Genomic DNA, 54,984 nt, shown 5'->3' with positions numbered 1-54,984 from the left:
CCGTGTACGGAGCGGCCTCGGGCCTCCACCCTGACAGAGGGTGGAATGGCCCGTGCTGGGCAATTTACTTAAGATTGACCGACACTTGCAGTGTCGGATTGGGAGGCCGCCGTGAAGGGCGCCGCTGGTCGTGCCGACGACGGCGAATCCATCAGCCGCCTGCTGCGGGCCTGGCGCGCACGCGTCGACGCCCGGACCGTCCCGGAACTGCGCTACGTCCACCCCCGCCCCGGGCGCCGGCTCTCGCAGCAGCACGTCGCCCGCATGACGGGCGTCAGCGAGGGGTGGTACCGCGCCCTGGAAGCCGGCCGGCGCCACGACTTCTCCGAGGGCTTCCTGCTGCGCGTCGCCGCCGCCCTGCGGCTGAGCGAGGACGAGACCCTGACCCTCTTCCTCGCCGTCACCGGCCGCCGCCCGCCCCGGCCCGCCGAGACCTGCGGCGACCTGCCCCAGGGCGTGCGCGCCCTGCTCGAACAGCAGGTCACCTACCCGGCGTACCTCTCGGACGGCGCCTGGAACATCGTCGCCGCCAACACCCTGATGGGCGAGTGGTTCCCGTGGGTGCTGCGGCCCCGGCCCAACCTGATGCGCTGGGCCCTGCTGCACCCCGAGGCCCGCGAGCAGATGCTCGACTGGGAGGACAGCTGCGCCCGCGTCTACCTCGCGATGCTCCGCGTGGCCGCCAACAGCAACCCCACCGATGCCGCGCTGCGCGTCCTCGTGAGCGAGATCCTGGAGGCCGACGCCGACTGCCGGCGCATCTGGGCCGAGGAGTTCGACGTCGTCGAACACCGCGACGGCCACGTTTTTCGCTTGCGCTTGCCGTACCACGACCATGCGGAGGTGCGGGTGACCAGCCATGTCCTGTTGCCGATACAGCGCATGGACCTGCGCTTCGTCTTCATCACGCCGGTGGACGGGCCGGCCGACGCGGCCGGTTAGCGCCGTTTAGGGCCTGCCCGGCGGATGCAGCGCCCCATAAGGGGCGCGGGGAACTGCGCGACAAGCCACGACGCGCCCGCGGTTGCGCGTCGGCTGCAGGCCGTCGGTGGCCGATCGCGCAGTTCCCCGCGCCCCTACGGGGCGCCGGGTCAGCGCAGTACGCGGTCCTTCAGGGCCGGGAAGTCCTCGCGGGTCTTGGCCACCCGGGCCATGTCCAGGTCCACGGTGAGGATCTCCTCCCGCTCACCGGCCTCCGCCAGCACCTCGCCCCAGGGGTCGACGACGAGGCTGTGGCCGGCCTGGGCGACGCCCGCGTGGGTGCCGGCGGTGCCGCACGCCAGGACGTAGGACTGGTTCTCCACGGCGCGGGCGCGGGCCAGCAGCGTCCAGTGCTCGCGGCGCCTGGCCGGCCAGCCCGCCGGGACGACGAAGGCCTCGGCGCCGGCGTCGACCAGGGAGCGGAACAGCTCGGGGAAGCGCAGGTCGTAGCAGGTCGCCAGGCCGACCGTGGTCTCCGCCAGGCGGACGGTGGTGGGCTCGGTGCCCGCGGCCATCAGCACGGCCTCGCCCTCGTCGAAGCCGAAGCGGTGGATCTTCCGGTAGGTGGCGGCGAGTTCGCCGGCGGGGGAGAAGACCAGGGAGGTGTTGTAGAGCCGGCCTTCGGCGTCCCGCTCGACGACGGAACCGGCGTGCAGCCACACGCCGGCCTCGCGCGCGGCCCGCGCCATGACCGCGGCCGTCGGCCCGTCCGCCGGTGTCTCGGCCTCCGCGGCGTACGCCTCGTACGCGAACGCGCCGACCGTCCACAGCTCCGGCAGGACAACGAGATCGCTGCCGCCCAGGCCGCGCACCAGTTCCGCGGCGCGCTCGCGGCGCGCGGGGACGGACTCGTCGGGATCGACACCCAGCTGGATCAACGAGGCGCGCACGGTACCACCACTCTCCCCATCCCTCCCCCGAAACCTCTGCCGGGGCGAGCTGTCGCAGCGTAACTTAGCCGGTGAGAACCCACGCAGCACTTGCTCCCCGCCACTTGCCACGTACGTACGCACGCGCCCACGCACGCACCAGCACCGCCGAGGGAACCGCCCGTGACAGTCCACCCCAGTCTGCAGCCCGCGATCGACGCCTGGACCCATTCCGTCGAATCCGTCAACGAGTTGGTCAAGCCCCTCGCCGAGAGCGACTGGAACCGGGCCACCGAGTGCCCCGGCTGGTCGGTGCGCGACGTCGTCTCGCACATCATCGGCGTCGAGTGCGAAATGCTGGGCGAACCACGGCCCATCCACACCCTGCCGCGCGATCTGCGCCACGTCACCGACGAGTTCAGCCGCTACATCGAGGTGCAGGTCGATGTGCGGCGCTGCCACACCGCGCTGGAGATGACCTCCGAGCTGGAGCTGACCATCATCCGGCGCTCGCGGCAGCTGCGCGGCGAGCACCGCTCGCCGCAGGCCACCGTGCGCTGGCCGCTGGGCAGCGGCACCGAGCGCACGCTCGAACGCACCCTGACCATGCGGGCGTTCGACGTGTGGGCGCACGAACAGGACCTGCGCCGCGCCCTGGGCGTCCCCGGCAACCTCGACTCGCCCGCCGCCGCCATCAGCCGCGACGTCCTGCTGGAGGCCCTGCCCACCGTCGTCGCCCGGGACGCCGGCGCGCCCGCCGGCACGGTCGTCGTCTTCGACGTGCACGGCCCGCTGGAGTTCCTGCGGACCGTACGGGTCGGCCCGCAGGGCAAGGCGACCGTCGACACCCGCGTCTCGCTCGGGCCGACCCTGACGCTCGGCCTGGACTGGGAGACGTACGCCCGCCTGGCCTGCGGCCGGGTGCGTCCCGAGGCGGTGGCCGGCAGCATCAAGACCGAGGGCGACGAGGAGCTGGCCCGGCGCATCCTGCACTCCTTCGCCGTCACTCCCTGAGGCCACGTCCGCCGCGGTCAGTTGGTGGTGCCGCTGTGCGGCACGGGCACGTGCACGGTCTCCACGCGCGAGGCCACGATCCGCTCCCGCTCGCGCCGCCGTGCCCGCCCGCGCAACCGGAGGATCTGCGTCAGGCCCAGGGCCTGCAGCACGAAGACCGAGGCGAACGCCGTGCGGAAGTCGTCGCCGGTGGCGTCCAGCAGCAGACCCACTGCCAGCAGGGTGGTGATCGAGGCGATGAAACCGCCCATGTTCACGATGCCGGAGGCGGTGCCCTGGCGCTCGGGCGGATTGGCGGGCCGGGCGAAGTCGAAGCCGATCATCGACGCCGGACCGCAGGCCCCCAGCACCACGCACAGCGCCACCAGCAGCGCCATCGGCGCCCGGCCCGGCCAGCACAGCACCGCCGTCCACATCAGGGCGGTGGCACCGAGCGTGCCGAGGGCCAGCGGCAGCCGCGCCGCGTGGTGGCGGGCGACGACCTGCCCGTAGACGAGGCCGACGGCCATGTTGGCCAGCACCACCAGCGTCAGCAGCGAGCCGGCCGTGCCGCGCGTCAGATGCTGGTCCTCGACCAGGAACGGCATGCCCCACAGCAGCAGGAAGACCATCGCCGGGAACTGCGTGGTGAAGTGCACCCACATCCCCAGCCGGGTGCCCGGCTCCCGCCACGCGCCGGCGATCTGCCGCCCGACGCCGCCGTGCCCGGGGCGCGCACCGGGGGCCGGGGCATGGCCTGCGGGGTGGTCCTCGAGGAAGACCAGCAGCAGGACGAGCACGAGCAGCCCCGCCGCCGCACTGCCCGTGAACGTCGCCGTCCAGCCCTCGTCGTGCAGCAGCCGGGCCAGCACGAGCGTGGAGACGAGGTTGCCGGCCATCCCGAACAGCGCGGCGACCTGCGCGATCAGCGGCCCGGTACGGGCGGGGAACCAGCGCGCCCCCAGCCGCAGCACGCTGATGAACGTCATGGCGTCCCCGCAGCCCAGCAGCGCCCGGCAGGCCAGCGCCATGGCGTACGCGTGCGAGAGCGCGAACCCCAGCTGCCCCACGGTGAACAGCACCGTGCCCAGCGCCAGCACCTTCTTGGTGCCCAGCCGGTCCACCATCAGGCCGACGGGTATCTGCATGCCCGCGTAGACCAGCAACTGGAGTATGGAGAACGTCGACAGCGCCGAGGCGTTGATGTGGAAGCGCGCCGCCGCGTCGATGCCCGCGACGCCCAGGCTCGTGCGGAAGGTGATGGCGACGAAGTAGACGGCGACGCCGATGCCCCACACGAAGACCGCCCGGCGGCCACCGGGCGGGTCGGCGGCCCGGCTCACCGCTCTTCCCCGCGCGCGAGGTTGCGCACCCAGCCGATGTGCCGGTCGACGACGGCGGTCGCCGCGTCGGAGTCCCCCGCGCGCAGCGCTTCGAGGATCTCGGTGTGCTCGGCGATGTTCTTGGCGATCCGGTCGGGGTGGGCGTGCATCACGGCCACGCCCATGCGCAGCTGGCGGTCGCGCAACTGCTCGTACAGCCCGGCCAGGATGCGGTTGCCGGCGTTGCGCACGATCTCGGCGTGGAAGGCGCGGTCGCTGTGCGAGACGGCGGCCAGGTCGCCGGCCGCGGCCTGCCGCCGCATGTCCGCCACCAGCCGCTCCAGCCGCCTCAGCAGCTCCGGCGGCGCCGGCACGGCCTTGGCCACCGCGTGCTTCTCCACCAGCAGCCGCGTCTCCACCACGTCCGCGATCTCCTGCGCCGACACGGCCAGCACGAGCGCCCCCTTCTTGGGGTAGAGCTTGAGCAGCCCCTCGCCCTCCAGCCGCAGCAACGCCTCCCGCACGGGCGTGCGCGAGACCCCGACCTCCTCGGCCAGGTCGCCTTCGGTGAGGAGCGTGCCCCCTTCGTAACGCCGCTGCAGTACGGCGTCCTTGACGTGCGCGTAGACGCGCTCGGCGGCGGGGGGACGTCTGGTCTGGACGGCGGGGGCGCTCGGCATGCGCACAGCATAGATACAACACAGATGCGTGATGAGCCCCTGTCCGCCATGTGGAACGCTCCCGGCCGTGGACGAGCCGTGGACGAGCCGAGGACAAACCGCTGTGATCCTCCGTTCATCAACGGATGGCACCCTGGTGACATGAACGCTGCCTCCCCCGCCCCGCGTCGTGCCCGCGTCCGTGCCCCCGAGCTGACCGGAAAGGGCGGCTGGCTCAACACGGGAGGCGAGCAGCTGACGCTCGCCGGGCTGCGCGGCAAGATCGTGATCTTGGATTTTTGGACCTTCTGCTGCATCAACTGCCTGCACGTCCTCGACGAGCTGCGCGAGCTGGAGGAGAAGCACCGGGACACCGTGGTCGTCGTCGGTGTGCACTCGCCGAAGTTCGTGCACGAGGCCGACCACCGGTCGGTCGTCGACGCCGTCGAGCGCTACCAGGTGCACCACCCCGTGCTCGACGACCCCGAGCTCGCGACGTGGAAGCAGTACGCCGTGCGGGCCTGGCCCACGCTCGTGGTGGTCGACCCCGAGGGGTACGTGGTCGCCCAGCACGCCGGGGAGGGGCACGCGCACGCGATCGCGCGCCTGGTCGAGGAGCTGGAGGCCGAGCACGGGGCCAAGGGCACGCTGCGGCGCGGCGACGGGCCGTACGTGGCGCCCGAGCCGGTCGCGGGCGATCTGCGGTTCCCCGGCAAGGCGCTGGTGCTGCCCGGCGGCAACCTGCTCGTCTCCGACTCCACGCGGCACGCGCTGGTCGAGCTCGCGCCCGACGGGGAGAGTGTGGTGCGCCGCATCGGCAGTGGTGAGCGGGGCCTGGCCGACGGGCCGGCCGAGGCGGCGCGCTTCAGCGAGCCGCAGGGGCTGGCGCTGCTGCCCGACGGCACGGTCGTCGTCGCCGACACCGTCAACCACGCCCTGCGCACGTACGACCCGGCCACCGGCCTCGTCGCCACCGTCGCCGGTACCGGACGGCAGTGGTGGCAGGGGTCGCCGACCGACGGCCCGGCCCGCGAGGTGGACCTGTCCTCGCCGTGGGACGTGGCCTGGTTCGACGGCCGCGTGTGGATCGCGATGGCCGGTGTCCACCAGCTGTGGACGTACGACCCGGCCGCCGGCACCGTCGCCGTCGCCGCCGGTACGACCAACGAGGGCCTGGTGGACGGGCCCGCCGGGCAGGCGTGGTTCGCCCAGCCCTCCGGGCTCGCGGCGGCCGGCGAGCGGCTGTGGGTCGCCGACTCCGAGACGTCCGCCCTGCGCTGGATCGAGAAGGACGGCGAGGGCTACGCGGTGCGCACCGCGGTGGGCACCGGGCTGTTCGACTTCGGGCACCGGGACGGCGCGGCCGGCCAGGCGCTGCTGCAGCACCCGCTGGGCGTGACCGCCCTGCCCGACGGCTCGGTGGCCGTCTGCGACACCTACAACCACGCGCTGCGCCGCTACGACCCGGCCGCGGGCGAGGTCACCACGCTGGCCACGGATCTGCGCGAGCCCTCCGACGCGGTGCTCGTCGACGACGACATCGTCGTCGTGGAGTCCGCCCGGCACCGGCTGACGCGGCTGCGGCTGCCCGAGGAGGCCGTACGGGTGGAGGCGGTGGCGCACCGCACGCAGCGGGAGGCGACGGCGGTCGCCGGCGGGAAGCTGCTGCTGGACGTGGTCTTCCAGGCCCCGGCCGGGCAGAAGCTGGACACGCGCTACGGGCCGTCCACGCGGCTGCTGGTGAGCTCGACGCCGCCGGAGCTGCTGGCGGAGGGTGCCGGCCAGGGCAGCGATCTGCGCCGCGAGCTGGTGCTGGCCGACGGGGTGGCCGAGGGGGTGCTGCACGTCTCGGCGATGGCGGCGTCCTGTGACGACGACCCGGCCAACGAGTACCCGGCGTGCCACGTCCACCAGCAGGACTGGGGCGTGCCGGTGCGGGTGGTGCCGGGCGGCGCGGAGCGGCTGCCGCTGGTGCTGGCGGGACTGGACGGCTGAGGCGGGGCCCCTACGGGGCGCGGCACGGCACCCGTCTGCGGGCGCGTCGTGGCTTGTCGCGCAGTTCCCCGCGCCCCTATGGGGCGCCCCATAGGGGCGCGGGGAACTGCGCGATCGGCCCGCGACGGCCCGCAGTCGACGCACCACCCCGAGGCCGGTCCGGCTGCGCCGGCCGTGCGCACCGCCGGCGCGGCGGGGGCGCCGCCCCGCACGCAGCGGAGCGTCACCGCACGAAGCGGTGGTCCTCCTCGACGACGGGCGCGGCCGGGGGCGGTGGCTGCGTCCGGCGGCGTTTGAAGATGCTGATGTAGGCGGCGAGGCCCAGGATGCCCGCGGCCATCAGCATCAGGCCCACGAGCGGCAGGTTGACCCCGTCGACGTGCCAGTCGACGGCGAACGTGAGGATGCCGCCCACGGCTATCAGGGCGACGCACCATCCCATGCCCATGCGGAAGCCTCCCATGCGATCGGCTCGCCGGTGGTGACCGGCCGGGCACTGGTGCGGCTACCCGGCCCGGTCGCGCCCATGCCGGGGCTCACCACTTGAGGGCTCACCACTTCAGGGCGGAGGCCTCGTCCGGCTGCCAGTACGTCGTGCGGGCGGTGTCGTCGACGCGGAGGGTGCCGCCGGGCAGGTCGGGGTGGGCGGGCTCGCTGGACAGCGGCTCGCCGGCCGGGGTCTGGAAGCCGACCGAGATCTGCTCGGCGTCGTGGCCGCTGCCGCCGGAGCCGTCCGCGGCGGAGGCGAGCACCCCGGCGTAGGCGGACTTGCCGGGGGCGAGGGTGAGCCTGCCCTGCGTCCGGCTCTTCTCCTCGACGCCCACCGTCGCCTGGTCCTGGTCGAAGCGCAGGAAGGGGAAGCCGTAGGCGACGCAGGCGGCGTCGGAGGTGTTGGTGGCCACCAGCACCACGTGGTGGGCCGGCGAGCTCACGGCCTTGACCTCGACCTTGACCGTCCCGGGGCCGCAGGCGTCGCCCTTCTCCCCCGCCTTGTCGTCGACCGTGGTGCCGGCCTCGCCGTCGTCCTCCCCGCCCTCGCCGCCGCCCTCGTCCCCGGCGAGCGTCTGCGGCTCCGGGGCGGCGGACGGGCTGCCGGTGGCGGCGGCCTGCTGCTCGTCCTCGGCCTGGCCGCTCCCGGAGTCCGAGCCGCCGCCGCAGGCGGTCAGGGTGAGGGCGGCCGCGGTCGTGAGGGCGGCGACGGCGATCCGCAGGGTGCGGGTGGTCATGGTGCTTCCCCCGGGGGAGTGGGAACGGTGCGGGTGGCGGATGTGTGTGGGCTCAGCCTTCCAGGAAGGCGGTCAGTGCGGAAGCCAGGAGGTGCGGGTCGTCGGAGCCGCACAGCTCGCGGGCGGAGTGCATGGAGAGGATCGCCACGCCGATGTCGACGGTGGTGATGCCGTGCCGCGCTGCGGTGATGGGGCCGATGGTGGTGCCGCAGGGCATGGAGTTGTTGGAGACGAAGTGCTGCCAGGGCACGCCCGCGCGCTCGCACGCCGCGGCGAAGAGGGCTCGTCCGTGGCCGTCGGTGGCGTAGCGCTGGTTGACGTTGACCTTGAGGATCGGGCCGCCGTTGGGCATGGGGTGGTGGCCGGGGTCGTGGCGCTCGGCGTAGTTGGGGTGGACGGCGTGGCCGGTGTCGGAGGACAGGCACACGGTGCCGGCGAAGGCGCGGGCGCGGTCCTCGTACGTGCCGCCGCGGGCGAGGACGGACCGTTCCAGCACGGTGCCCAGCAGCGGGCCCTCGGCGCCGGTGTCGGACTGGCTGCCGTTCTCCTCGTGGTCGAAGGCGGCCAGCACGGGGATGGAGGGCAGGCTGGCGGAGGTGGCGGCGGTGGTGAGGGCGGCGACGCCGGCGTGCACGGACAGGAGGTTGTCCATGCGCGGGCCGGCGAGCAGCTCGCGGTCGCGGCCGAGGTAGGCGGGCGCCTCGACGCTGTGCGTCATCAGGTCCCAGCCGGCCACCTCGTCGGCGGCCAGGCCGGCCTCCTCGGCGACGAAGCGGATCAGGTCGCCCTCGTGGACGTCGCCCAGGCCCCAGATGGGCGTCATGTGGCGCTGCTTGTCCAGTTTCAGGCCGTCCTGGTTGACGCCCCGGTCGAGGTGGATGGCCAGCTGCGGCACGCGCAGCAGCGGGCGGTCGACGACCACGAGCCGGTGGCTGCCGTCGCGCAGCGTCAGCCGCCCGGACAGGCCCAGGTCGCGGTCGAGCCAGGTGTTGAGCAGGGTGCCGCCGTAGAGCTCCACGGCCACCTGCCGCCAGCCGTGCGCACCGGTGTCGGGCAGCGGCTTGACGCGCAGGTTCGGTGAGTCGGTGTGCGCGCCGACGATGCGGAACGGGGAGGCGGGGGTGGCGCCTTCCGGCACGTACCAGGCGATGATCGCGCCGCCGCGCCGCACGAACTTCCCGCCGGCCTGCCCGTCCCAGGCGTCGGTCTCGGCGACCTCGCGGAAGCCGGCCTTCTGCAGCCGCTCGGCGGTGGTGGCCACCGCGTGGTACGGGGAGGGACTGGCGGCGAGGAAGGACATCAGGTCGTCGGTGTGGCCGCGGTCGAAGCGGTGCGCAGAGCTCATGCCAGCAGCATAAAGATGGGGGCAAGAGCCGGGCTGCCCTTTCGGGGGCCCGGCTCCTGCCCGTGAATCCATCGGTGGGGGCGCCTTAGAAGGCGGCCTCGTCCAGCTCCATCAGGGACCGGTCGACGGTCTCGGCGAGGACGCGCTCGGTGGCCACGCCCGGCAGGACGGTGTCGGCGAAGAACCTCGCCGCGGCGATCTTGCCGGTGTAGAACGCCTTGTCCTTGGCGGAGGCGGTCGGCAGCTTCTCGGCGGCCACGGCGGCGCCGCGCAGCAGCAGGTAGCCGACGACGACGTCACCGGAGGCCATCAGCAGACGGGTGGTGTTCAGGCCCACCTTGTAGATGGACTTCACGTCCTGCTCGGTGGCGGCGAGGTCGGTCAGCATGGCGCCGACGATGCCCTCCAGGTCGACGGCGGCCTTGGCGAGCTTCTCGCGGGCCTCGGCGAGCTCCTCGCCGCCGGGGGCCTCGGCCAGGAACTTCTTGATCTCCTCGGACAGGGTGGTCATGGCCTGGCCCTGGTCGCGGACGATCTTGCGGAAGAAGAAGTCCTGGCCCTGGATGGCGGTGGTGCCCTCGTAGAGCGTGTCGATCTTGGAGTCGCGGATGTACTGCTCGATCGGGTACTCCTGCAGGTAGCCGGAGCCACCGAAGGTCTGCAGGGACTGGGCGAGCTGCTCGTAGGACTTCTCCGAGCCGTAGCCCTTGACGATCGGCAGGAGCAGGTCGTTCAGGCCGTGCAGGGCCTTGGCGTCCTCGCCCGCGGCCTCCTTGACCTGGATCTCGTCCTGGACGGCGGCGGTGTACAGCACGAGGGCGCGCATGCCCTCCGCGTACGCCTTCTGCGTCATCAGGGAGCGGCGCACGTCGGGGTGGTGGGTGATGGTGACCTTGGGCGCGGTCTTGTCCATGAAGTGCGCCAGGTCGGTGCCCTGCACGCGCTCCTTGGCGTACTCCAGCGCGTTGAGGTAACCGGTGGAGAGGGTGGCGATCGCCTTCGTGCCGACCATCATGCGGGCGAACTCGATGATGCGGAACATCTGGCGGATGCCGTCGTGCTTGTCGCCGATGAGCCAGCCCTTGGCGGGGTGCTTGTCGCCGAAGGTCATCTCGCACGTGTTGGAGGCCTTCAGGCCCATCTTGTGCTCGACGTTGGTGGCGTAGACGCCGTTGCGCTCGCCCAGCTCGCCGGTCTCGAAGTCGAACTCGTACTTCGGCACGAGGAAGAGGGACAGGCCCTTGGTGCCCGGGCCGTGGCCCTCGGGGCGGGCGAGGACGTAGTGGAGGATGTTCTCCGCCATGTCGTGCTCACCGGAGGTGATGAAGCGCTTGACGCCGGTGATGTGCCAGGAGCCGTCCTCCTGCTGCACGGCCTTGGTGCGGCCGGCGCCCACGTCCGAGCCGGCGTCCGGCTCGGTGAGGACCATGGTGGAGCCCCACTGCTTCTCGGTGGCGAGCTTGGCGATGTGCTTCTGCTGCTCGTTGCCCTCCTCGAAGAGGATGCCGGCGAAGGCCGGGCCCGAGGAGTACATCCAGATGGCGGGGTTCGAGCCGAGGATGGACTCGGCGTACGCCCAGATCAGCGAGCGCGGGGCGGTGGTGCCGCCGATCTCCTCCGGGATGCCCAGGCGCCACCACTCGGCGTCCATGTACGCCTGGTAGCTCTTCTTGAACGTCTCGGGGACGGGGGCGGTGTTGGTCTCCGGGTCGAAGACCGGGGGGTTGCGGTCGGCGTCGGCGAAGGACTCGGCCAGCTCGTTCTCGGAAAGGCGCGTGATCTCCGACAGGATGCTCTTCGCCGTCTCGACGTCCATCTCCCCGAAGGGACCGGTGCCGTACAGCTTGTCGCGGCCGAGGACCTCGAAGAGGTTGAACTCGATGTCGCGAAGATTCGACTTGTAGTGGCCCATGACAGACGGCTCCGTAGGTGACGGGAGGGCGTTCCTCTGTGCGTACCGGTCAGTAAGCAGCATGATGCTACCCGCCGGTAATAAGATGCAAGACCCGATCGACCAACTGTGACCCTTTACGCTTTGGGCCATGTACGGCTACGACCAGACCGCGGCACAGCAGGGTTACGCGCCTCCGCAGCAGCCGGGCGGCTACGGCGAGCAGCCGCTCTACCCCGAGCCGTCGCCCCCTTCCCTCGCCGACGCCGTGCGCGCCTTCACCACCGGCCAGATGTCCGCCGAGGACTTCCAGACCGTCTTCTCCGGCTCCAAGGTCTACTGCCCGCGCGGCGACAACCCCGGCTTCCTCGCCCTGCACAACACCCAGCAGCCGGTGATCCCGATGTTCACCTCGCTCAAGGAGCTGCGGCGCTACGCGGGCAAGGAGTCGAAGTACTTCGTGATCACCGGCGCCGAGGTGCTCGACCTGCTGCCGACCGGGTACGGCTTCGTCCTCGACATGGAGGGGGACCATCGCATCGTCTTCGACGCGAAGTCCGTCGAGCAGATGGTGGACTTCGCCATGCGCCGGATGTATGGCTGAGGCTGCTTCACCCGTTTTCATCCCTCCGTGGCGCGGCGGTACAAACGCGCCACCGCGTCGCCGAAGTACGTGCTGTACGAGGTCTCCTCGTCGCCGCCCTCGTCCTTGCCGCCCAGCACGCCCACCAGCGTCGCGCCGTCGTCCGCCAGGAACGGGCTGCCGCTGGTGCCGTTGAGCAGGCCCTCGCAGTCGAACCGCAGCTGCGTCGCGCCCTCGGCCTGCGTCGTGCCGCGGCAGGCCACCGGCCGCTCCCCGTCGTTGGGGTAGCCCACCACCCGGGCCGGGCCCCGCGCCGGCGGGTCGAAGCGGATGCGGGCCGCGCCGGTCGCCCGTTCGAGTGAGCCGTCGCCCTCGGCGGGCTCCATCCTCAAGAAGGCCACGTCGTAGTCGGGGTCGCGGTCCTCGGTCCACTCCGGGGCCACGTCGATCGACCGGGGCACCCACACCCCGTACGGCGCCGCGCCCCGGTCGTAGCCGGGGACGAAGGCCAGGTCCGTGCGGAAGCCGTCCATGTACACGCAGTGCGCCGCGGTGACCACCAGGTCGCCGGCCGCGCTGTGGACGACGCTCGCGGTGCAGCCATGCACCGGTTCGTCCTGGGCCGTGTAGAACAGCGGGCCGACCGCCGGCGAGGGGGCGGCCTCGGCCGCCGCGCCGTCCTCGGTGGCGGCCGCCTGCGGGGCGCCCAGCGGGCGCTGGCCGCCCTCGTGCACGGCCTCCTTCATGCGCTGCGCGCTCCGCTCGGCGACCTGCCGGGGCTGGGCGTAGTGCCCCTTGCCGTCCCCGGCCGCCAGCGGTGCGTCCGTGGCCAAACCGCGGTGCGCCACGAGCAGGGCGACGGCGGCCAGGACCAGCGCGATGGCGGCGACGGCGAGGCCGCCGCGGGCTCTGAGACGGGAGCGCATTGATCAAGTGTGCCTCCTTCCGGGGGAACCCGCCGGACGGAGGACGGGGCAGGAATGTGTCGCCCTTGCCTGTTGTTAAGGATTCAACTAAATTGGGGGTACGACCGAGGAGGCCACCATGCCCGCAGTCACCGCAACCAACCCGCTGGCCCTGCCGCGCGTCACCGCGCCCGCCGGCGGCGCCCCGCGTCCCGTGGTGCACGTCGCCACCGCGCCCAGCGGCTTCGAGGGCGAGGGCTTCCCCGTCCGCCGCGCCTTCGCGGGGATCCCGTACCGCCACCTCGACCCGTTCATCATGATGGATCAGATGGGCGAGGTGGACTACGCGGCCGGCGAGCCCAAGGGCACCCCCTGGCACCCGCACCGCGGCTTCGAGACCGTCACCTACATCATCGACGGCACCTTCATCCACCGGGACTCCCACGGCGGCGGTGGCGTGATCACCGACGGCGACACCCAGTGGATGACCGCCGGCTCCGGCCTGCTGCACATCGAGACCCCGCCCGAGGACCTGGTGATCAGCGGCGGGCTGTTCCACGGCCTCCAGCTGTGGGTCAACCTGCCGGCCGCCGACAAGATGATCGCGCCGAAGTACCAGGACATCCGCGGCGGCAGCGTCAGGCTGCTCGCCTCCGAGGACGGCGGCGCGCTCGTCCGCCTGATCGCGGGCGACGTCGCGGGCCACGCGGGCCCGGGCGCGACGCACACGCCGATCACGATGATCCACGCGTCCCTGAGCCCCGGCGCGCAGCTGACGCTGCCCTGGCGCCCCGACTTCAACGCGCTCGCCTACGGCCTGGCCGGCCACGGCTCGGCCGGCACCGAGGGCCGCCCGTTCCGGATGGGGCAGGCGGTCGTCTTCGGCGAGGGCGACACCCTCGTCGTCCGCGCCGACGCCGCCCAGGAGACCCGCACGGAGAACTTCGAGGTGGTCCTGCTCGGCGGCCTGCCGATCCGCGAGCCGATGATGCACTACGGGCCGTTCGTGATGAACACCCACGCCGAGCTGGCCCAGGCCTTCGAGGACTTCCAGGCCGGACGGCTGGGCACGATCCCGGCGGCCTGAGCCGAGTGGTGCCGTGCCCCTGCCGGGGGCACGGTGGAAAGGGGGCATGTTCGCGCCAGGAACGGAGGTTCCGGCCATGACGATCCACCCCTACGGCGTGCTGGCGGCCCGGGCCACCGGCGGCCATCCCGAGCGCACCGGGGACACGCCGCACTACCAGATCTCCCTCGTCGACAGCACCGGCGCCCACTACCGGGCCCCGGTGAACGTCCGCTCCAAGGAGCCCCCGTCCGAGGTGCTGTACCTGGCGGACGACGATTTCCGCCACCCGGTGACGGGGCTCCTGCCGGCGGCCGGCAGCGGCTTCAAGCCGCTCGACTCGCACGCCGGCACGGGCGCCCTCGACTACGTCCGTGCCAACCTGTTCGACCCGTCCCACATGCGGCCGCTGCCGCCGGACCTCCCCGGCGTCGACAACGACCTCTCCGACTTCCTCGACCACTACGTGCAGCGCGCCGTGGCCGACCAGACGATCGCCGTCTACGTCTTCGGCGAGCGCTTCCCCAGGCCCGGTCCGGCCCACGGCCTGCGGAAGCTGTTCGCCCGCCGCCACGGGGCCGGGCAGGGCGTCCACGACGTCCACATGAACCAGGGCAACCTCGCCCCGGACTTCGTCCCGGACGACGGCGTGTGGCAGGACGGCGGACTGCTCTTCCACGTCCCGGCCGAGAACCGCTGGGTGGGCGTCTTCCTCGCCTTCCAGTCGCAGGCCTGGCACACCGACGACACCACCGGGCACGCCCTTCCGGCGCCGCACCGCGTCCGTGCGCGGGAGGTGCCGCTGCGCATCGTCGGGGCCCGCTTCGCCGCGGCCGGTCCGGGGCCCGACGGCGAGTCCGTCACGCTGCTGAACGCCTCGCCGCAGACCCTCGACCTGGGCGGCTGGCGGCTCACCGACGGCCGGGGACACCTCCTGCCGCTGCCCGTCCGCGCCCTCGCGCCCGGCGGCACCGTCGCCGTGCCGGCCGGGGACGGGTTCCGCCTCGGCCGGGACGGGGGAGCGGTCAGCCTGCTCGACCCGGCGGGGCTCAAGGTGCACGGCGTCGCGTACACCGGTGAGCAGGCCCGGCAGGAGGGCTGGACGACCACCTTCGCCTGACGCTCCGGAAACGCAGTGCTACGTCAGTGCTACGTCACCGCCTCGAACCGGGCCTCCGCCGCGGCCGCGGCCTCGTACAGCTCGAACCAGATGCTCTTGCCCGCGCCCTGGGGGTCCACGCCCCACGCGCCGGCCAGGAGTTCGAGCAGGACCAGGCCGCGGCCGGAGGAGGCCATCTCGCCGGGGTGGCGGCGGTGGGGGAGTTCGTCGCTGGCGTCGGCGACGCTCACGCGCAGGCAGCGGGTGCCGGGGGCGCCGGTCATCTCGGCGATCAGCAGGGCGTCGCCGTCGGTGTGCACGAGCACGTTGGTGATGAGTTCGGAGACCATCAGCACCGCCGAGTCGCGCTGCTCCTCGTCCGGCCAGTCGTACAGCAGTTCGCGCACCTGGTGGCGGGCCTCGGCGATGCGCTCCGGCTCGGCCTGGGCGATGGACATGACCGTGCGCCGGGGCGGGCGCGGCACGGCGCCCGCGCCCTCGGGCACGTCGCGGCGCAGGAGCAGCAGGGCGATGTCGTCCTCGCGGCGGTCGATGAGCGGGCCGGTGGTGTAGTGCGAGGGCGGGCCGTGGACGGCCTGGACGAGGTCGTCGGCGAGCTGCTCGAGGTCCTCGGCGCCGTCGCGGCCGGTGCCGTGGTCCTCGATGATCTGCCGCAGCCGCATCCAGCCGGTCTCCAGGTCGTGGCCGCCGGTCTCGATGAGCCCGTCGGTGCACACCAGCATGGTCTCGCCGGGCTCCAGCACGATCCGTGTCGTGGGGTAGTCGGTGTCCGGCACGATGCCCAGCGGCAGTCCGCCGGCCGTGGGGCGTACGAGCAGGGTGCCGTCGCTGAGCCGGATCGCCGGATCGGGGTGGCCGGCCCGGGCGATGACGAGCAGTCCGCTGCTGGGGTAGACCTCGATGTACAGGCAGGTGGCGAAGCGCGGGTCCGCGGCGGTGTCCTCGTCGGCGCCGTTGATGCCGGCCAGGAAGCGCGAGGCGCGCGAGAGCACGGCGTCCGCGTGGTGGCCCTCGGAGGCGTAGGCGCGCAGGGCGATGCGCAGCTGGCCCATGAGCCCTGCCGCCCGGACGTCGTGGCCCTGGACGTCGCCGATGACGAGGGCGAGCCGGCCGCCCGTGGAGGCGCCGTCCTCGGAGGCGCCGCCGGGCAGCGGGATCATGTCGTACCAGTCGCCGCCGACCTCCAGCCCGCCGCCGGTGGGCACGTAGCGGGCGGCCACCGTCATGCCGGGGATGTCGGGCTGGACGGTGGGCATCATCGTGCGCTGCAGGCCCACGGTGAGCTCGCGCTCGGACTCGTGCACGCTGGCGCGCCCGAGCGCCTGGGCGAGCATCCGGGCGACGGTGGCGAGCACCGAGCGCTCGTCGGGGGTGAAGGAGACCGGGACGGAGAAGCCGGCCATCCAGGCGCCGATGGTCCGCCCGGCGTTGATCATCGGCAGGAACGCCCAGGACCGGCGGCCGAAGCGCTCGACCAGCGGGTAGATCTCGGGGAAGCGGCGCCGGTAGTCCTCGGGCGAGGGCAGGTAGACGGCCCGGCCGGTGCGGATGACCTCGGCGGCCGGGGCGCCGGCCCCCATGGGCTGGTCCATGAAGGCGTCCATGTCCCCGGGGGCGTAGCCGTGCTGCCCGATGAGCTTCACCCGGCCGGCCTCGCCGACGAAGACGGCCAGGCCCGAGGGTTCGAAGCCCGGCATCGACAGGGTGGCCGCGACCCGCAGCACCTCGGAGGTGGACCGGGCCTCGGCCAGCGCGCGGCCGGCGTCCAGCAGGAACGCTTCGCGGTTGCGCCGCCAGTCGCCGGTGACGGTGCTGCGGGCGGCGGAGGTGCCGGGCTGGGGTGCGGGTACCTCTTCGATGGTGCCGACGAGGCGGCTCGCGGGCCCGACGCCGTACGGCCGGGTGCGGCTGCGCACGGTCCGCAGCACCCGGCCCGCCTCGTCCACGACCCGCAGCCGGGCCTCGGCGAGGGTGCCCTCGGCGGCCGCGAGGCTGATGATGCCCTGGACCTCCACCCAGTCCACGGCGTGGAAGCGGGCGCGGACGCCGGACTCGGTCAGCTCCACCCGGGTGGGCGGCAGGCCCATGAGCCGGGCGCCTTCGGCGTCGAAGGTGACGGTGCGCGAGGCGGTGTCCCAGTACCACAGGCCGGTCTGGACGGCGGCCAGTACGTCCTCAGTGCGCATTGCCCCACTTTAGGCAGGTATGGCCGTAGCGGACCACTGATGGTATGCGAGGGGCAGTACCCTTGCCTGGTGCTGTATGCGCACACTCCACGCCTTCGACCACGACTTGGATGAACGATGCATCGTTACCGGTCCCACACCTGCGGCGAGCTCCGTGCGGCCGACGTCGGCACCGACGTGCGGCTCAGTGGCTGGCTGCACAATCGGCGCGACCTGGGCGGCATCCTCTTCATCGATCTGCGTGACCACTACGGCCTGGTCCAGCTGGTGGCGCGCCCCGGCACCCCGGCCAACGAGGCGCTCGGCCACCTGACCAAGGAGACCGTCGTGCGCATCGACGGCAAGGTCGTCAGCCGCGGCGCCGACAACGTCAACCCCGACCTGCCCACCGGCGAGATCGAGATCGAGGTCGCCGAGGTGGAGGTGCTCGGCGCCGCCGAGCAGATCCCCTTCACCATCAACGCCGAGGACGGGGTGAACGAGGAGCGCCGTCTGGAGTACCGCTTCCTCGACCTGCGCCGCGAGCGCATGCACCGCAACATCATGCTGCGCACCGCCGTCATCCGCGCCATGCGCGAGAAGATGACCGCGCTCGGCTTCAACGAGCTGGCCACCCCGATCCTGTCGGCCACCTCCCCCGAGGGCGCGCGCGACTTCCTGGTGCCCTCGCGCCTGCACGCCGGCCGCTTCTACGCCCTGCCGCAGGCCCCGCAGCAGTTCAAGCAGCTGCTGATGATCGCCGGCTTCGACCGCTACTTCCAGATCGCCCCTTGCTTCCGCGACGAGGACGCCCGCGCCGACCGTTCGCCGGGCGAGTTCTACCAGCTCGACGTGGAGATGTCCTTCGTCGAGCAGGAGGACGTCTTCCAGGTGATCGAGAAGGTCATGACCGAGCTCTTCGAGGAGTTCGGCGGCGGCCGCCACGTCACCTCCCCCTTCCCGCGGATCCCCTTCCGCGAGGCGATGCTCAAGTACGGCTCCGACAAGCCGGACCTGCGCGCCAAGCTGGAGCTGGCCGACGTCTCCGACGTCTTCGCGGGCTCGGAGTTCAAGGCCTTCGCCGGCAAGCACGTGCGGGCCCTGCCGGTGCCGGCCGTCCAGGACCAGCCGCGCAAGTTCTTCGACGGCCTCGGCGACTTCGCGGTCGAGCAGGGCGCCAAGGGCCTGGCCTGGATCCGCGTCGGCGAGGGCGGTGCGCTGTCCGGCCCGATCGCCAAGTTCCTCACCGAGGACGACGTCAAGGCCCTCACCGAGCGCCTCGGCCTGGAGGCCGGCCACGCCGTGTTCTTCGGCGCGGGCGACTTCGACGAGGTCTCCAAGATCATGGGCGCGGTGCGCGTCGAGGCCGCCAAGCGGGCCGGCCAGTTCGAGGAGAACGTCTTCCGGTTCTGCTGGATCGTCGACTTCCCGATGTTCGAGAAGAACGAGGACACCGGGCAGATCGAGTTCTCGCACAACCCGTTCTCCATGCCGCAGGGTGGCCTCGAGGCCCTGCAGACCATGGACCCGCTGGACATCCTCGCCTGGCAGTACGACATCGTCTGCAACGGCGTGGAGCTGTCCTCCGGCGCCATCCGGAACCACGAGCCCGACGTCATGTACAAGGCGTTCGAGATCGCCGGCTACAGCAACGAGGACGTCGAGCGCGAGTTCGGCGGCATGCTGCGCGCCTTCAAGTTCGGCGCCCCGCCGCACGGCGGCATCGCCCCGGGCGTCGACCGCATCGTGATGCTGCTGGCGGACGAGCCCAACATCCGCGAGACCATCGCCTTCCCGCTCAACGGCAACGCCCAGGACCTGCTCATGGGCGCCCCCAGCGAGGTCGACGACGCCCGCCTGAAGGAGCTCCACCTGAGCATCTACAAGGGCGCGGCCAAGCCGACCCCGTACAAGCCGACGAAGTAGTCGCACAGCACGTGCACCGAAGGCCGGCCGGGCAGCAGCCCGGCCGGCCTTCGGCATGACGGCCTCACACCAGGGCCAGGGGCAGCGGGACTCTCGGGCAGCAGCCGGCCGCGTTGTGCACGGCGCGCGCCAGCCGGCCCGGGGTCAGCCGATCGCGCCACAGCACGGACTGCACGCCGTACTCCCCGACCGCCATCAGCTCCGCCGGCCCCAGGTCGTCGGCCACCACGAGCAGCGGGGCGCGGTTCGCGCGGACCATCGCCCGCAGCCGGGCCGGGGCGTCGGGGTCGTGCCGCGACAGCAGGAGGACGTCCACGGCCGCGATGCCGTCGTCCGCCTCGACGACGCCGATGCCCGCGAGGGCGCGCAGCTGCCGGACGACCCGGTACCGGCCCAGCTCGTCGCCGCCGTGGACGCTTACGGTGATGCCTTCGTCGAACACTGCGAACACTGCTCTTCCTCAATCACGCCGAAAGGACACCTTCAGCGTGCGGGGCGGCGCTCAACGAACGATTGCCGATGGATCAACGCATGCGCGAGGGCCCCGGAACCGCACGGTTCCGGGGCCCTCGCGCAGCGATGGGCTCTACGCCTCGTCGGCGGCGCCGAAGCGCTCGCGGTAGGACTCCAGGTCCTCCTCGGTGATCTTCGCGAAGAGCACCGGCGGCACGCTGAACGCGGTGCCCGCCGGGACGAACGTCAGCGACTTCGCCTCGTCCGCCGTCACCCACGTCGCGGTGGCGGCCGCCGAGTCCTCCGGCAGCGCGAACGCCGAGCGCATGGCCGCCGCCGAGGCGGGGATGAACGGCTCGGAGACCACCGCGTAGAGGTGGATGAGGTTCATCGCGGTGCGCAGGGTCAGCGCCGCGGCCTCGGGGTCGGTCTTGATCTCCAGCCAGGGGGCCTTGGTCTCCAGGTAGGAGTTGCCCGCGCTCCACAGGGCGCGCAGCGCCTGCGCGGCCTTGCGGAACTGCAGCTCCTCCATGTACCGCTCGTACTCGGCGAGCAGCTCGGCGACCTGGCGGCCCAGCTCGGCCTCGGCCTCGCCCTCCTCCAGGCCGGCCGGGACCGTCTCGCCGAAGCGCTTGCGCGAGAAGGACAGCACGCGGTTGACGAAGTTGCCGAGGGTGTCGGCGAGGTCCTTGTTGACCGTGCCGGCGAAGTGCTCCCAGGTGAAGGACGAGTCGTCCGACTCCGGGGCGTTCGCCATCAGGAAGTAGCGCCAGTAGTCGGCCGGCAGCAGCTCCAGTGCGGCGTCGGTGAAGATGCCGCGCTGCTGCGAGGTGGAGAACTTGCCGCCGTAGTACGTCAGCCAGTTGAAGGCCTTGACGTAGTCGACCTTCTTCCACGGCTCGCGGGTGCCCAGCTCCGTGGCCGGGAACATCACGGTGTGGAAGGGCACGTTGTCCTTGGCCATGAACTGCGTGTAGCGCACGTCGGCGGCCTCGTACCACCACGACTTCCAGTCGCGGTTCGCCGGGTCCTGGTCGGCCCACTCCTTCGTCGCGCCGATGTACTCCACGGGCGCGTCGAACCACACGTAGAAGACCTTGCCCTCGGCCGCCAGCTCCGGCCAGGTGTCCGCCGGGACCGGCACGCCCCAGTCGAGGTCACGGGTGATCGCCCGGTCGTTCAGGCCCTCCGTCAGCCACTTGCGGGCGATGGAGGAGGCCAGCACCGGCCAGTCCTTGCCGTGCTCGTCGATCCACGCCTCGACCTCGCCCTGCAGCTTCGACTGCAGCAGGAACAGGTGCTTGGTCTCGCGCACCTCCAGCTCGCTGCTGCCGCTGATCGCCGAGCGGGCGTCGATCAGGTCGGTCGGGTCCAGCACGCGGGTGCAGTTCTCGCACTGGTCGCCGCGCGCCTTGTCGTAGCCGCAGTGCGGGCAGGTGCCGACGATGTACCGGTCGGGCAGGAAGCGGCCGTCGGCCAGCGAGTACACCTGGCGGATCGCGCGCTCCTCGATGAACCCGTTCTTCTGCAGCTGACGCGCGAAGTGCTGGGTGATCTCGCGGTTCTCCGGCGAGGAGCTGCGGCCGAAGTAGTCGAACGAGATGTGGAAGCCGTCGTAGATCGCCTTCTGCACGTCGTGCTGCTGCCCGCAGAAGGTGTCCACCGGCAGCCCGGCGTCCTTCGCCGCCAGCTCGGCGGGGGTGCCGTGCTCGTCGGTCGCGCAGATGTACAGCGTCTCGCGGCCGGTCTGCCGCAGGAAGCGCGCGTAGACGTCCGCCGGAAGCATGGACCCCACCATGTTGCCCAGGTGCTTGATCCCGTTGATGTACGGAAGGGCGCTGGTGATGAGGTGTCGAGCCATTGCGGCTGCTCCCTGGTCGCAGTGTTTTTCAGGCGTACGTGCACCTTTAGCGTATCCGAGCACCGGAGCCCGGCCGCGCGGCATTTCCTACCGCCGGTAACGGAGAGTATTTGACGCGTTGCTGACAGGTACACTGAAAGCGTCCCATTCGGGGGGAGTCCCCCGGATACGCCTTTCGAGGAGTTGTCCCACGTGAAGCGCACCACCCTCCGAGCCGCCGGTGTCTCGGTCCTGACCGCCGTCGCCCTGGGCGCAGCCGCCCCCGCCGCTCTCGCTGCCGGTACGACCGGTACGCCGTCCGTCGAGGTCAGGAAGATCTTCACCGGCAACGGCATCGTCGCCTCCCTGGACGTCTCCTTCGACTACGTCTGCAACGCCGACACCGAGCGCCTGGACGTCACCCTGCTGTCCGCCCCGGCCGGCCGGAAGCCCGTCTTCCTGACGGCCACCAAGACCAAGGGCGACCTGCAGTGCGACGGCAAGAAGCACACCGGTCTCGCCGAGTGGCACGACCTGGTTGACGCGAACGTGCCCGCCCGCGCCACCCTGGAGCTCTACGGCAAGGGCAACCTGCTGCAGACGCCCCTGGTCGAGAAGACCATGAAGCCGGGCCCCGGCCGCCTGCCGTTCGGCGACTGACGCACGCGCGGCACCGTCAGAACGCGTAGCGCAACAGGCGCCACGCGTCGCGCAGACCGGGCGTGCGGGCCGTCACCCACAGGCCCAACCGCCCCGCCGGGGGCAGCCTTTCCGCCCCCGGCGCTTCGCAGAGGCGTACGACGTCGAGGCAGCGCAGCCCCTCGTGCCACGCCTGCGGCTCGCGGGGGTCGTCGACGGCCCAGTGCAGCGTCGCCCCCGCGCGCCGGACCGGCGGGATCAGCCCCTCCAGGCGGATGCCGAAGGTGGTGAAGGCGTCGAAGAACAGCTCCCCGCGGGGGAAGCGGGCGGTGAGATTGCGGATCAGGCGCTCGCCGTCCGCCTTGTGCAGGTACATCGACAGGCCCTCGAACACCACGGCCGTGGGCCGGTCGGCCGGTACCTGCCGAAGCCAGTCGCCGTCGGTGACGGAGGAGCCGATCAGGCGGTAGTCGCCGCCTGCGGGCGGTCGCAGCAGCCGCTCCCGCACCGCGGTGACCTCGGGGTAGTCGACGTCCACCCAGCACACGGCGGGGCCGGGGGCCACGCGCCGGACCCGGCCGTCCAGGCCGCAGGCCAGGTGCAGCACGGTCGCCGCCGGATGGCGGGAGAGGAAGGCGATGGTCCACTCGTCGAGGACCCGCGCCCGCAGGGCGATCACGGCGGCGCCGGTGCGGGTGACGCCGGTGCGGCGGAAGTCGTAGTCGATGAGGCGGACGGTGCGGGCGGCCTCGGCGTCGCCCAGCACCGGGTGCGCCGCGCGGCTGTCGAGGGCGCGACCGTAGAGGGTGGCGAGCATCGTCTCGGGGGCGCCGTGGAGGGCGACCTTCTCCCGTCTCACGCCTTCACGCTACCGCCGCGGGGCCGGACGGGCCCGGGAGCGCCCGTCCGGCGATCGAGGACATTCCCTGCGGGCGCTGCCTACCGCAGCACGCCCGCCGCGCGGGCCTCCTCCAGCCACCCGGGGAACTCCAGCAGCAGCTCGCGGTAGAGCTCCTCGTGCGGCAGCAGCCGCGGTTCGCGGCCCGCGTGGAAGAAGCCCGTGTTGTCGACCGCCCGCCGCTCCGGCACCGTCAGGTCGTCCAGCCGGCGCAGGAAGTCGAAGCCGCGCGCCTCCGGGTCGCCGAAGCCCACGAACTGCCAGAAGACCGGCAGGCCGGCCGCCTCGCACAGGGCCTTCTCGGCGGCCGCCCGGTTCGAGGGGGCGCCGTCGGTCTGGAAGACGACGAGGGCGGGGGCGGTGGTGCCCGAGGCGCGGTAGTGGTCGAGGACGGCCTCGACGGCCAGGTGGTAGTGGGTGCGGCCCATGTGCCCGTAGGAGGCGTGCAGCTCGGCGATGCGGTCGCGGTGGCTGTCCGCCGTCAGCTCGGCGGTGCCGTCGATGCCGGTGGAGAAGAAGACGACCGGCAGGGTGCCGCCGTCGGTGAGGTGACCGGCGAGGGCGAGGGTCTGTTCGGCGAGGTGCGCGACGGTGCCGTCCTTGTAGTAGGGCCGCATGGAGCCGGAGCGGTCGAGGACGAGGTAGACGGCGGTCCGCTGTCCGGTGAGGCCGGCGGCGGCCAGCGCCGCGCCGGCGGCCCCCGCGGGGGAGGGCTCGGGGGCCGGGCCGGGCGGGGGTTCGGGCACGGGGTGGGGGTCGGGCCGCGGCGCCGGCTCGGGTTCGGGCACCGGTTTGGGCCTGGGCATGGGGGTGGGCTGGGGTTCGGGCTCCGGGAGGGGCTCGGGCCGGGCGGGGCCGGGGGTGGGGATGGGGCCGAGGGGGCCGGGGTCGGGCACGGTGGGGGTGCCGACCCGGTCGGACTCCTCGGCGGTCGGCTGGGTGGGGACCGTGACGGCGCCGCCCGGCGCCTCCTCCTGCACCGCCGGCGCGCAGGCGCCGGGGCCCGTGCTCTGCTGGGGCAGGCTCGCCTCGTCCTGGTCGCCCCCTCTGGCCGCCCGGCCGAACGCGGTGCGCAGCAGACTCCGAATGCCCATGGGGAAGTTGCCCTTCGTCCTATTAGCTGTCCGTAATGCCCGTAAAAGACCGTTTGCTTGACGAATACGTAAGGCTAGTGGTCAAGCCCGGTCCAGGGCGTTCACTCGCGACACGCCGTCGCGCGTGTCGTGTCACGGACAGGGTCGCGGACAGGGTCACGGACAGGGTCAGGGACGCGGTCAGGGACGGGGTTCACGGACAGGGGTCACCGGTGGGAATCACGGGCGGGCTCACGGGCACGCATCCGGGATCCAGTTGCCGTGGAAGCCCACCGGCACCCGCACCGGCAGGTGCACCCGGGCCACCGGCCCGGCGGCGAGGTCGCGGGCGGCCAGGACGAGCAGGTCCGTGGCCCCGCGCTGCGGGTCGTGGGCGAAGGCCAGCACCCAGCCGTCGTCCTCGGCGGCGTCGTGGGCCGCCGGCACGAAGACGCCCTCGCCGACGTCCCCGCCCTCCGGGACGGTGAACTCCTCGCGCGTCCCGCGCTCCAGGTCGTACTTGACCAGCCCCGGCCCCCGGCCCGGCAGCGGCTGGCGCACCGCGTAGCCGAAGCGGTGGTGGGCGGTGAGCCGGCGGGGGTCGATGCGCGGGTACTCGGCGGGCAGGTCGTCCAGGCGCGTCCGGTGCACGGTGCCGCGGGCCGGCTCGACGGTCCAGCGCTCCAGGTGCGCGACGTGCTGCCCGGGTGCGGGCCGGCGCGGGTCGAAGGCGTCGAACCAGCGCTCGTAGCGCAGGAGGTGGACGACGAGCCGCCGCGTGCCCGGCGGCTCGTAGGCGTTCATCTGGTGCAGGACGAAGCAGGGTTCGAGCTCCAGCCAGCGCACCTCGCCCGCCCCGCCGTCGCGCGGCAGCACCCCGAGCCGGGCGGGCCGGTCCGGGTCCCACACCGGGTGGTGCGCGCCGGTGCGCCCGTTGCGGGCGAAGACCACCGGCAGGTCGTACAGCAGCACGTAGTGCTCGGTCAGCGAGAAGTCGTGCATCATCGGGCGCCCGTCGAGGGGGACGTCCACGTACCGCCGTACGCGGCCGTCGCTGCCGGCGACCACGTACTGCACGTACGGCCAGGCCGGGCAGTAGGCCACCGCGTGCAGTTCGCCCGAGCGCGGGTCGACGATGGTGTGCGCGGCCAGCCCGCCCGGCAGCGTGCCGTGGAAGTCGAACGGGCCGATGGTGTACAGCTCCGGGTCGAGTTCGTACGGCAGGGTGCCGCCCTCCACCAGGGCCAGGCAGTGCCCGGCGAAGTACTGCACGTGCGTGTTGGGCGCGAAGTCCATGCCCAGGTGGCGCGGCCCGTGCAGCAGCTTCTCGCCCAGCGCCCCGGCCACGGCGTCGGAGCGCACCCAGCGGTTGCGGTACCACTCGGCGCGCCCGTCGCGCAGCCGGACGCCGTGGATCATGCCGTCGCCGCTGAGCCAGTGGTGGCCGGCCGGGTCGTCGACGTGCACCGGGTTGGGGCCGTTGCGCAGGTAGCGGCCGCGCAGCGCGGCGGGCAGGCGGCCGGTGACGGGCAGGTCGACGGCGGTGGTCTCGTCGTGGACCGGCGCGTAGGGGCCGCTGAGGTAGGGATTGGCGCACGGTCCGGGGCGCGGGGCCGGGTACGTCATGCCCTCCACCATCCAGCGGAAGGGGGCGTTCGACCAGTGCCGTACGGCAGCGGAAGGCGGCGCGAACACCGGGACACGGGCAGGACAAGACCAGTGCAACAAATGGACGAAGGGCAACCCTCTCCGTACGAATCGGCTTCTTTATCGGTGAGTATGACCGGACCGGGACCGGGACACGAGGACGAGAGAGACCCAGCAGGGGGCAGGAAGTGGGAACCGCATGGGCCTGACCAGCAGGTCGCTTCTGTACACGGTGGTGTTCGCCGCCGTGTTGTGCGTGGGGCTCACCGTGTGGGTCTGGCCCCGGCTGGCCGGCCGGGGCGTGCGCCCGGTGCTCGGCCGGCTCGCGGCCATCGCCACGACCCAGCTGGCGGTCATGTCGGCGCTGGCGCTGGCCGTCAATTCCTGGGGCGGCTTCTTCGGCACCTGGAACCAGCTCCTCGGCCGCGTCGACAAGGCCCCGGTCAACGTCACCGAGATGGGCGGCAACGGCCCGTACGCCACCGTCACCGGGTCGAAGAACGGCCTGGTGCAGCCGGCGGGCCCGCAGGGCCTGGACAAGATAGGCGGAATTCCGCGGGGCCCGGCCGAGAAGGTGGGCAGCGTCCAGTCGGTCAACATCGTCGGGGAGCGCTCGCGGGCGATCAATCCGGCCTTCGTCTACCTCCCGCCGCAGTACTTCCAGAAGCAGTACGACCGCCAGCGCTTTCCGGTGATGGTCGTGATCAGCGGCTATCCCGGCGGGATCACGAATCTGGCGCAGCACCTGCAGGTGCCGCAGACGGCGGGCCGGCTGCTGGCCCAGAACAGGATGCAGCCGACCGTCATCGTCATGGTCCGCCCGACGATCGCGCCCCCGCGCGACACCGAGTGCGTGGACGTGCCCGACGGGCCGCAGGCGGAGACCTTCTTCACCAAGGACCTGCCCGACGCCCTGAAGAGCACCTACCGCGTCGGGCACGACCCCAGCGCCTGGGGCGTGCTCGGCTACTCCTCCGGCGGCACCTGCGCCCTGGAGCTCGCGATGCGTCAACCGGGCATCTACCCGGCCGCGGCCGCGCTGTCCGGCGACTACAAGGTCGGCAACGACCTGACCACCGGCAACCTCTTCGGCAGCGGCCCGCAGGCCAAGCGCAACCAGCAGGAGCACGACCTGATCTGGCGGCTGGAGAACCTGCCCGCGCCGCGCGTGTCGGTGCTGGTGACCAGCAGCAAGAAGGGCGAGAAGCAGTACGGCGAGACGGAGAAGTTCCTCAAGGCCGTCAAGCCGCCGATGTCCGCCTCCTCGATCATCCTGCCGGAGGGCAGCCACCATTTCACCACCTGGCGCCGGGAGATCGGCCCGGTGCTGGAGTGGATGAGCCGGCAGCTGACCTTCCCGCAGGACACCGCGGACAAGCCCAAGAGCGAGCAGGAGAAGCAGAAGGACGCCGAGCGCAAGGCGCAGGAGGACAAGGCGAAGGAGGCGCCCGCGGTGGAGCCCTCGCCGCAGCCGACGCCCACCGCCTCGCAGGACGAGGGCGACGAGGGCTGATCCCCCGTACGCGCATCCGGGCCCGGGGCGGGCCGGCTACTCCGGCCCGCCTCCCAGCTGCTCGGCCAGCCACGAGAACGCCGCGGGGTAGAGGTTGATCCACGTCCCGTAGTTGTGGCCCCCGGTCGGCAGCAGCATCGTCTTCAGCCGCACCGCGCTGTCCGCGGCCTCCCGCTGGAACTCCTCGATGTAGCGGGGCGGGCTGTCGCGGTCCTGCCGTGACGTCGCCAGGAACAGGGCCACGTCCGCGTCGCTGTGCCGCACCAGGTGCATCGGGCTGTTGCGGCGGCGCAGCTCCGGGTCGGCGATCGCGCCGCCCCCGCCGTCGAGCGGGTCGGGGTCCAGGGCGGCGCCCGCCCCGAAGACGTGGGGGTACTGCAACGGCAGCTTCGCCGCGCAGAAGCCGCCCGTGGAGATGCCCACCAGGCCCCACGACTCGGGGGCGGACTCGGTGCGGAAGTGCTTGCGCAGCAGCTCGGGGACGTCGGCGGCGAGCCAGGTGGCGACCTTGCGGCCGGGCACGTCGGAGCAGTCGGTGTCCACGCCGCCGGGGTTGATGATCGGCACGGCGAGGATGAACGGGCGGGTGGTGCCCTCCGTGAGCAGCCGCTCGTACGCCCCCGGCATCCGCCCCTGCTCCAGCCAGGACTGCGGCGAGCCGGGCACGCCGTGCAGCAGCACCACGACGGGGAAGGCGGTGTGGCGGTGGCCGGGCTCGGAGTACTGCGGGGGCGTCCAGACCATGACCTGGCCGGACAGCTGGGAGTGCGCACCGCGGAAGTACGTCTCGCGCATGCCGCCGTCGCCGCGCGTGAAGCGCGCCCGCTCGGCCGGCGGGCCGGGCATCGCGACGGGCCCGGACTCGCTCGTACGGCCCATCAGGTCGGCCCACGAGGCGTACAGGCCGTAGCTGGAGTTGATCCACACCGCGACCACGCAGATGGCCGTGGCCTGGCACAGCACGATCAGGGCGAGCCGGCCCGCCCAGCGCACGGGGCCGGGGCCGGGGATCCTCGTCCACAGCAGCAGCGCCGCCAGGACCGCCAGCAGGCAGGCGACGACGAGCAGGGCGAAGAACGCGGTGCCGGTCAGGCTCGGAATCATCCCGCGGATACGCTCCCCCGGCTCGGTGGACCGATGGCGCAACGACCCTAAGCGAGGACGGCGGCGGGCGGCGGGGAAAACGCGGCGGGTGACCCGGACGGGTCCGTCAAGCGGCCGCGCAGGGGTGCTCGCAGACGAGCGAGCAGGTGAAGACCAATGCGCCGTCCTGGTGACCGCTGATCCGCGTGAGGGTGCCGCCGGCGTCGGTCTCCTCCACAGGGTCGGCGGATATGTGGACGGGGCTGTCGAGCTCGGCGTAGCGGTGGAAGGAGCTTCTGAGCGAGACCGGCAGGACGACCGGCCAGGGGGCGAGGGCGGTGGCCGCCTGCCGGGCGGCCTCCAGCAGCACCATGCCGGGGATGTGGTCCACCGGATGGTCGAACAGGACGGGATGGCGGCCGTCGGCCCGCAGCAGCCAGGACCGCGAGGGCGCGCCCTCGTCCGGCGAGAGGACGACGTCGAAGGGGTAGGTGCGGCCCACCTGCTGCGGCACCACCGGCGCGGTCGTCACCGTCGGCGTGCCGGGCAGCCGGGGGCCGCGCAGCCGGCGGTAGACCTCGGGTGAGGTGCACGTGAACGAGGCGCTGCCGGTGGCGGCGACGTGTCCGTCGCGGCGTACGGTGACGTCGTAGCGCATGCCCCCGAAAACGCCGCCCCGCATGCGGATCCGCGAGCATTCGACGTCGAGTTCGAGTTCGGCGGGTGCCGGGCCGATGGTCATGTGATCGGGCCGGACCGTGCAGTCCAGGTGCCACATCAGGAACTGGTGTCCGAGCGGCACGTCGAATTCGGCGTGGGCGAGGAGGGATCCGATCTGCCGCACGGTCTCGGCGACCATCATCGGGTCGTGCAGCGTGCCCTCGACGGGCGTGAAAAAGCTGTGCCCGCGCGGCCATTGGGCCCACACCGTGAACCGGTCCCGCCCCGCCTTCCGCCACCCGGTCAGCAACACCTCGGCCACGGCGGCCCGGTGGACGTACTCGCGGGGGACGGTCGTCGTCAGCCGGGGCAGCGAGGGCGCGAGGGATGTCGGGGCGGAGGTGGTCTGGGACATGGTTCCCCCTCGGATCGGTCGGTGCAGCGGGGCAGGCGACCGCGGATGGTCAAGGCGGGTGCGCCGGACGGGTGCTTTTAGAGTGTTACCGTTCCCCGGTCAACGCCCTTCGGGGGGTCAAGATACAAGGCTGTTGACGACCACTCAGCCCAGATGTGATTCAGCTCTCTGCGGGGGGAACGCCCGCATCGCGCGGGCGCGTTTTCCGGGGCCTTCACCCGACAATGGAGGTCGATAGTGGTCGAACAGCTGAGCCGGTTACGCCTGGCCGCCGTCAATATCGACGGCGTCCTTCTCAACGACACGTTCAGCCCGGTGATCCACCGGTTCGTGACCGCCCGGGGCGGCCGGTACACCGCGGAGGTCGAGCGGGAGGTCTTCTCCCAGCCCCGGCACATCGCCGCGCGGGCCCTGGCCGAGGCCGCGGGGGTCGACTGGCCGCCCGAGAAGGTGCTGGAGGTCTACTTCGCCGAGCGCGCCGCCCACCTCGTGCACGACCCGGTGCGGCTCCTGGACGGCGCGGTCGAACTCGTCGGCCGATTACGGTCGCTGGGCCTGCGCACCGTCTGCTACGGAGGCCTGGACGCCTCCCACTTCGCCCGCCACCTCGGCGAGCACGCCCACCTCTTCGACAGCCCCGGCTACGTGTGCACCAACGACTTCCGTCCCGGGGTGCGGGAGATCGCAGAAACCTTCGGACTGCGCCCCGGCGAGACGCTCTTCCTCGACGACGTGGCCCGCGTCGCGGAGGCCGCCCGCGACCTGGGGGCCGCCTTCGTGGGACACCCCTCCGCCTTCCCCCACGGATTCCAGCGCGCCGCCATGCGCGAGGCGGGCGTACGGCATGTGGTGGACTCCTTGCGCGTCGTCGACGAGGCGCTGGTGCGCACGGTCGACGCGGAGGCGTCGGCGGGCACGTTGTGGGCCCCCGGCCCGGAAATGCGAAACGACGGGTGAAGGAAAGCGAGGGAATTCACGGCATGGCCACCGACCACGGGATAACGCAGGGAATGGCGCAGGGAATAGCGCAGGGAATGCTGCACGGGAAAATCACGCTCATCACGGGCGCCAGCAGCGGCATAGGTGCCGCTGCCGCACGGGTGTTCGCACGGGAGGGTGCCACGGTGGTGCTGGCCGCCCGGCGCGAGGACCGTTTGCGCGAACTGGTGGACGAATTGCGGGAAAAGGGCGCCGAGGCCGCCCACGTCGTCACCGACGTCACCCGGCGCACCGACACGGCGCGCGCCGTCGCGTACGCGGTGGAGCGGTACGGCCGGCTGGACGCGGCGTTCAACAACGCGGGCTGGGGCGAGGGCCGCTCGCCGCTGCACCTGATGGACGACGCCACCTACGAGCGCATCATGGACGTCAACGCGCGCGGCGTGTGGAACTGCCTGCGCGACGAGATCACCGCCATGCTCGTCTCCGGCGGTGGCTCGATCGTCAACACCAGTAGTGTGGGCGGCCTGTTGGCAACGCCGGTCGCCGCCCCGTACGTGGCGGCCAAGCACGCGGTCATCGGCCTGACGAAGGCGGCGGCCGCCGAGTACGCGGCGTCCGGCATCCGGGTGAACGCGCTCGCCCCGGGAACCACGCGCAGCGAAGTGGTCGTGGAGTGGTTCGCGCAACAGCCCGGTATCGAGGAGGCGTTGCACGCCGCCACGCCGCAGGCGCGCACGGCGGAGCCGGAGGAGGTCGCCGAGGCCGCCGCCTGGCTGCTCAGCGACCGGGCGTCGTTCGTCACCGGGGCGACGGTGCCGGTGGACGGCGGGCTGACGATGGTCTGATCGCGCGGATACCGTCCCGGTCCTTGCGGGGGAGGCTCGTTGGCCACTGCAAGCATCGGGACGGTGCCCTCCAGCGCAATTCACAGAGTGAATTGCGCCAGATTGCCAAGCCGCTCTTGATACGATACGTACTCGCCGGTTTGATTTTCGAGGGGCGGCAGCGGCGTGACGGCCGGTTGCGTGCCGCCCCTCGCCGCCCGGGATGCGGCGGAGATATCTCATCGATCCGGAGGCAGACCGTGGCAAAGCAGGACCGCGCGATCAGGACTCGCCAGTCCATTCTCGAAGCGGCCGCGGTGGTGTTCGACGAGCGGGGCTACGACGCCGCCACGATCACTGAGATCCTCGCGCGGGCCGAGGTCACCAAGGGGGCGCTGTATTTCCACTTCGCCTCCAAGGAGGAACTGGCGCTCGCGGTGATCGACGCCCAGATGGCCACCGACCTGCCCGCCGGCGAGCCGGGCCGGACCTCCAAGATGCAGGAGCTGGTGGACATGGGCATGATCTTCGCCCACCGGCTGCTGGTGGACCCGCTCCTCCGCGGCAGCGTGCGGCTGACCCTCGAACACGGCTCGACCAACCTCAACCGCAGCAGCCCGTTCAACGGTTGGACGGAACTGCACACGCGCGTCCTGGAGGAGGGCAAGGAGCGCGGGGAGGTGCTCCCGCACGTCGTGCCGGCCGACACCGCCGAGCTCATCGTCGGCGCCTACGCGGGCATCAACACCATGTCGCAGGCGATCAACAAGCGCGCCGACCTGGAGCGTCGCGCCACCGTGCTGTACGAGCACGTGATGCCCAGCGTCGCCGTGCCCTCCGTGCTGGCCCGCCTCGACATGGCCCCCGGCCGCGGGGCCAGGGCGCTGGCGGAGGCGGAGCGGCGGCGGGCCGCGGCGCAGGTCCCCGAGGTGACCCCCGCGGGCGTGGCCTGAGCCCGGGCCGCTGCCTGCAGCTTCCTTGACGGAATTAACCGTTCCGTAAGCGGAGGGTGAATTCTCCCCGCCGGAGGGACCGCTTGGCGATCAAGAAACCGACTCTCCGGTATGCAAGCGGGGTTGCAGGGGGCGCGAGGGCCTGTACGGGCGTCCCGGCGGCCCCCCGGCGCACGGGCGCGCAGGCCGGGGCCCGCGGCGTCCCCGCGAGCGGGCCCGCCGGGTCAGCCCACGGCGTCCAGGGCGGCCGCGGTCTCCTCGCGGATGGCCGAGTCGAGGATCTCCAGGCCGACGCGCAGCACGGCCGCCCGCTTCTCCTCCTTCTCGCCCGGCAGTCCGTCCAGGTCGAGTGCCCCGAAGTGCACCGCCGCCATTGCGCTGGAGCAGCGCACCCGGCCCTCCAGCGAGCCCGCGCCGGCCTGCAGCAGCGCGCCGACGGCCGCCAGGCGCTCCCGCAGCGCCGCGCCGATGTTCAGCTCGCGCAGCGTGGCCTGGTTCTCCTGCAGGATCCGGTAGATGGGGGCCGCGTCGCGCAGCGCCTCGCTGTAGCGGCGCAGCAGCTCGCGCTTGATCTCCGGGGTGGGAGGCTGCTCCCGGCCCCAGGCGACGAGCTCGTCGACCGGCCGGCCGAGCTCGTCGGAGAGCGCGGTGAGGATGTCCTCCTTGGTCTTGAAGTGGTAGTAGAGCGCGGCCTTGGTGACCCCGAGCTCCTCGGCGATCTCCCGCAGCGAGGTCTTCTCGTAGCCGCGTGAGACGAAGAGGTCGAGGGCCGTCCTCTGGATGCGTTCGCGCGTGCCGCTCCTGCGCGCCTTCGGGGTGCTCCCCATGGGCTCACTCTCCTGCTGTCCGTCGTGAACCAGCCACCCCGGGTGAGCCTACTTGACGCCCGGCTAGTGGGTGGCCGCCCCTGCCACGAGGGCTAACCCGGCCCGGCGGGCCCGGGGTAACGGCCGCGGCCGTACGTCCACGGTATCTAGCCGGTCGGCAGGCCAGGCAAAACCATACTTGACGCCCGGCAAGGAGCCTCATACGCTTCCCGCTGAGCTGACTAGCCTGGCGGCAGGTACGTAAATACGACTGACCGAGGGGATGGTGTGCGTCGACATGGCACGAAACGCTGCTGCCGCGATCGACTCCTACGCCACGTACGACGACTACGCGACGGCCGACCGCACGGCGTGCCGGCGCGCTGCGGAGGAGCCCATGCCCGCGGTCTTCGAGGGGCTGAGCGTCCCGGTGCGCACGGCCGCCTCCCTGCTGGGGCTCTCGCCGTGGACCGTGGCGCACCTGATCGACCGCGGCGAACTGCGCAGTGAGCGCGGCGGACAATACCGTTACGTGACGCTCTCCAGCATCTTTTCCTATCGGCGGCTGACCCGCTGATGCCTCTTGCCTTTCGGTGACAACGCCCCTACTGGCGCGAATGAGTGAAACTCTGGAACCTCCGGAACCTCGGGAATGGACCGGAGTTATTCAGAACGCTTTCTCAGTGGGGGCGCTACTCGATCGAAAGGCATAGACGTGCTCAAGAAGGTACTCGCCACGGCCGCCGTCACGGCTACGGCAGTCGGCGCCATGGCCACTCCTGCGATGGCCATCGACGACGACCAGGATGTCGCGAACGCCAATGGCGCGAAGACCGGTTACGGCAACACCGTCACCGGTGGCAAGGAAAGCCCGCAGATGAGCCTCATCCAGGGCACGCTGAACAAGCCCTGCATCGCCATCGGCAAGATCGGCCTCCAGTCCCTCATCGCGCTGCTCAACATCGGCATCCAGGACGTGCCGATCCTCACGTCGCAGCAGCAGCAGCAGTGCACGGACAACTCCACGATCAACGACGGCGACGACCCGCTGTCGCACATCCTGGACGAGATTCCGATCCTCTCGGGCAACGGGTCGGGCAACTCCGAGCACGATCACGGTCACTGAGCCGGCCGGAGCGCCATTCGGTGAAATCCCCCTGCGGCGGGTGTGCGGGACCCGCGGCGGGGGGATTTCCCCTGTTGGGCCGAAAGCATGACTGCGGATAACCTCCGCCGGACCTCCCGGGTTAGGCAGGTAGTTCATGCAATTCGTCGACCGGAGCTGAGGAAATCTCGTGATCAAGAAGTTTGTGGCCACGGCCGTGGTGGCGGTTTCCGCAGTCGGCGGAGCCGCAGCTCCCGCGCTGGCCTACGGCGGCACGCCCGCGCCCGGCTACGGCAGCGGTGACGGCCGTAACGTCTGGAACGCCAACGGCGCCACGCAGATGTACGGGAACACCTATACCAGTGGCTATATGAGTCCGCAGATGGGCCTGATCAACGGTTCGTTCAACAAGCCGTGCATCGCCATCGGCAAGCTCGGCGCGCAGTCGATCCTCGGCCTGATCAACGTCGGCCTGCAGGACATCCCGATCCTGTCCTCGCAGCAGCAGCAGATGTGCACCGAGAACTCCACGATCAACGACGGCGACGACCCGCTGTCGCACATCCTGGACGACATCCCGATCCTGTCCGGCAACGGCTCGGGCAACGGCGAGGACGACCACCGCCACGGGCACCACCGGCACTGAACGGCGCCGCTCAACCCGCCCACGGAACCGCCCCCTTGTTCGGCATGGGGGCGGTTCCGCCTTTCCGCGTACGGCAGTTGTGCGCCGGCGGATCAGCTTTCGTAAATGGTCAGAACGGCGCCGTCCACCTCCACCCGGCGCCGGCCGAGCGGTTCGCCGCGGCGCAGCGCGCACAGACACGCGCGGAACATGGTCATCTCCTCGCCGGTCAGCACCGCGGCTGCCAGGTCGAGGAGTTCGGCAACGCTCCGGTCGGTGAGCACTTCGGGCAGTTCTCCGGAGAGCAGCACCACGGATTCCCCGGAGCGGCCCCGGACGACGGCGTTGGAGGTCGATCCTCCACTGACAACGAGCACGCATTCCCCCTGGCTTCGGGCAGATCGAGACGATAGCGGGGAAGGGGGGTGCGGCTCGGCCGGACGCGAATATTCGCTGGATTCAACCGTTCCGGGAACCGGGTGCCGGGCGGGCGGCGTCCGGTTACGGCTCAGCTCTCGCCGCGGGGCTCGTTCCCGGCGTCCTTGGGCCCGCGTTCGAGCAGGGATTCGACCAGGGCGGCCACGTGCCGCCGGTCGTCGGAGCTGAGCCGCTGGACACTGGCGATCAGCAGGTCGACCTCGGGGTCCGGCGGGGTGTCCGGGGTCTTGTCCTCGTCGGCCGGGTAGAGGTGGATGCCGCAGGTCTCGGCGGCGGCGCGGCGCACGGTGTCCAGCGGGAGGTCGAGCCCGCGGGAGAGCCCTTCGAGGGTGGCCGGCTGCGGCATGCGCACCAGGCGTTCGGCGGTGGCCAGGTGGTGCACGGTCGAGCGGGGGATGCCGCCCCTGCGGGCCACGTCCCCGTACGACCACCCCTGACGGTCCAGGCGCTGTCTGATGATCTGCTGCAGTGCGTTCGCCACGGACTGGTCGCTTCCTGCTCAGGTCGGATCGGGCCTCGGGTGAACCGATTCTACGGGGGGCGTCCAGAGGTCCTTTCGCCGGAAGCGCTTGCGCGGCGTCCGACGACGCCGCTAGTGTCCAATCTCGTTGGACAGCTCGTCCGACCGCATCGGACGCGAGGCCGGGGGGAACCTGCCTGCGTCCGGGCGCCACCGCACGGTTCATCGACGAACCGTCGTCCCGGAGGGGGACCAGCATGCTCGACATGCACGAGCTCGACGCCGAATCGGCCGAACTGCTGCCGGGCCGCGAGGCCCTGGGGAAGCTGAAGTTCAGCTTCACGCGCACCACCACCGTCACCAAGCACGTGGCCGACGTCCACGCCCACAACACGTCGACCGCGCTGAACGTCTGCTCGCCGGACGCCGTGGCCCAGTCGGCCGCCACGCAGACGATCGCCATCCAGCAGTAACGGCGATCCCCAGCAGGAGCAGCAAGTCCCCGCAGTAGTAACGCCATCCAGCTGTAGTAGCGAAGGAGAGCATCACCATGAGCATGAACGCGCACGAGCTCGACGCCGAGTCCGCGGAGCTGCTGCCGGGCCGCGAGGCCCTGGGCAAGCTGAAGTTCAGCTTCACCCGCACCACCAACATCACCAAGCACGTGGCGAACGTCCACGCCCACAACGAGTCCCTCGCGGCCAACGACAACTCGCCCTGGGCGGTGGCGCAGTCCGAGGCCGCCCAGTCGATCTCCATCAAGCAGTAGCCGGCCGTCCGGTCCGGCCGCGCACCGGGGGGTAGCGGCCGGACCGGCCGAGGGGGGCACCACGAGCGCAGCGTCCCGTCCAGGGGGGAGAGCAGATGACGGTGGTCGGAGATCACCAGGCCGGCCACAGCCGCCATCGCACGACGGGCGGGACGACGACGCTCCCGCCCGGCACCACCGGCTCCGGGCTGCGGACAGGGGAGACCGGAGCACCGGTGCCGGGATACGGCGGCTTCCCGTACGCCTCCGCGGCGTACGACGAGGGGGAGGAAGCCGCCACGCTCGAACTGCCGGTCGTCCGGCAGGCCGAGCACGGGGAACAGGCGCAGGAGGGGGAGCCGCCCGCGGCCGGGGACGTCGTCCCCCGGCTCAGCGCGGGCCTGCGCCTGCACGGCGAGTACCAGGGCTCGGGCTTCACCGAGCCCAAGTACATCGCCCGCCGCGGCGACGGCCAGGTGGTGCAGCTCTCCCGCCTGCTGCACCTCGTCGCCTCCGCCGTCGACGGCGTCCGCGACCAGCGGGAGATCGCCCGCCTCGTCAGCGCCGATTTCGGCCGCGACGTCAGTGCGGAGAACGTCGGCTACCTCGTCGAGAGCAAGCTCCGACCGCTCGGCATCACCGTGCCGCCCGGCCAGGAGAGCGACGAGGTCGACGGCCCGCGCTCGGACCTGCTGCTCGCCCTCAAGGGCCACCGCGTCCTGTTCGACGAGCCCAAGGTCGCCGTCATCGCCCGCGCCCTGGCCTGGCTGCACCGCCCGCCCGTCGTCGCCACCGCCCTGCTGCTCGCCGCGGCCATGGACGTGTGGCTCTTCGGCTTCCACGGCGCCATGACGCCCGTCCTCAACGTGCTCGACCAGCCGCTGCTGCTGCTCGCCGTCTTCGGGCTCACCGTCGCCTCGCTGCTCTTCCACGAGTTCGGCCACGCCTCGGCCTGCCACTACGACGGCGCCAGACCCGGCTGCATCGGCTGCGGCCTGTTCCTGATCTGGCCCTCCATGTACACCGACGTCACCGACGTCTACCGCATCGGGCGCGCCGGACGCCTGCGCACCGACCTCGGCGGGGTCTACTTCAACGTCGTCTTCATGCTCATGCTGACCGGGCTGTACTTCGTCACCGGGGCGCCCTTCCTGCTCTGCGCGGTCTACCTCGGCCACTTCGAAGTGCTCGAACAGCTCATGCCGGCCGTCCGCCTCGACGGCTACTTCATCCTCGGCGACCTCGCCGGCGTCCCCGACCTCTACGGCAAGATCAAACCGATCCTGCTCGGCATGATCCCCGGCCGCCGGCCCGAGCCCGCCGTCGCCGACCTCAAGCGCAGCACCCGCGTCATCGTCACCACCTGGGTGCTGACCATGGTCCCGCTGCTGGCCGCCGAGGCCGGGTACGCGCTGTGGAACCTGCCCCGGCTCGTCGCCACCGGCATCCGCTCGCTCACCACCCAACTCACCGGCACCTACGAGGCGTTCGCCGACGGCGAGATCGCGGCCGGCCTCGCCGGCGTGCTCGGCAGCCTCATGCTCATCGTGCCGCTCGCCGGCATGACGTACCTGTCCATCAGGCTGTCGGGCCGCCTCGGCCGCAACGCCCTGCGCGCCACCGGCGGACGCCCCCGGCTGCGCGCCGCCCTCGTCCTCGGCGTCCTCGCCGTGGCCGGCACCCTCGCCTACGCCTGGACCAGCGGCGTCACGCCCAAGCCGCTGCCGCCCAAGCCGCCCATCGCACCCATCCTGCAGCCGCACGTCCCCGTCGTGCCGTCCGCACCCGAGGACGACCGGCTCGGGGCCCGCCCCACCAGGCAGGATCCCGACCCGATCGGCGGCCACCGCCCCGACGGCAGCGCGCCGGTCGTCGCACCCCTGCCCTGGCGCACCCCGCCGCCCGTCCCCGGGCTGCCCTCGCCGCCCCCCTCCGCCGCACCCGCGCCCCCCGCCGGCGCCCCGGCACCCCGCCCCGCCCCGGCCCCCGCGCCCAGCACCGGGCCCGTGCCCGCCCCGGTCGCGCTGCCGGCGGCGCCGCAGCCCAGCGCCAGCCCCAAGCCCGTGCCGGCGCCCAGCCCCTCGCCCTCCGCCCCCGCCCCGGCGCCCAGCGTCCCGGCCCCGGCCCCCAGCACCCCGCCGCCGGCCGCCACCACGCGGCCGCCGCGGTCGGCGCCGCCCCCCGCGCCCAGCGCGTCCCACACCCCCTGAGCCACACCGTTCGCCGCACGGTGCGCGACGCCGCACGACGCGCCGCACCGTGCGCGACCCGAGGCGTCACGCCGTGGGCGACCCGACGCCACACACCACGCGCCGCACCGTGCGCCAGACCTTTCAGGAGCAACCCGTGAACCCGTACCTCACCCGCCACTTCGTCCGGATCGGCCTGCTCGCCGCCGGCCTCGCCACGGCCGCCACCGCCGGGCCCGCCCAGGCCGCCTCGTCGGTCGCCGTCATCGGCGACGGCGCCCGCACCACCGCCAACCACCGGCACCACATCGAGTACCACGACACCTTCGCCGTCCACCAGCTCGGCAGCGTCCTCGCCGCCCGCGTCGCCAACCACGCCGACGCCACCTCCGCCGGCTGCACGGCCGACGACGCCTGCCGCTCGGTGGCCCTGTCCTTCCAGATCGTCACCCTCTCCGGCGAGAACGTCCGGCTCAACGCCATCAACAAGGGCCACGCCCTCAACGACCACTGCACCGGCTGCCAGACGCTCGCCGGCGCCTACCAGTTCGTGGTCTCCACGGCCCACCCCACCCGCCTGACCCCCGACGCCCAGCGCCAGCTCGACGGCATCCACCGCCGCCTCGACGACCTCGGCCGCTCCCGGCTCCCCGCCGCCGACCTCAAGCGCAAGGCCGACGCCCTGGCCGCCGAGGTCACCGCCCTGCTCTCCCGCCCCACCTCCCTGACGCCCACCACCGCCCACACCGCGGCCGTACGCCCGGCCGTGCAGGTCCACCGCCACCTGGACGGGTGGCCGGGGCACTGACGGGTGACGGGTTACGGACCGAGACGGCGCGGAAGCGGGATAATCCCGGGTATGTCGACTGACAAGAAGCTCCCGGAGCTGCAAGGGACGTCGTACGCCGAGCTCCGCCGTACCCAGCTCGCGGCCCGTCTTCCGGGCAGTCTTTCGGAGCTCGCCGGTCCTGCGCACGGAGTGGTCGAACCGCCGCTCCATGTGGTGTGGTCCGGCTTGCGCCGCTTCGACTTGGACCATCGAGGTGAGCGTCTGGGCCTCTACCAGATCTTGCTCAACGAGGGCAGGGCAGAAGACCTGATCGGTTTCCTGAATCCCGACCTGCTGGTAGCCGACTGGCCGCTCCTGCGCAGGCTTCTCGGCAAGCACGTCCGGCACGTGTGGGAATGCACCTTCGTGGAGCTCGGCGCAGGAACGGACTCGGCAGCCGCGTGAGAATCACCGATCTGCACCGGCGGCTGCTCGCCGACGTCGTGGCCATTGGTTCCCCGTACCCGCTCGTCCTCACGGGCGGGTACGCGGTGCAAGCCCACGGACTGGTGGAGCGGCTCAGCAACGACCTCGACCTGGCCACCGAGGCTCAGGTTCCGATGGCGGACATTGCGGCAGCCCTGCATCGCGGTCTGATCGAACGCGGCTGGCGGGTCAGCGCGCTCGAGACCGAGCCCATCTCGGCCCGCATGGTCGTCACCGACCCGGAAACGGGCGAGGAGTGCGAGGTGGACGTCCTCAAGGAGACGATGGCCCGCCCGCCGCTGCAGACCGCCTACGGCCCGGTCCTCTCCCTCGACGACGTCGTCGGCACCAAGGTGCGCGCCCTCGCCGCCCGTGGCTACCCCCGCGACCTCGTCGATGTCCACGCCGCCTCCGCCACCGGCCGCTGGTCGCGCATCGAACTCGAGGAACTCGGCCGCAGCCGAGCCTGGGACGACTTCGACCTCACGGACCTGCGGGCTCGGCTGGAGACTGTCGAACTCCTCGACGACCGCCTCTTCGCCGCCTACGGCCTGGACGAGGAGCAGATCGCGGAGCTGCGCCGCTGGGCGCAGGAGTGGTCCGACGACATCGGCGAACGGCTGATGGAGGAGGCCCCGTACGAGGAGCCTCCCGGCGACTGACTCTGGCTGCGGGCGCGTCGTGGCTGAGCGCGCAGTTCCCCGCGCCCCTATGGGGCGCGGGGGTACCGCGGATCGGCCGGTGCCCCGCAAGGGGCGCGGGGAACTGCGCGACAAGCCACCAACGGCCTGCAGCCGACGCGCCATCCCGGGGCCCGGGCGCAGCACGGCACTCCGTCCGCGGGCGCGTCGTGGCGTGCCGCCCAGAAGGCCCGCCGGAGCGGCCTAGTAGTCGTCGCCCTCGTAGTAGTTGTTGACGATCACCTCGGGCTCGTCGTCGCTCATCGCCTCGTTCAGCAGCGCACCGCCGACGAGGCCGGCCGCGCCGGCGCCGATGAGGGCACCGGTGCCGAAGCGGCGGCCCTGGCCCTGCTGACCGGGCTGACCGGGCTGGCCCTGCGGCTGCTGCGGGTAGCCCTGCTGGGGCTGCTGGGGGTACCCCTGCTGCGGGTAGCCGGCCTGCGGGTAGCCCTGCTGCGGGTAGCCGGCCTGGGGCGGGGCCGAGTAGTACGGCGGGGCGGTGGTCTGGACGCGCTGGGCGCAGCCGTGGCACGCGTCCACGGGGCGGGCGACGCCCCACTGCGGCGACCACATCACGGAGACGGCACCGGGGCCGTGGCCGGCGTCGAAGAAACACGTCACGGGGGAACTCCCTGGGGTGTGCTGGTGCGTTGGTACGGGTGCGGGGGCCGCGGCCTCCCGCAGGACGTCGACGCCGTAGTCGGTGGCGATGCCGGCGAGCCCGGAGGCGTACCCCTGGCCGATCGCGCGGAACTTCCACTCGGCGCCGTGGCGGTACAGCTCGCCGAAGACCATCGCGGTCTCGGCGGAGGCGTCGGCCTTCAGGTCGTAGCGGGCGAGCTCGGAGCCCCCGCCGTCCTCGTCGACGACGCGGATGTACGCGCCGGCGAGCTGCCCGAAGTTCTGCCCGCGCTGCGCGGCCTCGTAGATCGAGACCGGGAAGACGATGCGGGTCACCTCGGCGGGCACGCGGGCGAGGTCGACGCGGATCCGCTCGTTGTCCCCGCCGCTGCCGCCACCGCTCGCGTTGCCGGTGTGGACCACCGAGCCGTCGGGGCTGCGGAGGTTGTTGAAGAAGACGAAGTGCTGGTCGGAGAGCACCGTGCCGTTCGCCCCGCACAGCAGTGCACTGGCGTCCAGGTCGAAGCCGTCGCCGGCCCCTGCCCCCGCCCGCACCTGCCATCCGAGCCCGACCGTCACCGTGGTCAGACCGGGCGCCTGCTTGGACAGCGACACGTTGCCGCCCTTGGTCAAGGCCACGCCCATCAACGTCCTCCAGTGCTGGTGCGTCTTCTCTTGCGTCACTGCAGAAAACGGGGCCGGGTGGCCCGCGGTTCCCCAATTGCGCAAGTAAGAAAGTAACTCCTAAGAAAATAACCCCGCCGCGTCCCGTGGGGTTGCGGCGGGGTCGAACAGCCTGGCGGGGTCAGTGATCAGCGGTCAGAGGCGGGTGATGGTCACTGTGGTGGGCCCTGAGGCCGAGGTGAGGCCCTGGGCGGTCGCACAGGCGGTCTGCTGGGAGGCGAGCAGGGTCACCTCGCCGTACTCCTCCACCGCGCCCGGCACCGCGCCGACTTCGCCCTCGACCACGAGCTGCTCCACCGGCCCGAAACCCGTCGTGCCCTGTGCGTGCTGCTGGTGCTCTTCTGCGCCAACTCGCTGTTCACGTACCTGACGTACTTCGAATTGACCCGGTCGCACTCCTTGAGCCCGTTCCGGGCGGCTCTGGTCACCCTGCCGGCCGTGACCCCCGCAGTGTTCACGGGCCGCTGGGCGGCCGCCCGCGCCCGGGACCCGGGTGACGGACCTCCCCTGATGCGTACCGGGCTGCTCTGCCTCGCCGCCGGGCTGCTCCCGAGCGGCCCCGGGCACGGCGGCCCCGTGTGGCTCACAGCCGTTTCCTGCGCCCTGGTCGGCTGCGGTCTGGGACTGGCCAACGGCGCCGCCATGGCCACCGTCACCCGCGCCCGCCCGCAGCACGCGGCGTCCCGGGCCACCGCGACTGCCACCACGTTCGCCATGCTCGGCGGCGTCGCGGGCCCGGCCCTCTCCCCCCTGCCCCTCCACGCCACCGCCCTCGCCGTCGCCGTGGCGTCGGTGTTCCTCACGACGCGCAGGCCGGCCCGGCCGGCCTGCGGGCCGTCATGAGGGGAGCGGGACAACGCCGGCCCGCGCACGCACCGCACCGGGCGCCGGTGTCTGTGTCAGTGCCTCACCGGACGGGGCGCTGTACGCCGCCGGCCGCATGGACCACGGAGCATGCCGGGTAAGGACAGCCGGACGCGCACGGACAAGACCGCCGCACGCACGCGAAGAAAGGCCCCCGGATGTCCCTCTCCCCCGCAGAGCCGCAGGCAGCCCTCGTGGACCTCACCACCGCGAAGGGGCGCGTTTTCGCGATGCTGGACATGGACGGAGACGGAGTCGCCTCCCGGCACGACTACTTCGTCCGGATCGAGCGGGCCACCGAGGCGACCGGACGCAAGGACGACGACCCGCTGGTCATCGCTGCACGCGCCACCGGAGAACGCGCATGGGCGGCGATGGACGCGAACGGCGACGGCGTGATGACCTTCGACGAGTACGCGGCGTGGGTCGACGCCGAGAAGTTCGACACCCTCTGCCAGTACGCGCTCGGCGCCCTGTTCGACCTCGCCGATGCCGACCAGGACGGCGCCCTGACCCGGTCGGAGTTCACGATGCTGCGGCAGGCGCTGGGCAACCGTGCGGACAACGCGGAGGCGGCATTCGACGCGCTGGACGCCGACGGCGACGGCCGGGTCGGCCGCCACGAGTACCTGGCGTCGATCCGCGCCTACGTCACCGGCGAGGACTCCCCGATGGGGGATGCCCTGTACTAAAAGAGGAAGGCCCAGGTCGCTGACCTGGGCCTTCCTTCAAGAGCGGGCGACGAGAATCGAACTCGCGCTCTGAGCTTGGGAATCACCGACCCTCCGGAGCACCGACAGCCGCTGACCTGCACGTTATGGCGCCTCGTCCTCCGGTCGGTGTTCCTTGGGAAGCCGAGGTTGACCGCGGTTTACCGGCCGTTCTGGCACGCATCTGGCACGGTCTGTACTTGTGCGCAGTGGCGGGACGGGTCCGTCGGATGGCCGGCCGCGACCGCCTGGCAAGCTGCCTACCCGAGCAGCGGCATCGGCGGCCTTGGCCCGCTTGAAGGGGTCGTCAATGGATCGGGCGTACCTTCGGCGCATGAGCGAGCGGCGAGTCATCAACAACCGTATGAGTGGTGAAGCTGGGCGTGATGTGATTCAGGCGGAAACCGCCTTCGTGTCCTCCCCGACGACCACGGTGAACAAATTCGCGAAGGAGGCCCGTTCTCTGAGCGTCGCATCGGCGGCGTACCGGGCTGTGGCCTCACTGGCGGCCCTGTCGGCAGTGATGGGGGTCAAGCATGGTGGTACGCCCCTTCGAGGAGCGGCCTTCATCTGCGATGCCCTGGCGATCCCATCGGGCTGGACGCGTCACACCGCAACGTGGATAGATGGACGTCCTGACCTGATAGGCCTCCCGGCGGCGACACTGCTCATGGTGGCATTGCTTGCGCTGCCGAAGAGGAGGCATATCGGCTCGGACGTCGCTCAAACGCTGGAGTGGCGGGCACCTTCCACAGCGGTCCTGGCGTTTGTGGTTCTGGTTCAGTGCGGCTACGTGTGGCTTGCACTGCAGGTGACCGGCATCTTGGCTGTCGTGGGCGTCTTGTTCCTCAGGCAGGACCGCTATCGCACGGAGCCCCTGCACCATGTGTTGGTGGCTGTGGGAGCAGTTGTCCTCGCTGTTGTATTTGTGCCACTTTTCGTAGTCGTTTGGGTCGTCGCCCGGGACGGAGTCAGCGCATCGCACACCCGCTGAGGCTCTGACCCTTGGGAAGGGCAAGACAACGGCTGGTCGCTGAGGCTTGAGAACGAGCGGTCGGCAGGCCTCTCTCAGGGTGGGGCTCGCCCGTGACGCTGCCGGAAACGGCCTCCAGAGAGGATCGGAACGGCCAGTAGCGGGAGCCGGCTTTGAGGAGCATCGGTGCAGCGGTTATCCGTGAGAACGAGCACGGTCGAGCCAGCGCGAGCGCGCTGACCCAGTTCTCGTACTCACGGAGGGCTTTGCGCTGGGCCGGGACCGCCGGGCTGCCCTGGGTAGCGCCGGAGCGCCCGGCTGGAGCTAGGGCAGTACCTTTCAGGACGACTCCGCTCGCGCGACGTCGCGGCTGGAGGCAGAACACACCCATCGCGCAGTCTGCCTGCTTCTCGACGCCTACTCGGTCGGGAAGAAGCGGAGGGGGTTGATGTGCTCGTCGTTCAGCTCTTCCTGTTGCTCGTCGGACGGGCCGGATTCGGTATCTCCGGCTTGGTCCGAGGTCTTGCTGGCAGCGTCCCTGACGATCTGCTGGCTCCCCTTCCACTGGTCAAGATCTTCGTCTTCGGGCTCGGGCGTGGCGGACGAATCTGTCATGTTCCACTCCTTCAGGCTGAGGCCTGATCAACGCGCCAGATCCGGCGGCGTCACACCTCCCCGGCCTTCAAGCCACGGTCAGCCGGTGGTGAACTGTCCGGGGATGCGGCCGCAGGCGCGGAGTTCTTGCAGGTCGGGGATGTGGTTGTGGAGGGTGCCGGGGCTGACGTCGAGGAGCTTGGCGAACGAGGTGCTCGGGGTTGGGGAGCATGTCGCGGGCGGCTCGGACGATCTCGGGGGTGGCGACGGTGCCGTCGCGCAGGACCATTTGCCGCCTGTCCACGACAGCGTCACATCCCGCACTGACAGGGCCGCCCAGCCGCCAGATCTTGATCAGGGTGGCAGCACGGTGCATTCGAGGCCTTCGCCCGTGACAACGTGCCGGCGGCGGCCTTGCCGAGGGCGAAGCAGCGTTATGCGCTGGGGCCCGGGTGGATCTCCAGACCGCGTTCCTTCGTCCAGGTCCGCAGCCGATTCCGCTTCCCGCCGGTCTCAGCCCAGAGCGTTGAGGGGGGGCGGAATTTCGAAGGTGCGGTATTCCTCTCGGTGACGGACCAAGACCCGTCACCGTCAACTGTGCCCTGGAGCGGACACGCCGAGCGGATCCGAAAAACCGTTTCGTCCCGTTATGGATCTCTAGCCTGGCTTGTAGTGACCAACCTGTTCGCTGTTGCTCGTATCCCTCTTGCCGCTCCCCTGCGAGGCGTGAATGGCTACTCCGAAGACCGAAGCCCCTGCCGCGCAAGTGGAGGCGGGAGTGTTCCCGGCCGGGGACCGCATGTTCCACGTGAGGTGGCCTGCGGTGCCCGGCGCTGACCGTTACGAGCTTCAGCGCCTGGACGCTCCGGATGGTGATGCTGTCGCCGGCGCCGACGGGGTGGTTGGCGCCGAGTCTGACTGGACCCACTTGTGGGATCTGCCGGTCCTGCTACCCGACGGTCTACTCACCGCGGCCGTCGGCGACACCGAAGTGTCGGTGGCTATGCCCGATCTGGTGGACGGTGCTGTTCCCGCGGTGCGGGTTACCGCGCTCGCCGGGTCGGTGCCAATGGTCGAAATGGTCCTCAATGCCGACGGAGACAACAAGCCGTTCAGCATGACCTCGTATCTCCTCGGCTTGGAGAAGTGGGAGAAGGTCGCCCCCCAGGTCAAGGGTGTCGTCCGCAAGAAGGTCGGGGACCCGAAGATCAGCCACGAGCAGGAGGGCGGCAAGTGGTACACCACCACTAGTCAGAAGTGGTCGCTGAGCAAGACCCCGCGCTACCTGGTACTCAATGACCCCAGCGCCGACGTGTTGTGGCCCGGCGCTTTCGTCCAGGGCGGCCCGGCCTCGCACGGCACCCTTACGGAAATCGTTATCCCGGAGCGGACGCCCATCGAGGTGTCCATCGATGCGCTGGGCGCCAAAGACTCCAAGACTGTCCCGAACCCGAACCTGGGCACTGTCCGCGACGCAATCCGCGCCATGGTCGAGGGGAAGAAAGGTCCGACCGGGGCTACGTATTCCGACGTAAAGGAGGCGAACTCGATCCAGTCCGCACTCCTCGAAGTCGATGTTTCCGCCAGCTACATGGGCTTCGATGGCAAGGCCTCCGGCAAGATCGAGAAGAAGCACAGCGAGCACACCATTCTCGCCGTTTTCCTCCAGCGCGCTTTCACCGTCTCGGTCGTCCGCAAGTCCACCCCCAGCTCCTGGTTTACCAAGAGTTTGACCCGCGAGATGATCAAGGAGTTGGAAGACCTCGGGCAGATTGGCAAGACCAATCCGCCGCTCTACATCGCGAACGTTTCCTACGGCCGCTCACTGATCTTCACTCTCACCACAACTGCTGACTCTCTCAAAGCCCAAGCAGCGATCAAGGCCTCCTACAACGGGATCGCTAAAGCCGAGGCCAGCGTCAGGGCTGAGTACGAAAACATCCTCAACACCTCCCGGGTCATGATCATCACGCAGGGTGGTGATTCCACGGCCATTTCCAACCTGATCAGGACCGGAAAACTGGAGGAGTACTTCAAGTCTGTGCCGGATATGAAGGACTACGTCCCCATGTCCTTCACCCTGCGCACCCTCACCAACGGCGACCTCGCCCGGGTCGGCGAAACCGCCGAATTCACCAACACCACACGCACCCTGCGCCACACCGCGCCCGGAACACCCTTCTTCGTCCCCATCCGCTACCGGTGCGGCGACGAAACACTGAACCAGACGGTCACCCTTCACCTCCTGGGCACGCAGATCACCAGTACCAGCAGTACCAGCGACGGCGCCCACTTCCCTGTCGACGCCGGCGTGGCCTGGGACGTCAACACCAAGAACGTCGATGAAATCACGCTCAATATGGAAGCCCGATGGGGAGAAACGCACGGCATGATGCACTACATCAAGATGCCCGCTGACTACGTCCGCGTCGGGGGCCAGCACATCCACGCTGAATCCTTTTACGATCTTCAATTCGAATATCGAATCATCCCCTGACCCGGCAAGGCCTTTGAACGGCTACGCATGTCGAGTTGCGAGGTAGTCGGCCCAGCTGTCCTGGAGGTATGCGGAGGGTGGCAAGAGCAGGTCCCGTTTCCGGGTGGTCGCTGCCTGTGACGCTTCCCGTACGGCTAGGTCTGCTCGTGCAGTGTCGTGGAAGCTGTTGATCAGCCGGAAGGCAGCTCGGTTCCGGTCGCGCCACGCAGTCAGGTCTCCCTCCAGCTTGCCGACTGCCTGCCAGTCGATCTCAAGGGCTGCTGCATTGAGGCTCGTGAGCGGCTTCTACGACGTCGTCACCCCCGAGCAGCATGAGACGCTCGAAGGCACGCCCTCGCGGGCGGCCGGCCTCAGACATGTCGGTCTTGATGGTCGTCTCTTCACGATCGCTCTCGTGTAGCCCAGTGCGGTGCTCGTACAACTCCACCTCGAGGAAGATGCTGGCCCTGATCCTGTCGACGGTAGGTGACGTAGGCGTCGAGCTTCCTGTCGTCCCAGCACGTCTCAAGCTGGTGGCGCTTGCGGCCGTGCTCGGCGGTCCGACGGCGAAGCTCCTGGCACGGATCTGGTACGAGACACCTGAAGTGGTCCAGACAACGAAGAAAGGCCCAGGTCACTGACCTGGGCCTTTTCGCGTGGAGCGGGCGACGAGAATCGAACTCGCGCTCTGAGCTTGGGAAGCTCATGTTCTACCATTAAACTACGCCCGCGCGGGACGCCCGTCAGGGCGTCTCATCGTCGCACACTGTACCTCATCACGGACCCCCGGTGCATCTGCCCGGGGGTTCCGTCGTTGTGTGAGAGGGGTGTGCGGGGCGGGGGGATACCGGCGGTGGGGGCCGGGAGTTGGGGCGTACCGTGGGGGCGCGGCAAACGGCCGGGGAGTGGTCGGGGTGCCGCCTTCAGGAGGGTCCGACGCATCCCTTAATGTGGCTTTTGTCCTTTCGTGTCGGCCATGGGGAAAGGGAGCTCGATGGAGCGCACCGTCGTTCGTTGTGCCGAAGGGCACGTGTTCAGCACCGCTTCGTTCCCGATGCAGCACCTCGGCCCCGACCGGATCGGCCCCGGGCGGCTCCTGCGCTGCCCGCGCTGTGCCCGGTTGCGGCAGTCGGTGCCGGTGGGGTCGCAGAAGCGGTGAGGCCGGTGCGGGCCCGGCCCGGCAGGGGCCGGGCCCGCGTTGTCGGGGTGTCTGTCTTCTTTGCGTATCCTCGAAGCGTGCTTCTCTCAGACAAGGACATCCGGGCCGAGATCGACGCCGGCCGTGTGCGGATCGACCCGTTCGACGAATCGATGGTGCAGCCGTCGAGCATCGATGTGCGGCTGGACCGCTACTTCCGGGTGTTCGAGAACCACCGGTACCCGCACATCGACCCGGCCGTCGAGCAGCCGGACCTGACGCGCGAGGTGGTGCCGGAGGGCGACGAGGCGTTCATCCTGCACCCCGGTGAGTTCGTGCTGGCCTCGACGTACGAGGTGATCACGCTCCCCGACGACGTCGCCTCGCGACTGGAGGGCAAGTCCAGCCTCGGCCGGCTGGGGCTGCTGACCCACTCGACGGCCGGCTTCATCGACCCGGGCTTCTCCGGGCACGTGACGCTGGAGCTGTCGAACATGGCGACCCTGCCGATCAAGCTGTGGCCGGGGATGAAGATCGGCCAGCTGTGCATGTTCCGGCTGACGTCACCCGTCGAGCATCCTTACGGGTCCGCGAAGCACGGTTCCCGGTACCAGGGACAGCGGGGCCCCACGCCCTCGCGGTCCTTCCAGAATTTCCACCGCACGCAGGTCTGAGCGACCAGGGAACAAGGCGAAGAGCAACGTGAGCGACATCCGCGAGAACCTGACCTACCCGATCTTCGGGCAGGCCATCCGTGAGCTGGCACAGACCATCGCGGACGACGGCTACGAGCCGGACATCATCCTGTCCATCGCGCGCGGCGGCGTCTTCGTCGCGGGCGGCCTCGCCTACGCGCTGGACTGCAAGAACATCCACCTGGTGAACGTCGAGTTCTACACGGGCGTGGGCTCCACCCTGGAGATGCCGGTCATGCTGGCCCCCGTGCCGAACGCGATCGACTTCTCCAACAAGAAGGTCCTCATCGCCGACGACGTCGCCGACACCGGCAAGACGCTCAAGCTGGTGCACGACTTCTGCCTCGACCACGTCGCCGAGGTGCGCAGCGCGGTCATCTACGAGAAGCCGCAGTCGCTGGTGAAGTGCGAGTACGTCTGGAAGCGCACCGACGACTGGATCAACTTCCCGTGGTCGGTCGAGCCGCCGGTCGTGCGCCGCGAGGGCCAGGTCCTCGACGCCTGACAGTCGTGAGGGCGTAGCGAAAGGGCCCGTTCCGATCTCATCGAGAGATCGGAACGGGCCCTTTCGCACGGTCCCGGGGAGGCGCTCCGCTACAGCGTGCCCAGCTTGATCAGCGACAGCAGGGCCACCAGCTGGATCGCCGAGGCGCCCAGCGCCCTCGGCCACGGCAGGTCGTGGGACTTGCTCACCATCGACGTCAGCAGCGCGCCGGCCGCCACCCAGGTGGCCCAGCCCAGCACCTGGACGAGCGTGCTGTCGCCGCCGAGGAACATCGCGAAGAGCAGCCGGGGCGCGTCCGTGATCGACATGATCAGCATCGACAGGCCGACGGTCGGCTGCCATATGCCGTCCCCGCCCAGCTGGCGGGCGAGGGTGTGGGTGACCGCGCCGAGGATCAGGCCGGCGATGACCATGATGACGCCGGTGATCAGTACGGCGGGCAGCACCTGGCCCAGCGAGGCCTTCAGGACGTCCGCGCGCGCCTTGTCGAAGCCGAAGACGGCCAGCAGGCCGTAGACGAACGTGACGATCAGGGCCGGCGCCCACACCTGGTGGTCGCGCATCTGCCAGAAGGTGGCCGAGGGGCGCAGCACGATGCCGCTCAGCAGGTCCTTCCAGTGCAGCCGCGGGCCGGGGGGCGGCGCCGGCGCGGCCGGGCCGCTCTCGCCGCCGTACGGGCCGTAGGCGTCCTGCCCGTACGCGTCCGGGGCCTCGCCGATGCTGAACTGCCGGGTCTGGTCCGCGCCGCCGGGGGCCTGCCCCTGCCCGTAGTACGGGTCGTAGCCGCCCTGCGGGTGCGGCTGCGGATGCGGCTGCCCGCCGAAGTACTCGGGCTCGTCGTACCCGCCGCCCTGCTGCTGCCACTGCGGTTGCCCGCCGGGCGCGCCCTGGCCGCCGTACGGCGCCTGCGCCTGCTGCTGTCCGTGCCATGCGGGCCCGGGCTGCTGCTCGTCCCGTCCGCGTCCCATCCTGAATCCAGCCACGTCAACGAACGTACCCGCTCCGGGGAGCGCCCGGCGCCGCCCCCGGGGGAACGGGCCGTGCTTTGCGGCCGACCTGTGACATCCCCTAGGGGAAAGCCCGGGGCCCTGCCGCGGGCCCTGCCGCGGGCCCGTGCTCAGCGCTTGGGCAGCCAGCGGTCCGGCGAGAGCAGCTCGTCGGCGCCCACGTTGCTGATCATGCGGCGCAGGACGGTGAGGGCGGCGGCGTACTCCTCGTCCGTGATACCGGCGTGGATCTCGGCGCGCACCTTGCGCACGACCTCGAAGATGCGCTCCTTGGCCTCCCGGCCGGCCTCGGTCAGCACGTAGCGGCCCTCGGTGCCCTCGGTCAGCCAGCCGCGGGAGAGCATGGCGTACAGGGCCTGGTCGATCTCCTCTGGCCGGTGGTCGAGGTGGACGGTGAGCGACTCGCGCAGCTCCTGCTGCGTCATGCCGCCCTCGACGAGGTCGGTGCGGTTGAGGGTCCACCACTGTGGCTGCGTGACGTCCTGGGTGGCCAGGGCGGCCCGGATGTGCCGGATGACGGCCTTGTGGGCCGCGTACGTCCAGTAGCCGACGGGCTGTCCGGCGAGGTTGGAGTCGTCGCCCTTGGGGGTGGTGAGCTGCGTGTTCTGCGTCGTCGTCATGTCTTCGACGGTAGGACCTCAAGCATGCTTGAGATCAAGTGTGTTCGCCGTCACGGGAGTCGTCACGGGAACGACGAAGGCCGGGCTCCGCGAGCGATCGCGGGGCCCGGCCTCGTACGCAGTTACTTCACCGGCTCCGGGTCCGGCGACGGCGTGCCCGCCGTCTCGCCGTCGCCGTCGCCGTTGCCCTCCGGGGCGGCCGGCGTCTTGACGGACTCCAGCAGCAGCTGGGCGACGTCGACGACCTGGATGGACTCCTTGGCCTTGCCGTCGTTCTTCTTGCCGTTGACCGAGTCGGTCAGCATGACGAGGCAGAAGGGGCAGGCGGTGGAGACGATGTCGGGGTTGAGCGACAGCGCCTCGTCGACGCGCTCGTTGTTGATGCGCTTGCCGATGCGCTCCTCCATCCACATGCGCGCGCCGCCGGCGCCGCAGCAGAAGCCGCGCTCCTTGTGGCGGTGCATCTCCTCGTTGCGCAGGCCCGGCACCTTGGCGATGATCTCGCGCGGCGGCGTGTAGACCTTGTTGTGGCGGCCCAGGTAGCAGGGGTCGTGGTAGGTGATCAGACCCTCGACCGGGGTGACGGGGACCAGCCTGCCCTCGTCGACGAGGTGCTGCAGCAGCTGCGTGTGGTGGATGACCTCGTACTCGCCGCCGAGCTGCGGGTACTCGTTGGCGATCGTGTTGAAGCAGTGCGGGCAGGTCGCGACGATCTTCTTCTTGGACTTCTCGACCTTGACGCCTTCCTCGGCGTCCTCGCCGAAGGCCATGTTCAGCATCTCGACGTTCTGCTGGCCGAGCTGCTGGAAGAGGAACTCGTTGCCCAGGCGGCGCGCGGAGTCGCCCGTGCACGCCTCGTCGCCACCCATGATGGCGAACTTCACGCCCGCCATGTGCAGCAGCTCCGCGAAGGCCTTGGTGGTCTTCTTGGCGCGGTCCTCCAGGGCGCCGGCGCAGCCGACCCAGTAGAGGTAGTCGACCTCGGTGAGGTCCTCGACGTCCTTGCCGACGACCGGGACCTCGAAGTCGACCTCCTTGGTCCACGCGAGGCGCTGCTTCTTGGCCAGGCCCCAGGGGTTGCCCTTCTTCTCCAGGTTCTTGAGCATCGTGCCCGCCTCGGACGGGAAGGAGCTCTCGATCATCACCTGGTAGCGGCGCATGTCGACGATGTGGTCGACGTGCTCGATGTCGACGGGGCACTGCTCGACGCACGCGCCGCACGTGGTGCAGGACCACAGCACGTCGGGGTCGATGACGCCGTTCTCCTCCAGCGTGCCGACCAGCGGGCGCTCGGCCTCGGCCAGGGCGGCGGCCGGGACGTCCTTCAGCTGCTCCGCACTCGCCTTCTCCTCACCCTCGGCGTTCTTGCCGCCGCCGGCGAGGAGGTACGGCGCCTTGGCGTGCGCGTGGTCGCGCAGCGACATGATCAGCAGCTTGGGGGAGAGCGGCTTGCCGGTGTTCCAGGCGGGGCACTGCGACTGGCAGCGGCCGCACTCGGTGCAGGTGGAGAAGTCGAGGATGCCCTTCCAGGAGAACTCCTCGATCTTCGAGACGCCGAAGACGTCGTCCTCGCCCGGGTCCTCGAAGTCGATCGGCTTGCCGCCGCTCGTCATCGGCTGCAGGGCGCCGAGGGCCACGTCGCCGCTCGCCTCGCGCTTGAACCAGATGTTGGGGAAGGCCAGGAAGCGGTGCCAGGCCACACCCATGTCCGTCTTCAGCGAGACCGTGATCATCCAGATGAAGGACGTCGCGATCTTCAGGCCGGCGAAGAAGTAGGTGAGGTTCTGGAGGGTGGAGACGTCCATTCCTTCGAACCACGAGACGGCCGGGTAGGAGAGGAAGAACGATGCCTCGTAGCCGTCGACGTGGTGCTGGGCGCCCTCAAGGGCGTGCAGCACGTAGATGCAGACGCCGACGATGAGGATGACGGACTCGACGAAGTACGCCTGGCCGGTGTTGGAGCCGGCGAAGCGGGACTTGCGGCCGGCGCCGCCCGGCCGGTTCAGCTGCCGGATGACGATGAGCGTCAGGATGCCGAGCACGGTCATCGTGCCGAGGAATTCGACGAAGACGTTGTAGGGCGTCCAGTCGCCGATGATCGGCAGGAGCCAGTCGGCTTTGAAGAGCTGTCCGATGGCGTTGACGATGGTCAGCAGCAGCGAGAAGAAGCCCACCGCCACGAACCAGTGCGCGACGCCGACGACGCCCCACTTGTTCATGCGGGTGTGGCCGAGGAACTCCTTGACCACCGTCACGGTGCGCTGCACCGGCTCGTCCGTCCGCGTGCCGGCGGGGACGGGCTGGCCCAGCCGCATGTGCCGGTAGATCTGGAGGAGGGCACGGCCGAACAGCGCGATGCCGACCGCCATTAGGGCCAGCGACACGATGATCGCGGCGAGTTGCATGGGTGGCTCCTCGGGCTGCGAAAGCGGGATTACTAATCGGTAACTTATCCAGTCCGTACGAGACTACTCACTCTCGCGCGCGCGATATACCCGCATCGCCGGTGATCTGTGTCGCGCAAGGCAACCCTTGCCCCCGGGGGCGTGCAGCGTGAGCGTCCGCCACTGCCAGTAAGTGCCGCATAAAGCTTGAGCCGGTCCGGCTCATGTCTGTTGACAGGTTTGCCTCCCTGTTGCACCCTTGAGTCTGTTCCACTCAAGTCAGCTGGAGGAATCGACATGGCACGTGCGGTCGGCATCGACCTGGGTACGACGAACTCCGTCGTCAGTGTTCTCGAAGGCGGTGAGCCCACCGTCATCACCAACGCCGAGGGCGCCAGGACCACGCCGTCCGTCGTCGCCTTCGCGAAGAACGGCGAGGTGCTGGTCGGTGAGGTCGCCAAGCGCCAGGCCGTGACCAACGTCGACCGGACGATCCGCTCGGTCAAGCGCCACATGGGCACCGACTGGAAGATCAACCTCGACGGCAAGGACTTCAACCCCCAGCAGATCAGCGCCTTCATCCTGCAGAAGCTCAAGCGGGACGCCGAGGCCTACCTGGGTGAGAAGGTCACCGACGCGGTCATCACCGTCCCGGCGTACTTCAACGACTCCGAGCGCCAGGCCACCAAGGAGGCCGGCGAGATCGCGGGCCTGAACGTCCTGCGCATCGTCAACGAGCCCACCGCGGCCGCCCTGGCCTACGGTCTCGACAAGGACGACCAGACCATTCTCGTCTTCGACCTCGGTGGCGGCACCTTCGACGTCTCGCTGCTGGAGATCGGCGACGGCGTCGTCGAGGTCAAGGCCACCAACGGTGACAACCACCTCGGTGGTGACGACTGGGACCAGCGCGTCGTCGACTACCTGGTCAAGCAGTTCGCCTCCGGCCACGGCGTCGACCTGTCCAAGGACAAGATGGCGCTGCAGCGTCTGCGCGAGGCCGCCGAGAAGGCGAAGATCGAGCTGTCCTCCTCCACGGAGACCTCGATCAACCTGCCCTACATCACGGCGTCCGCCGAGGGCCCGCTGCACCTGGACGAGAAGCTCACGCGCGCCCAGTTCCAGCAGCTGACGGCCGACCTGCTCGAGCGCTGCAAGGTGCCGTTCCACAACGTCATCAAGGACGCCGGCATCAGCCTGTCCGAGATCGACCACGTGGTCCTGGTCGGCGGTTCCACCCGCATGCCCGCCGTCGCCGAGCTCGTCAAGGAGCTGACCGGCGGCAAGGAGGCCAACAAGGGTGTGAACCCGGACGAGGTCGTCGCCATCGGCGCCTCGCTCCAGGCCGGTGTCCTCAAGGGCGAGGTCAAGGACGTCCTGCTCCTCGACGTCACCCCGCTGTCCCTCGGCATCGAGACCAA

Annotated in this window: 56 protein-coding genes and 1 tRNA gene; 31 read left to right on the top strand and 26 right to left on the bottom strand. The window is 70.9% G+C overall.

Features of this window, described 5'->3' with window-relative positions; genetic code table 11:
- The first annotated feature begins 111 nt into the window (after positions 1 to 111).
- Entirely contained in the window at positions 112 to 942 is an 831-nt protein-coding gene (locus ABD361_RS02420) for an MmyB family transcriptional regulator (protein ID WP_344432944.1), read from the top strand.
- 149 nt (positions 943 to 1,091) lie between these two features.
- On the opposite strand, the gene ABD361_RS02415 is transcribed toward ABD361_RS02420, so the two are convergent.
- A complete protein-coding gene (locus ABD361_RS02415; protein WP_344432943.1) occupies positions 1,092 to 1,871 on the bottom strand; it encodes a carbon-nitrogen family hydrolase in 780 nt (259 codons plus the stop codon).
- A gap of 162 nt (positions 1,872 to 2,033) precedes the next feature.
- Between ABD361_RS02415 and ABD361_RS02410 the strand changes: the two genes are divergently transcribed.
- Complete coding sequence (locus tag ABD361_RS02410; protein WP_344432942.1) at positions 2,034 to 2,864, top strand: maleylpyruvate isomerase family mycothiol-dependent enzyme; 831 nt, start codon at positions 2,034 to 2,036, stop codon at positions 2,862 to 2,864.
- Positions 2,865 to 2,881: 17 nt separating this feature from the next.
- On the opposite strand, the gene ABD361_RS02405 is transcribed toward ABD361_RS02410, so the two are convergent.
- Both ABD361_RS02405 and ABD361_RS02400 read right to left on the bottom strand, forming a co-directional pair.
- Complete coding sequence (locus ABD361_RS02405; RefSeq protein ID WP_344432941.1) at positions 2,882 to 4,186, bottom strand: MFS transporter; 1,305 nt, start codon at positions 4,184 to 4,186, stop codon at positions 2,882 to 2,884.
- The gene (locus ABD361_RS02400; RefSeq protein ID WP_344432940.1) at positions 4,183 to 4,845 is read right to left on the bottom strand and encodes a GntR family transcriptional regulator; all 663 of its coding nucleotides are present in this window, start codon (positions 4,843 to 4,845) and stop codon (positions 4,183 to 4,185) included. Before ABD361_RS02400 ends, ABD361_RS02405 begins: the two co-directional genes overlap by 4 nt.
- A gap of 141 nt (positions 4,846 to 4,986) precedes the next feature.
- Between ABD361_RS02400 and ABD361_RS02395 the strand changes: the two genes are divergently transcribed.
- Positions 4,987 to 6,819 (top strand): NHL domain-containing thioredoxin family protein, encoded by a 1,833-nt coding sequence (locus tag ABD361_RS02395; RefSeq protein ID WP_344432939.1) that lies wholly within the window; start codon positions 4,987 to 4,989, stop codon positions 6,817 to 6,819.
- Between the two features lie 223 nt (positions 6,820 to 7,042).
- Here the strand turns inward: ABD361_RS02395 and ABD361_RS02390 are convergent, their stop codons facing one another.
- The 4 genes from ABD361_RS02390 to ABD361_RS02375 form a co-directional block, all read right to left on the bottom strand.
- A complete protein-coding gene (locus ABD361_RS02390; protein ID WP_344433266.1) occupies positions 7,043 to 7,267 on the bottom strand; it encodes a DUF6458 family protein in 225 nt (74 codons plus the stop codon).
- A 103-nt stretch (positions 7,268 to 7,370) separates the two neighbouring features.
- Complete coding sequence (locus ABD361_RS02385) at positions 7,371 to 8,045, bottom strand: DUF4232 domain-containing protein (RefSeq protein ID WP_344432938.1); 675 nt, start codon at positions 8,043 to 8,045, stop codon at positions 7,371 to 7,373.
- A 52-nt stretch (positions 8,046 to 8,097) separates the two neighbouring features.
- Positions 8,098 to 9,390: a M18 family aminopeptidase gene (locus tag ABD361_RS02380; RefSeq protein WP_344432937.1), complete on the bottom strand. Its 1,293-nt coding sequence runs from the start codon at positions 9,388 to 9,390 to the stop codon at positions 8,098 to 8,100.
- An 85-nt stretch (positions 9,391 to 9,475) separates the two neighbouring features.
- Positions 9,476 to 11,302, bottom strand: coding sequence for an acyl-CoA dehydrogenase (locus ABD361_RS02375; RefSeq protein WP_344432936.1), 1,827 nt, complete (start codon positions 11,300 to 11,302; stop codon positions 9,476 to 9,478).
- Positions 11,303 to 11,432: 130 nt separating this feature from the next.
- Here ABD361_RS02375 and ABD361_RS02370 point away from each other — a divergent pair, with 130 nt between their 5' ends.
- Entirely contained in the window at positions 11,433 to 11,885 is a 453-nt protein-coding gene (locus tag ABD361_RS02370; protein ID WP_344432935.1) for an SseB family protein, read from the top strand.
- Between the two features lie 17 nt (positions 11,886 to 11,902).
- Here ABD361_RS02370 and ABD361_RS02365 read toward each other — a convergent pair whose 3' ends face one another.
- Positions 11,903 to 12,790 (bottom strand): trypsin-like serine peptidase, encoded by an 888-nt coding sequence (locus ABD361_RS02365; protein ID WP_344432934.1) that lies wholly within the window; start codon positions 12,788 to 12,790, stop codon positions 11,903 to 11,905.
- 118 nt (positions 12,791 to 12,908) lie between these two features.
- Here ABD361_RS02365 and ABD361_RS02360 point away from each other — a divergent pair, with 118 nt between their 5' ends.
- Entirely contained in the window at positions 12,909 to 13,856 is a 948-nt protein-coding gene (locus ABD361_RS02360; RefSeq protein WP_344432933.1) for a pirin family protein, read from the top strand.
- 76 nt (positions 13,857 to 13,932) lie between these two features.
- Complete coding sequence (locus tag ABD361_RS02355) at positions 13,933 to 14,955, top strand: DUF2278 family protein (RefSeq protein ID WP_344432932.1); 1,023 nt, start codon at positions 13,933 to 13,935, stop codon at positions 14,953 to 14,955.
- Positions 14,956 to 14,984: 29 nt separating this feature from the next.
- On the opposite strand, the gene ABD361_RS02350 is transcribed toward ABD361_RS02355, so the two are convergent.
- A complete protein-coding gene (locus ABD361_RS02350) occupies positions 14,985 to 17,141 on the bottom strand; it encodes an ATP-binding SpoIIE family protein phosphatase (RefSeq protein ID WP_344432931.1) in 2,157 nt (718 codons plus the stop codon).
- 117 nt (positions 17,142 to 17,258) lie between these two features.
- On the opposite strand from ABD361_RS02350, the gene aspS reads away from it, so the two are divergent.
- A complete protein-coding gene (gene aspS, locus ABD361_RS02345; protein WP_344432929.1) occupies positions 17,259 to 19,046 on the top strand; it encodes an aspartate--tRNA ligase in 1,788 nt (595 codons plus the stop codon).
- Between the two features lie 64 nt (positions 19,047 to 19,110).
- On the opposite strand, the gene ABD361_RS02340 is transcribed toward aspS, so the two are convergent.
- Together ABD361_RS02340 and metG are read right to left on the bottom strand one after the other, a co-directional pair.
- Positions 19,111 to 19,497 (bottom strand): DNA-binding response regulator, encoded by a 387-nt coding sequence (locus ABD361_RS02340; RefSeq protein ID WP_344432928.1) that lies wholly within the window; start codon positions 19,495 to 19,497, stop codon positions 19,111 to 19,113.
- Positions 19,498 to 19,632: 135 nt separating this feature from the next.
- Positions 19,633 to 21,360, bottom strand: a complete 1,728-nt coding sequence (gene metG, locus ABD361_RS02335; protein ID WP_344432927.1) for a methionine--tRNA ligase — start codon at positions 21,358 to 21,360, stop codon at positions 19,633 to 19,635.
- A gap of 192 nt (positions 21,361 to 21,552) precedes the next feature.
- Here metG and ABD361_RS02330 point away from each other — a divergent pair, with 192 nt between their 5' ends.
- Entirely contained in the window at positions 21,553 to 21,999 is a 447-nt protein-coding gene (locus tag ABD361_RS02330) for a hypothetical protein (protein WP_344432926.1), read from the top strand.
- Positions 22,000 to 22,015: 16 nt separating this feature from the next.
- Here the strand turns inward: ABD361_RS02330 and ABD361_RS02325 are convergent, their stop codons facing one another.
- The 3 genes from ABD361_RS02325 to ABD361_RS02315 all read right to left on the bottom strand — a co-directional run bounded on the left by ABD361_RS02325 (position 22,016) and on the right by ABD361_RS02315 (position 25,575).
- Entirely contained in the window at positions 22,016 to 22,837 is an 822-nt protein-coding gene (locus ABD361_RS02325; protein WP_344432925.1) for a class I SAM-dependent methyltransferase, read from the bottom strand.
- An 80-nt stretch (positions 22,838 to 22,917) separates the two neighbouring features.
- Positions 22,918 to 23,970 (bottom strand): VWA domain-containing protein, encoded by a 1,053-nt coding sequence (locus ABD361_RS02320; protein WP_344432924.1) that lies wholly within the window; start codon positions 23,968 to 23,970, stop codon positions 22,918 to 22,920.
- Positions 23,971 to 24,201: 231 nt separating this feature from the next.
- Complete coding sequence (locus ABD361_RS02315; protein WP_344432923.1) at positions 24,202 to 25,575, bottom strand: carotenoid oxygenase family protein; 1,374 nt, start codon at positions 25,573 to 25,575, stop codon at positions 24,202 to 24,204.
- A 220-nt stretch (positions 25,576 to 25,795) separates the two neighbouring features.
- Between ABD361_RS02315 and ABD361_RS02310 the strand changes: the two genes are divergently transcribed.
- The gene (locus ABD361_RS02310; RefSeq protein WP_344432922.1) at positions 25,796 to 27,109 is read left to right on the top strand and encodes an alpha/beta hydrolase; all 1,314 of its coding nucleotides are present in this window, start codon (positions 25,796 to 25,798) and stop codon (positions 27,107 to 27,109) included.
- Between the two features lie 36 nt (positions 27,110 to 27,145).
- On the opposite strand, the gene ABD361_RS02305 is transcribed toward ABD361_RS02310, so the two are convergent.
- A complete protein-coding gene (locus ABD361_RS02305; protein WP_344432921.1) occupies positions 27,146 to 28,213 on the bottom strand; it encodes an alpha/beta hydrolase in 1,068 nt (355 codons plus the stop codon).
- A 106-nt stretch (positions 28,214 to 28,319) separates the two neighbouring features.
- The gene (locus ABD361_RS02300; protein ID WP_344432920.1) at positions 28,320 to 29,267 is read right to left on the bottom strand and encodes a ScbA/BarX family gamma-butyrolactone biosynthesis protein; all 948 of its coding nucleotides are present in this window, start codon (positions 29,265 to 29,267) and stop codon (positions 28,320 to 28,322) included.
- A gap of 237 nt (positions 29,268 to 29,504) precedes the next feature.
- Between ABD361_RS02300 and ABD361_RS02295 the strand changes: the two genes are divergently transcribed.
- From ABD361_RS02295 to ABD361_RS02285, 3 genes are all read left to right on the top strand, one after another.
- Positions 29,505 to 30,224 carry an HAD family hydrolase gene (locus tag ABD361_RS02295; protein ID WP_425583122.1) on the top strand — a complete coding sequence of 240 codons (720 nt, stop codon included), beginning with the start codon at positions 29,505 to 29,507 and terminating at the stop codon, positions 30,222 to 30,224.
- 77 nt (positions 30,225 to 30,301) lie between these two features.
- On the top strand, positions 30,302 to 31,054 hold the full coding sequence (locus tag ABD361_RS02290) for an SDR family NAD(P)-dependent oxidoreductase (RefSeq protein ID WP_344432919.1): 753 nt from the start codon (positions 30,302 to 30,304) through the stop codon (positions 31,052 to 31,054).
- Positions 31,055 to 31,293: 239 nt separating this feature from the next.
- On the top strand, positions 31,294 to 31,986 hold the full coding sequence (locus tag ABD361_RS02285) for a ScbR family autoregulator-binding transcription factor (protein WP_344432918.1): 693 nt from the start codon (positions 31,294 to 31,296) through the stop codon (positions 31,984 to 31,986).
- A gap of 224 nt (positions 31,987 to 32,210) precedes the next feature.
- Here ABD361_RS02285 and ABD361_RS02280 read toward each other — a convergent pair whose 3' ends face one another.
- A complete protein-coding gene (locus ABD361_RS02280; protein ID WP_344432917.1) occupies positions 32,211 to 32,813 on the bottom strand; it encodes a TetR/AcrR family transcriptional regulator in 603 nt (200 codons plus the stop codon).
- 277 nt (positions 32,814 to 33,090) lie between these two features.
- On the opposite strand from ABD361_RS02280, the gene ABD361_RS02275 reads away from it, so the two are divergent.
- The 3 genes from ABD361_RS02275 to ABD361_RS02265 all read left to right on the top strand — a co-directional run bounded on the left by ABD361_RS02275 (position 33,091) and on the right by ABD361_RS02265 (position 34,543).
- Positions 33,091 to 33,369: a hypothetical protein gene (locus tag ABD361_RS02275; RefSeq protein WP_344432916.1), complete on the top strand. Its 279-nt coding sequence runs from the start codon at positions 33,091 to 33,093 to the stop codon at positions 33,367 to 33,369.
- Positions 33,370 to 33,507: 138 nt separating this feature from the next.
- Entirely contained in the window at positions 33,508 to 33,918 is a 411-nt protein-coding gene (locus tag ABD361_RS02270; protein ID WP_344432915.1) for a rodlin, read from the top strand.
- A 169-nt stretch (positions 33,919 to 34,087) separates the two neighbouring features.
- Positions 34,088 to 34,543, top strand: coding sequence for a rodlin (locus ABD361_RS02265; protein ID WP_344432914.1), 456 nt, complete (start codon positions 34,088 to 34,090; stop codon positions 34,541 to 34,543).
- A gap of 92 nt (positions 34,544 to 34,635) precedes the next feature.
- Here ABD361_RS02265 and ABD361_RS02260 read toward each other — a convergent pair whose 3' ends face one another.
- Together ABD361_RS02260 and ABD361_RS02255 are read right to left on the bottom strand one after the other, a co-directional pair.
- Positions 34,636 to 34,899, bottom strand: a complete 264-nt coding sequence (locus ABD361_RS02260) for a hypothetical protein (RefSeq protein WP_344432913.1) — start codon at positions 34,897 to 34,899, stop codon at positions 34,636 to 34,638.
- 131 nt (positions 34,900 to 35,030) lie between these two features.
- Positions 35,031 to 35,441, bottom strand: a complete 411-nt coding sequence (locus tag ABD361_RS02255; RefSeq protein WP_344432912.1) for a helix-turn-helix domain-containing protein — start codon at positions 35,439 to 35,441, stop codon at positions 35,031 to 35,033.
- A 236-nt stretch (positions 35,442 to 35,677) separates the two neighbouring features.
- On the opposite strand from ABD361_RS02255, the gene ABD361_RS02250 reads away from it, so the two are divergent.
- The 6 genes from ABD361_RS02250 (at position 35,678) to ABD361_RS02225 (ending at position 40,274) form a co-directional block, all read left to right on the top strand.
- A complete protein-coding gene (locus ABD361_RS02250; RefSeq protein WP_344432911.1) occupies positions 35,678 to 35,893 on the top strand; it encodes a hypothetical protein in 216 nt (71 codons plus the stop codon).
- Between the two features lie 77 nt (positions 35,894 to 35,970).
- The gene (locus ABD361_RS02245; RefSeq protein ID WP_344432910.1) at positions 35,971 to 36,189 is read left to right on the top strand and encodes a hypothetical protein; all 219 of its coding nucleotides are present in this window, start codon (positions 35,971 to 35,973) and stop codon (positions 36,187 to 36,189) included.
- 95 nt (positions 36,190 to 36,284) lie between these two features.
- Positions 36,285 to 38,378 (top strand): hypothetical protein, encoded by a 2,094-nt coding sequence (locus tag ABD361_RS02240; protein WP_344432909.1) that lies wholly within the window; start codon positions 36,285 to 36,287, stop codon positions 38,376 to 38,378.
- 136 nt (positions 38,379 to 38,514) lie between these two features.
- Complete coding sequence (locus ABD361_RS02235; RefSeq protein WP_344432908.1) at positions 38,515 to 39,165, top strand: hypothetical protein; 651 nt, start codon at positions 38,515 to 38,517, stop codon at positions 39,163 to 39,165.
- Positions 39,166 to 39,216: 51 nt separating this feature from the next.
- Complete coding sequence (locus ABD361_RS02230) at positions 39,217 to 39,591, top strand: transcriptional regulator (protein ID WP_344432907.1); 375 nt, start codon at positions 39,217 to 39,219, stop codon at positions 39,589 to 39,591.
- The gene (locus ABD361_RS02225) at positions 39,588 to 40,274 is read left to right on the top strand and encodes a nucleotidyl transferase AbiEii/AbiGii toxin family protein (RefSeq protein WP_344432905.1); all 687 of its coding nucleotides are present in this window, start codon (positions 39,588 to 39,590) and stop codon (positions 40,272 to 40,274) included. The genes ABD361_RS02230 and ABD361_RS02225 overlap by 4 nt, the downstream gene beginning before the upstream one ends.
- Before the next feature lie 222 nt (positions 40,275 to 40,496).
- Here the strand turns inward: ABD361_RS02225 and ABD361_RS02220 are convergent, their stop codons facing one another.
- Both ABD361_RS02220 and ABD361_RS02215 read right to left on the bottom strand, forming a co-directional pair.
- Positions 40,497 to 41,558 (bottom strand): TerD family protein, encoded by a 1,062-nt coding sequence (locus ABD361_RS02220; protein ID WP_344432904.1) that lies wholly within the window; start codon positions 41,556 to 41,558, stop codon positions 40,497 to 40,499.
- A gap of 174 nt (positions 41,559 to 41,732) precedes the next feature.
- Positions 41,733 to 41,894 carry a hypothetical protein gene (locus tag ABD361_RS02215; RefSeq protein WP_344432903.1) on the bottom strand — a complete coding sequence of 54 codons (162 nt, stop codon included), beginning with the start codon at positions 41,892 to 41,894 and terminating at the stop codon, positions 41,733 to 41,735.
- A 27-nt stretch (positions 41,895 to 41,921) separates the two neighbouring features.
- On the opposite strand from ABD361_RS02215, the gene ABD361_RS02210 reads away from it, so the two are divergent.
- The 3 genes from ABD361_RS02210 (at position 41,922) to ABD361_RS02200 (ending at position 44,165) form a co-directional block, all read left to right on the top strand.
- A complete protein-coding gene (locus tag ABD361_RS02210; RefSeq protein WP_344432902.1) occupies positions 41,922 to 42,440 on the top strand; it encodes an MFS transporter in 519 nt (172 codons plus the stop codon).
- Between the two features lie 179 nt (positions 42,441 to 42,619).
- On the top strand, positions 42,620 to 43,153 hold the full coding sequence (locus ABD361_RS02205; protein WP_344432901.1) for an EF-hand domain-containing protein: 534 nt from the start codon (positions 42,620 to 42,622) through the stop codon (positions 43,151 to 43,153).
- 352 nt (positions 43,154 to 43,505) lie between these two features.
- The gene (locus tag ABD361_RS02200) at positions 43,506 to 44,165 is read left to right on the top strand and encodes a hypothetical protein (RefSeq protein WP_344432900.1); all 660 of its coding nucleotides are present in this window, start codon (positions 43,506 to 43,508) and stop codon (positions 44,163 to 44,165) included.
- Positions 44,166 to 44,561: 396 nt separating this feature from the next.
- Here ABD361_RS02200 and ABD361_RS02195 read toward each other — a convergent pair whose 3' ends face one another.
- The gene (locus ABD361_RS02195; protein ID WP_344432899.1) at positions 44,562 to 44,759 is read right to left on the bottom strand and encodes a hypothetical protein; all 198 of its coding nucleotides are present in this window, start codon (positions 44,757 to 44,759) and stop codon (positions 44,562 to 44,564) included.
- Positions 44,760 to 45,561: 802 nt separating this feature from the next.
- Here ABD361_RS02195 and ABD361_RS02190 point away from each other — a divergent pair.
- The 3 genes from ABD361_RS02190 (at position 45,562) to ABD361_RS02180 (ending at position 47,855) form a co-directional block, all read left to right on the top strand.
- Complete coding sequence (locus tag ABD361_RS02190; protein WP_344432898.1) at positions 45,562 to 47,235, top strand: thiol-activated cytolysin family protein; 1,674 nt, start codon at positions 45,562 to 45,564, stop codon at positions 47,233 to 47,235.
- A gap of 274 nt (positions 47,236 to 47,509) precedes the next feature.
- Positions 47,510 to 47,635: a hypothetical protein gene (locus ABD361_RS02185; RefSeq protein WP_344432897.1), complete on the top strand. Its 126-nt coding sequence runs from the start codon at positions 47,510 to 47,512 to the stop codon at positions 47,633 to 47,635.
- Positions 47,636 to 47,672: 37 nt separating this feature from the next.
- Positions 47,673 to 47,855: a hypothetical protein gene (locus ABD361_RS02180; RefSeq protein WP_344432896.1), complete on the top strand. Its 183-nt coding sequence runs from the start codon at positions 47,673 to 47,675 to the stop codon at positions 47,853 to 47,855.
- Between the two features lie 16 nt (positions 47,856 to 47,871).
- On the opposite strand, the gene ABD361_RS02175 is transcribed toward ABD361_RS02180, so the two are convergent.
- Positions 47,872 to 47,945: transfer RNA gene (locus ABD361_RS02175), tRNA-Gly, on the bottom strand.
- 263 nt (positions 47,946 to 48,208) lie between these two features.
- On the opposite strand from ABD361_RS02175, the gene ABD361_RS02170 reads away from it, so the two are divergent.
- From ABD361_RS02170 to ABD361_RS02160, 3 genes are all read left to right on the top strand, one after another.
- A complete protein-coding gene (locus tag ABD361_RS02170) occupies positions 48,209 to 48,373 on the top strand; it encodes a hypothetical protein (protein WP_344432895.1) in 165 nt (54 codons plus the stop codon).
- Positions 48,374 to 48,450: 77 nt separating this feature from the next.
- On the top strand, positions 48,451 to 49,026 hold the full coding sequence (gene dcd, locus ABD361_RS02165; protein ID WP_344432894.1) for a dCTP deaminase: 576 nt from the start codon (positions 48,451 to 48,453) through the stop codon (positions 49,024 to 49,026).
- Between the two features lie 28 nt (positions 49,027 to 49,054).
- Complete coding sequence (locus ABD361_RS02160; RefSeq protein ID WP_344432893.1) at positions 49,055 to 49,552, top strand: phosphoribosyltransferase; 498 nt, start codon at positions 49,055 to 49,057, stop codon at positions 49,550 to 49,552.
- Positions 49,553 to 49,641: 89 nt separating this feature from the next.
- Here the strand turns inward: ABD361_RS02160 and ABD361_RS02155 are convergent, their stop codons facing one another.
- The 3 genes from ABD361_RS02155 to ABD361_RS02145 all read right to left on the bottom strand — a co-directional run bounded on the left by ABD361_RS02155 (position 49,642) and on the right by ABD361_RS02145 (position 53,584).
- Positions 49,642 to 50,520 carry a Yip1 family protein gene (locus ABD361_RS02155; RefSeq protein ID WP_344433263.1) on the bottom strand — a complete coding sequence of 293 codons (879 nt, stop codon included), beginning with the start codon at positions 50,518 to 50,520 and terminating at the stop codon, positions 49,642 to 49,644.
- 149 nt (positions 50,521 to 50,669) lie between these two features.
- On the bottom strand, positions 50,670 to 51,179 hold the full coding sequence (locus ABD361_RS02150; RefSeq protein WP_344432892.1) for a MarR family winged helix-turn-helix transcriptional regulator: 510 nt from the start codon (positions 51,177 to 51,179) through the stop codon (positions 50,670 to 50,672).
- A 122-nt stretch (positions 51,180 to 51,301) separates the two neighbouring features.
- Positions 51,302 to 53,584 carry a (Fe-S)-binding protein gene (locus ABD361_RS02145; RefSeq protein ID WP_344432891.1) on the bottom strand — a complete coding sequence of 761 codons (2,283 nt, stop codon included), beginning with the start codon at positions 53,582 to 53,584 and terminating at the stop codon, positions 51,302 to 51,304.
- Between the two features lie 276 nt (positions 53,585 to 53,860).
- Here ABD361_RS02145 and dnaK point away from each other — a divergent pair.
- Positions 53,861 to 54,984, top strand: a 1,124-nt coding sequence (gene dnaK / locus ABD361_RS02140; protein ID WP_344432890.1) for a molecular chaperone DnaK, incomplete at its 3' end; no start/stop codon positions are given.

Source organism: Streptomyces luteosporeus (assembly GCF_039532865.1).
GTDB lineage: Bacteria > Actinomycetota > Actinomycetes > Streptomycetales > Streptomycetaceae > Streptomyces > Streptomyces luteosporeus.
This window is presented reverse-complemented; position numbering and strand designations above follow the sequence as displayed.

What these genes read in the sequence shown, in the direction of transcription:
- ABD361_RS02400 (WP_344432940.1), bottom strand. Translation starts at nt 4,845, where the DNA reads ATGCCGAGCGCCCCCGCCGTCCAGACCAGACGTCCCCCCGCCGCCGAG.
- ABD361_RS02395 (WP_344432939.1), top strand. Translation starts at nt 4,987, where the DNA reads ATGAACGCTGCCTCCCCCGCCCCGCGTCGTGCCCGCGTCCGTGCCCCC.
- ABD361_RS02390 (WP_344433266.1), bottom strand. Translation starts at nt 7,267, where the DNA reads ATGGGCATGGGATGGTGCGTCGCCCTGATAGCCGTGGGCGGCATCCTC.
- ABD361_RS02385 (WP_344432938.1), bottom strand. Translation starts at nt 8,045, where the DNA reads ATGACCACCCGCACCCTGCGGATCGCCGTCGCCGCCCTCACGACCGCG.
- ABD361_RS02380 (WP_344432937.1), bottom strand. Translation starts at nt 9,390, where the DNA reads ATGAGCTCTGCGCACCGCTTCGACCGCGGCCACACCGACGACCTGATG.
- ABD361_RS02375 (WP_344432936.1), bottom strand. Translation starts at nt 11,302, where the DNA reads ATGGGCCACTACAAGTCGAATCTTCGCGACATCGAGTTCAACCTCTTC.
- ABD361_RS02370 (WP_344432935.1), top strand. Translation starts at nt 11,433, where the DNA reads ATGTACGGCTACGACCAGACCGCGGCACAGCAGGGTTACGCGCCTCCG.
- ABD361_RS02365 (WP_344432934.1), bottom strand. Translation starts at nt 12,790, where the DNA reads ATGCGCTCCCGTCTCAGAGCCCGCGGCGGCCTCGCCGTCGCCGCCATC.
- ABD361_RS02360 (WP_344432933.1), top strand. Translation starts at nt 12,909, where the DNA reads ATGCCCGCAGTCACCGCAACCAACCCGCTGGCCCTGCCGCGCGTCACC.
- ABD361_RS02355 (WP_344432932.1), top strand. Translation starts at nt 13,933, where the DNA reads ATGACGATCCACCCCTACGGCGTGCTGGCGGCCCGGGCCACCGGCGGC.
- ABD361_RS02350 (WP_344432931.1), bottom strand. Translation starts at nt 17,141, where the DNA reads ATGCGCACTGAGGACGTACTGGCCGCCGTCCAGACCGGCCTGTGGTAC.
- aspS (WP_344432929.1), top strand. Translation starts at nt 17,259, where the DNA reads ATGCATCGTTACCGGTCCCACACCTGCGGCGAGCTCCGTGCGGCCGAC.
- metG (WP_344432927.1), bottom strand. Translation starts at nt 21,360, where the DNA reads ATGGCTCGACACCTCATCACCAGCGCCCTTCCGTACATCAACGGGATC.
- ABD361_RS02320 (WP_344432924.1), bottom strand. Translation starts at nt 23,970, where the DNA reads ATGGGCATTCGGAGTCTGCTGCGCACCGCGTTCGGCCGGGCGGCCAGA.
- ABD361_RS02315 (WP_344432923.1), bottom strand. Translation starts at nt 25,575, where the DNA reads ATGACGTACCCGGCCCCGCGCCCCGGACCGTGCGCCAATCCCTACCTC.
- ABD361_RS02310 (WP_344432922.1), top strand. Translation starts at nt 25,796, where the DNA reads ATGGGCCTGACCAGCAGGTCGCTTCTGTACACGGTGGTGTTCGCCGCC.
- ABD361_RS02305 (WP_344432921.1), bottom strand. Translation starts at nt 28,213, where the DNA reads ATGATTCCGAGCCTGACCGGCACCGCGTTCTTCGCCCTGCTCGTCGTC.
- ABD361_RS02300 (WP_344432920.1), bottom strand. Translation starts at nt 29,267, where the DNA reads ATGTCCCAGACCACCTCCGCCCCGACATCCCTCGCGCCCTCGCTGCCC.
- ABD361_RS02290 (WP_344432919.1), top strand. Translation starts at nt 30,302, where the DNA reads ATGCTGCACGGGAAAATCACGCTCATCACGGGCGCCAGCAGCGGCATA.
- ABD361_RS02280 (WP_344432917.1), bottom strand. Translation starts at nt 32,813, where the DNA reads ATGGGGAGCACCCCGAAGGCGCGCAGGAGCGGCACGCGCGAACGCATC.
- ABD361_RS02275 (WP_344432916.1), top strand. Translation starts at nt 33,091, where the DNA reads ATGGCACGAAACGCTGCTGCCGCGATCGACTCCTACGCCACGTACGAC.
- ABD361_RS02250 (WP_344432911.1), top strand. Translation starts at nt 35,678, where the DNA reads ATGCTCGACATGCACGAGCTCGACGCCGAATCGGCCGAACTGCTGCCG.
- ABD361_RS02245 (WP_344432910.1), top strand. Translation starts at nt 35,971, where the DNA reads ATGAGCATGAACGCGCACGAGCTCGACGCCGAGTCCGCGGAGCTGCTG.
- ABD361_RS02240 (WP_344432909.1), top strand. Translation starts at nt 36,285, where the DNA reads ATGACGGTGGTCGGAGATCACCAGGCCGGCCACAGCCGCCATCGCACG.
- ABD361_RS02230 (WP_344432907.1), top strand. Translation starts at nt 39,217, where the DNA reads ATGTCGACTGACAAGAAGCTCCCGGAGCTGCAAGGGACGTCGTACGCC.
- ABD361_RS02220 (WP_344432904.1), bottom strand. Translation starts at nt 41,558, where the DNA reads ATGGGCGTGGCCTTGACCAAGGGCGGCAACGTGTCGCTGTCCAAGCAG.
- ABD361_RS02205 (WP_344432901.1), top strand. Translation starts at nt 42,620, where the DNA reads ATGTCCCTCTCCCCCGCAGAGCCGCAGGCAGCCCTCGTGGACCTCACC.
- ABD361_RS02200 (WP_344432900.1), top strand. Translation starts at nt 43,506, where the DNA reads ATGAGCGAGCGGCGAGTCATCAACAACCGTATGAGTGGTGAAGCTGGG.
- ABD361_RS02195 (WP_344432899.1), bottom strand. Translation starts at nt 44,759, where the DNA reads ATGACAGATTCGTCCGCCACGCCCGAGCCCGAAGACGAAGATCTTGAC.
- ABD361_RS02180 (WP_344432896.1), top strand. Translation starts at nt 47,673, where the DNA reads ATGCTGGCCCTGATCCTGTCGACGGTAGGTGACGTAGGCGTCGAGCTT.
- ABD361_RS02170 (WP_344432895.1), top strand. Translation starts at nt 48,209, where the DNA reads ATGGAGCGCACCGTCGTTCGTTGTGCCGAAGGGCACGTGTTCAGCACC.
- ABD361_RS02155 (WP_344433263.1), bottom strand. Translation starts at nt 50,520, where the DNA reads ATGGGACGCGGACGGGACGAGCAGCAGCCCGGGCCCGCATGGCACGGA.
- ABD361_RS02150 (WP_344432892.1), bottom strand. Translation starts at nt 51,179, where the DNA reads ATGACGACGACGCAGAACACGCAGCTCACCACCCCCAAGGGCGACGAC.
- ABD361_RS02145 (WP_344432891.1), bottom strand. Translation starts at nt 53,584, where the DNA reads ATGCAACTCGCCGCGATCATCGTGTCGCTGGCCCTAATGGCGGTCGGC.